Consider the following 50,481-nt stretch of genomic DNA (forward strand, 5'->3'; position numbering starts at 1 on the left):
AAAAAAAAAGCCTTAAATCAGCGAACTGTGCGATTATTGTTAGGGGGTATAAAAAGAAAATATCACCGCTGCGTTGATATAGCTGACAGCTCAATTTGCCATCAAGCACATAGAATTGAAACATAGTATGACACGGTGGCAATGCTTGCTTACCCATACTCGCATTTTCACGTGGCGAATATTGCGTATCTGGCAAGACAGACGGATTCCATGCACTGACAATAAGACGGCGAGAATCTGGGTTGGTTTTAATTTGTTCAATCACATCAGCTATCTGATCGATAGTGGTGCCATCGCCATTGTCCCAACTGCGCCACTGCTTACCGTAAACAGGGCCTAGTTCACCCTCTTCTGTTGCCCAACCATCCCAAATGCTCACGCCATTCTCTTTCAAATAAGCGATATTACTTTCGCCTTTCAAGAACCATAGCAGTTCGTGAATAATAGATTTGAGGTGGCATTTTTTAGTGGTAACTAACGGAAAGCCTTGTTGTAAGTCAAACCGCATTTGATAGCCAAATACACTTAACGTGCCGGTTCCAGTGCGGTCTTCCTTTTTTACACCTGTATCACGTACATGGCGCATCAATGCGAGATATTCTTTCATCTTTCTTCTTATTTATTGTTTAGTTTGTTGCTGTTGGCGGGTGTAGGCGCGCACTATTAGCCCTATGCCTAATGCAATCATAGGTAAACATAATAGCTGCCCTTGGCTAAGCCCCATTTGGTATAAACCAATGTGAGCATCTGGCTCTCTAAAGTATTCCACGATAAAACGGAAACTCCCATAACCAAGTAAAAAGACACCACTTACCGCGCCAACCGGTCGAGGTTTGGCAGAATAAAGCCACAAAATAACAAACAATAATACGCCTTCCAAGGCAAATTCATATAACTGGGAAGGATGGCGAGGCACATTACCGGCGTTTGGGAAAATGATAGCCCAAGGCACATCAGTGGTACGGCCCCATAATTCAGCGTTAAGGAAGTTTCCGATGCGTCCTGCGCCTAAACCAATGGGAACTAGTGGTGCGACGAAATCGCCTAATTGCAAGAAGGTGGCTTTCATTCGCTTAGCTTGCCACATTAACGCCACTAATACGCCAACAAGCCCGCCATGGAACGACATACCACCGGCCCATATTTTAAACAGGTAGAGGGGGTTTTCTAGAAACATGCCAAACTGATAGAAGAACACATAGCCAATACGACCACCTAAAATCACACCAACAAAGCTCCAGAACAATAAGTCGCTAAGTTGATCTCGCGTCCATTCAGTGCGCGACAAACGCTTCTGCGCTAACAAATACGCGGCAATAAAACCAACGAGGTACATCATGCCGTACCAACGGACACTTAATGGCCCGAGGCTAAAAATAATAGGGTCTATACTGGGAAAAACCAAATAACTGCTTTCAGCCATACGCTTAATTAATTCCTACAAACATTTTGATACTTACCAACACTAACAAACACGCTAGCATTGCTTTTAAAACTCGAGTATTTACCCGCTGGCCCAGCTTAGCGCCGATACCTGCGGTAAATATTGATGTGGTGACAATACCTGCTGTGGCGGGCAAATATACGTAACCTAAACTCCACTGTGGCATACCTGCTTGCTGCCAGCCCGCAGCAACAAAACTAGCGGTGCCAAATACTGCGATTAGCAAGCCACTAAATGCCGCGCAGCCAATCGCCAATCTTATGTTAATTCTGAACCACACTAAAGCTGGTACTAACAAGGCGCCACCACCAATACCCATCAGTGCGCTAATTAAACCTGTGCCGCTACCCACGCAACTTAGCACCCATGGCGATGCTTCGCTGTCTGATGTTTTCTGCTTACCAAATATCATTTGTGCGGCAATAATAATAACCAAAACCGCAAAGATGTCTTTTAATAGCGCACCGGAAATATGACTGGCAATTTGCGCCCCTAAGATAGCACCTATTGCTATACCAAACCCAGTATAAAGCACCGTTGGTTTATGGATATTACCTAAGCGATAGTGTGCGAACGCAGACGACATGCCCGTAAAAATGATGGTAGAAAGTGAGGTAGCTATGGCCACCGGCATCACGGTCTCAACGGTCATACCAGCAAAGTGAATCAGTAAGTAGGAGAGTACAGGAACGATGATAAGACCACCACCTATACCTAACATTCCTGCTAATAACCCGACGACCACGCCAAGGACTAAGCAGCTCACAAAAATGATGGTTAACGGTTCCATACAAAATCCTTTATCACACAGCAGAAACTAGCATTTACACTGCTAGCGCCATGCCTATTTTACGCACCTGCCCGTATTAACCCACCTAAGCCTTTTGTTTCTAAATATTCGTTTAAATGTCCGAATACTTGTTCATGGCTTTGCGACGTTAACGCGAGAGAAAGAAGCTGTTTGCTTTCCGCCAGCGAAACCTTACGAATAAGCCAATTAATTTTTCGAATATTGAACGCATTCATACTTAAACGACGATACCCCATGCCCATTAATAAAATAGCACCTGCCGGTTCACCGGCAATCTCGCCGCAAATGGTAACAGGGATTTGGTTCTCGTTTGATTGCTGCACAATGTCGTAGAGTGCAGCCAATACCGCAGGATGGTAGCTGTTGTACAGCCCCGCCACACGAGTGTTGTTTCTATCTACCGCCAACAAGTATTGCGTTAAGTCGTTACTGCCCACCGAGAAGAAATCTACGTGTTTCGCAAGCTGCGGCAGTTGATACAATACCGAGGGTACTTCTAACATGATACCTAACTTAGGCCGCTGAAGTACTTCACCCGACTCACAAACCTCGTCACATATCTCAAAGTAGGCTTGGTTAACTAAGCGCTTGGCTTCTTGCACTTCTGCCACCGTGGATATCATTGGTAACATAATGCGTAGGTTTTTAAGCCCAATACTGGCTCTTAGCATGGCCCGTACTTGTACCAAGAATATCTCGGGGTGATCGAGTGTTAACCGTATGCCCCGCCACCCTAAGAACGGGTTCTCTTCATTGATGGGGAAATAAGGAAGGGGTTTGTCTCCTCCCACATCAAGGGTACGCATGGTAATCGGTAAATCGGGTGCCGACTCTAAGATTTGGCGATAAAGCTCAACTTGCTCTTGCTCAGAAGGAAAACGCTCCCGTAGCATAAAGGGAATTTCAGTACGGTACAGACCAATACCCGAGCCAATATGCCCAGCATTAAGCTCGGCTTCAGCAGACAAACCCGCATTGATGTATAGCGACATGCGACAGCCATCTACGCTTTCACAAGGCTGCCCGGCTTCGGCGTCTATGCGCTCGGTTATTGCCGACTCTTCTTCAATAAGCTGAATAAATTCAGTTTTGATGTTCCGCTCTGGGGAAACAATTACCTCACCTGCATAACCATCGAGTAAAAGCTCTTTACCCTCAAGCAGTGCAGGAGACACATTCTGACACCCCATCACCGCAGGCACACCCATTGCCCTTGCTAAAATAGCGGCATGAGAGTTGTTTGACCCCCGTATAGAGATAATGCCTTTGAGCTTTTCTCTTGGAAACTCAGCCAGCATGGTTGCCGATACTTCATCGGCCACCAAAATACTATCTTCGGTGGCGAGTTTTTCTACCAGCTTTTGCCCTTGGCCTTCGGTAAGAATATTCGCCAAAATACGATCGGAAAGGTCGACGATATCGATGGCACGCTCTTGCATGTAAGGGTCGTCCATCGCGCGAAAACGTGCGGCGTAATTTTCGACCACCATTTTAAGTGACGACGCAGCATCCCAACCTTGCCTGATTTTCTCTTCTACCTCGCGGCCTAAGCTATTGGCATCAAGTAAATGGTGATAAAGCTGAAATATGGATTTAACGTCATCAGGAATATCGTCATCTAAACTTTTCGATAATCCATCCACGTGTTGGCGCGTGACTTCCACGCCTTTGCGGTAGGTTTGGATTTCGTCGTTTGGATTTTTACTGCGTTTAACAACCCAGTTTTTTAAATTAAGTGACTTATCTGGTGAGAAGCCTTTACCAATTGCTAAGCCGGGCGAACCCGCAATACCAGAGACATTTTTTTGCAGTGCAATACTGTTTACATTGGCGGTATTGTTTAGTGCGCCGCGCATGTCAGCATTGGTAATTTCAAGCGCTAGCTGGGCAGCGAGGGTGACTAAGAATGCTTCTTCGTCTTCACTGAAACGGCGCATTTCACTTTGCTGTAGGGTAATGACGCCTAACACTTTACGCTGGTGAATAATGGGCGTACCCAAAAATGCGTTGTAATTTTCTTCTTTAACTTCAGGGTAGTGTTTGAATCGAGGATGATGCTGGGCGTTAACAATGTTAAGCGGTTCTTCACGCTGACCGACTAAGCCAATTAAGCCTTCAGAAAAGCCTATATGAACTTGCTCTACTGCATCAGGGTGCAGACCGTCGGTAGCCTTTAGAATAAAGGTTTGTTTCTCGTAATCGGCAAGATAAATAGAGCATGAGTCTACATCCAGCGTTTGTTTAACGCGAGATGCCAGACGAAACAAGGCAGTATCTAGCGCAGGAATTTGATTCATTTCCTGCACGATACGTTTAAGCGTGGTTAACATTGCGCCTTTGTGACCCTGAGTGTCCAATCGCTACTCCCTATACTTTGCTCGTTCGCCTAGCCTCGTCTACGCTTTTTACCGCGCTTTTGCGACGACGTATTATGGCGCTGTTGTGGACGCTGTTGAGCAGCCATTACAACAGGGGAAAACTCCTTCATAACCCGACGGTAGACGTCTCGCTTGAACGACACGACATTTCTAATTGGATACCAATAGCTCACCCAACGCCAATCATCAAATTCTGGGTGCCCTGTTTTCAATACATTCACGTCCCGCTCATTACAGTCAAGCTGCAGCAGGAACCACTTTTGTTTTTGGCCTATACAGACCGGATTACTTCCCTGACGAATTAATCGCTTAGGAAGCTTATATCTAAGCCAGTTACGTGTAACACTTAAAATGGTGACATCTTTCGGCGTCAGTCCCACTTCTTCGTGCAGCTCGCGGTACATAGCTTGTTCGGCAGATTCCCCTTCATCAATTCCGCCTTGAGGGAACTGCCATGAATGTTGACCATAACGCCTTGCCCAAAATATTTGACCCATTTTGTTGCAAATCACTATGCCCACATTCGCACGGAATCCATCGGCATCTATCACATAGACTCCCGGGCACACTATACTTTTATATCTCTGCATTCTTCCATAATATATACACCATTCAAAGCATTAATCGAAATTCATGCTTTCCTTATAGAAAATTACTGAGCTGAACTATGCGTCCACCCGAGTCTCCACCTGAAAATTCAACCACGTTATTAGCGCGCTGTGACGCCATTGCGGGCTTAACCTTGGGAGAATTAGCCCATATGGCTGACGTTGCCATACCAGAAAACTTACAGCGTCATAAAGGTTGGCCAGGCATGTTAATTGAACGTTGGCTAGGGGCCAGTGCCGGCTCTAAACCTCAGCAAGACTTCCCAGAGCTGGGTATTGAACTTAAAACTATTCCCATCGATGCCAATTTTATGCCTCTTGAAACCACCTATGTTTGCTACGCCCCCTTATTGATGCAGCCAGGGTTAACGTGGGAAACAAGCAGTGTACGCAATAAAATTCAACAAGTGCTGTGGTTACCTATTGAGGGAGACAGGCGCATACCATTGGCGCAGCGCAGAGTCGCCAGTGCGTTTTATTGGCAGCCGAGTGCACTAGAAGATGCGATGTTAAAACAAGACTGGGAAGAGCTTACAGAGCAAATACTGACGGGGCATGTAGAATCAATCACTTCTCGACAAGGCGAGGCGTTGCACCTTCGCCCTAAGGCTGCTAGCGGCAAAGTATTAACTGATGCTTTAGGTCCGCAAGGCGAGCGAATAAAAACGCGCCCTCGTGGGTTCTACTTGCGTAAAACCTTTACCCAGCAGGTGCTTTATAATGCGTTTAGCTAGCATGGCTTTGTAGATTAAATAAACAAAGCCTACTGAACTAGTGTGGTTCTTGGCTATTGCGCAGGTATTTCACTAACACATCGCCTAAAAACTTTTCAGAATTAAGACCTAAGCGTTTCGCCACTTTTGCTATTTTGGCATCACTTCGCAGCAGTACATTTTTGGCGTAGTCCAGCCGGTACTGGTACACAAAACCGCGAAAGTTTTTCTTAAGCTCTAAGTGCAAGGCAATCGCCAAGGTGGTGGGATCGACTCCTGCCTCATCGCTAAAGTCTTTCAATGTTAGCCCCAGCTTCTTGTAGTTTTTACCATCAATCATGGTGCGCTTAGCTTGACCAATGACCGCTCGCACTTCGGCTGGCTTTACTGCACCTTCATCCAGCCGCTCGTAATCTAAAGGCGACGGTGACGTTACCCTAGGAAAAGTAAGGCTGAATAGCACCACGAGCAGAGAAACGCCAAGGGCCGTATGATGTAGGCTTTCCCAAAAAGGCACTGCAAAAAAGCCAAAGGTGGCAGCAGTCACCAGCAAAATACTGGCAAACGCCACAACAACCGTATTTGCCATGACGCTGGCAAGTCTTGGTACGCGAAACTCTTGAACGTCAACCGCCTGTTCGGGTAAATGCCTATGATACATTTGAATGTGTTCAATGATGAGAATACCAATGAGCAACACGCAGAACCCTGTAGTTAACGAAGCTAAGTAAGCTGGCCATAACATTAATGGCTCGCCACTTGGGGAGGCTTCTAACCACAATAGCTTGTCTTCAGTGGGAATAAGCAAAATAGTTAGTTGCAGCACGGCCATTACCCAAAAAGGCACCCACAATCGAGAACGTTTAGACGGATAAGCCAAAAGCATGGGCTTTACCATTCTATAGCTACAGCTCATTAATAGCACCGCAAAGACGTCTGATAGCCCATACAGTGGCGCCAGTTGGGTTAACTGCCACAACCGCATCCATTCATCTAGCATGAAAATGGGCCAGCTCAGAATAGCCGCAGCTAGCCAGGGGCTCTGAAATATACGGTGGCGATAATACACAAATCTTATTACCACAATAAAATAGAAGAACAGCGCCGCATAAAGGGCGTAGTCATACACCATATCTGCTTTCACCTTACTACATCCTTGTTCACGATTTACCTAGTGTCATTACCAGTAAATATCTCGTTCTAACGCCACAGCGCGGGTTCGCTCCATGACTTTCACGAGCACGGTCAGCTTACTGCTTGTCCACTTACTAAGTTCATCTTGTGTCTCTAATTCGGAGTCTTGTACCGCTTGGCGAAGCATAAGTAACGCATTAAGCTCCTCTATGCCGGTTAACAAATCTAACCAAGGTGCTCTGAAGTTACCCCGCTCTTCTAAAAACAAATCCCCAAGTAAAAAACCGCTCCACAAGGTTTGTCGAAGCACAACTTCTACCAACGTATAGTTGGCGGGGCCCATGGTTTTATTGGCTGGCATACTTTGCTGCACCGTTTGCCACCCCTGAGATAACCACCCTTTGGCATGATCTAATACCAGCAAATCGTACCCTGTAGCTTCTCTACGCCATGGTTTTGCGTTAATTAAGTCGATAGCTTTCAGCTTAATATCGGTAGCCATGCTGTCGAAAAATAAACTGGCTGGGTCATGTGCATGCAGCAGCCCTGCTTTACGTCCCTGCAAATAACTGACAATAGCCGGGTGTTTGCTTAAGGTTTTGTGGAACAGGCTCTTTTTAGACAATAAATACCGTAAGCTTTGCAAGTCATCTTGCCAGGCCCATTGCTGTGCGTAAGCAATAAGCTTTTTATGCAACGCAAGCATTTCTGGGCACTGTAAAACAGGTAAATACAAAGACACACTTTGTAACAGCAAGCGCACGCTCTTGGCCACTTCAGCTAAGGTTTTAATAGAGCCACTTTCAATAAATACATGCTCATGGTGCTGCCAATGGGCTAAAGCCAATTGAAGTGCGCTTGAAAAGGCTTCTTCGGTAGACGATTTTGGATTTAGCGGCAAAAAGTCTGGCAAGGGTTTTACTTTGGCGTTAAAGCCATGCAGTAGCTGATACCCTTGCGCCGCTTTAGACACGTCGCTTAGCCTGACATCCATACAACTATTTATGTGCGTTGCCAATATAAAGAGGCTGTCTAGGTCTCCACTTTGCAATTCTAGCTCAATTTCATTAATGGGCGAGCTGGCTTTATCGGTAGCCGCCTCACCGCAATCAAGCACTACCTCTACGCGACCCTTCTCTACCTCTACAATATAAGCATGGCGAGTAAAGTGGGTACTAAATTGCTTTTCCAATTTGCTGTTCATGCTGGGAATATTCCAGCTAGAAGGCCACACTGAAGTATCAAACAGGGTTAAGTCGGGTTCAGGTGCATCAAGGTCAATGTTGTATTCTGCACGTTGATGTAACCCACCACTGACTTTCCCATTGGTTTTTAAGGTTTGCTCGTAGCTGCCATTATTGCCGCGCACACGAAAACCCATCTTACTTTCTTGAAAATCGTGATTTACCGTATCGTAGTAATCGTTTTCAAGCCGAAGTTCGGTGTGGGAAATGAGGGTAATATTATTTTTTTCAAAAAGAGGGAGTACGCGGTCTTTAAAAGCTTGATGCGCACCATCTTGAGTAACAAATTTTAGTTCAATTTCAGACATATTTGCGCAGTGGCACACGTGATAATGATGCAACCTTACCTGTGTCCAAACTAATTCGCAATGACACTGTTAACTGGTTGCGATGAAATTAACCAGTAGACAAAAGTGGAACAAACTTGCCTTTATCGCGGTCAACCAATACCATCTCCATGTTTTAGACGAGTATTTGGACTACCTATGATTCGAAAGTGGTTAGCAGTTGCCCTTTTTGCATGCTCTTGCCAAGCGCTGGCTCTTCAAGAGAGCGATACGCTAGAAGCGTCGTCGTCGCACTATATTCGCGATGATTTATTTATCTTTTTACACACGGGCCCAGGCCGAAACTACCGTATTCTAGGGTCTGTAGAGGCAGGCACACCGATTACTGTGCTAGACCGTGATGCTGATGCAGAGTTCACACAAGTGACCGATGATGAAGGTCGTAAGGGGTGGATTGAATCAAAGTATGTGACTACAGAGATGTCACAAGCTGAAAAACTACCTATGCTAAGTGAGCAGTTAGCACAAAGCCAAACCAGCTTACAAACTACCCAACGTGAGAATGCAAACCTGCGCCAGCAGCTTAATGATGCGCGCCAGCAAATTACGCAACTCACAACGGATACTGAACAACAAAGCAACGATATTAAACGCTTAAGTGCTCAAGTAGAAAGCGCTGATAAAGATGAACTGGTCACCTGGTTCACCCGTGGCGGTATTGTTGCCGGCGCAGGTATTTTATTAGGCGTACTTCTGACTTATATGCCGAAAAAGCGTAATCGCAGTAAAGAATGGATGTAATTACCTGTACTGCTCTATCGACAAGGCAAAATTGTCGAGGTTAAACAAAATAAGCGGCTTGTTAGCCGCTTATTTTAAATCCAGCCTGTTAAGTGACATTCACAATTACACTCACAACTACACATCGGTATTTTCAGGTTCATTGAGAGTTAGCGTGACGTGATAACCATTTACGACCACACCTGCTTGGCACTGCCACCCCAACCGTTCTGTTAATTTAGTAATTAGCTTAAGTCCCAACCCATAACCAGTATCTTCAACGTTTGATAGTGGAGAAGCCTCTGCGTCATTCTGGTTCTCGATGGTTAAGGTAGTGTCACATAATGTAATAGACACTACGCCGCTGTCGGTATGTTGGAAGGCATTTCGGATAACATTACCAATAATTATTCTACTAGCAGTATCTGGCAGGTACATTGTTGTACTTGGCACATTCACATCGACGGTTACGGTTTTTCCTTTTAGTAAGTATGCTAAGTCATCACAAAGCTGCTCAACCGTGGTGGCAATATCCACGGGATGATAAGGCAAAGGTTGACTGTCTTCGCGCGCTAACCACAATAAGGTTTCAGTTAAATCGGTCATTGTTTTAGAGGCATTATCAATCCGCATTAAGGCATTTTCCCCTTTACTGCCTATTGTATGCGCTTGATTTTCTAACTGCTCTTTTTCCAAAACACGCTGTAGCAATTCCGTACTGCTTCGAATAACAGCAATGGGAGTACGTAACTCATGACTCGCGTGATTAACAAAAGTACGCTCTCGCTCAAGGGTTTGTTTCACGCTTTGCAGGCTGTTGTGTATCAGTGACGCAAGCGCATTGAGCTCTTTGTAACGAAACCTTGGGATAGGCGCATCAAGTTGCTTTTCATCTAGCGCCGCCGCCCAATCCTGAAGCATTTCTACGGGCTTAGTCACGCTTCGCATGATAAGCAACAATACAATTGCAAACACAACCAGTGCACTTATTCCAATAATGATACTCACCAACTCATGGCTTAACCACACCGGCCGACGGCCACGCCCTTTTGGCTCACCAAACACCTGAGAAATGTACCTTACCTCGCCGCTTTCAAGCGGTACCATCACTAAAAATCGTGCTGCGTACGGGCGCGTGAAAAACCAATCACGCTTTAAATCTTTAGCTAAAACAAAAGGAATAAGCTCGTCTTGCCTAAATGACGCGAGGATTTCTTCTGGTTGTTGGTCAAATTCGGCACTGATGTAGAAGTTCAAAACACGTTGAGGTAACTCACCTGTTAACTCGGTATTGCTTGCCACGCTTACCATAGTGCCGCGCAACATGCCGTCCATACCTTGAAAAAAGCGCTCAGCTGAAAACATTGAAAACAACGTGATCAGCACACTTCCTACGGCAAGCAAGGTCCACAACACATAGCGACGTAAACTCAGGTGTAAGCCTTTAACCATATCAAACGTCCTCGGCGAGGTAAAAACCACTGTTTGGTTTACTTAGCACCGAAAGTGAGGCATTCACCTGTTCTAGACTTTTTCGTAAATGATGCATGTGCACTTTGAGCACATTGCTTTCGGGTGCTCCATCTTTCCAAGCTGCTTCAATAAGCCGTTCTCGGCTAACCACTTCCCCTTTAGCTAACAACAGTTTTTTAAGCAGTGCATAGGTAATGGGGCTAAGTTTAATAAGGTTGCCACTTGTATGGGCTTCTTGCGTATTCATGTTGAGTGTCACATTACCCATAGCGATTTGATTTACCTGCGCAGAACGGCGCCCCGATAATGCGGTTATCCGCGCCACTAATTCAGCCATCGCAAAGGGTTTAATCAAATAATCGTCGGCCCCTTTTTGAAACCCCGTGAGTTTGTCTTCAAGCTGATCTCGCGCGGTGAGCATAATAACAGGGGTATCGTTGCCGTCGTTTCGCAAACGCTCACAAACGCTGAAACCGTCGAGTCGAGGCAAGTTGATATCAAGCACTAGCACATCGTATTGATGCTGATTAATAAACTGCAATGCCGCCACGCCATTGCTGGCATGGTCGCATTGCATATCCTCTAGTTCCAAGTAGTCAAGAACGTTACCAGCCAAGCCAATATCATCTTCCACTAACAACACCCGAATCATTCCGTCCACCTTTTCTACCCTGCCACTTGTACAGCAGCGTCTTTGGTTTTTTTACCTAGCTGCGCTACATCTTCGTAAATTAACAGCAATGCAGGAATTAATACTAATGTAATAGCCGTGGCAAACAAAATACCATACCCCAAGGACGCAGCGGCAGGTATTAAGAATTGTGCCTGCATGGAGGTTTCACCCAATATGGGGTACAAACCTAAAAAGGTAGTAATGGAAGTAAGCAATACGGCACGAAGACGACTTGAACAGGCTTCAATAACCGCCTCTTGCACACGCATACCCGCTTCTTTCAATGCGTTATAGCGAGACACCAACAACAGGCTGTCGTTAACTACTACCCCGCTCAACGCCAATATTCCGTTAAGAGAGAGTATGCTAAGCATTAGCCCGTTGCTCCAATGTCCTAATACCGCACCTACAATGCCAAACGGAATAGCGGTCATAATAATAAGCGGCTGAACGTAAGATTTAAGCGGAATGGCGAGCAAGGCGTAAATAGAAATTAACGCTAATATAAATACGCTCTCCATTGAGCTTTGGGTTTCTTCTTGCTGCTCGGCTTCCCCCGCAAAATGCAGTGACAAGTCTTGATACTGACGAGATATAGTAGGCACGAAACTTTCGTTTAAGTAGTTCACCAGTTCAGTGGCGGTTATTACGTCACTGTCTACTGAGGCGCTAACAGTAAGCGCACGAAGCCCGTCAATACGCACCACCTGCTTTTGCTGAACATCAGGTGTCATAGTGGCGATAACACTTAATGGCACTACCGTACCGTTATCTAAACGTACTCGCGTATTCATCACATCAGACGGGTCCATTCTGTCTTCTTCAGGGTAACGTACGCGCACTTTCACTTCGTTTTTATTGCGCAAGTAACGCTGCACTATTTCGCCCCCAAACGCTTTTAACAGCTGTTGCGATAAGCTTTGGGTGTCCATGCCCATAGCACGACCTTCAGGCGTTAACTCAAAGCGCATCATGGCTTCACCGGGCGTTAAAGAACTTTCCACACCAAATACGCCATCTATGTTTTCCAATGCGTCTTGAAAGGCGGTGTTAGCCGCTGTTAAGGTGGCGTCGTCTATACTTTTTAGCTCTACTCTGAAGGCATCAACCATTTCACGTCGCGCTTGAATCTTAAGCTTTTTCACCGCCTCTAAGTTGCCACTTAGTGCTGTCCAGCGTGCGGCTAGTTCATCCAAGGTATAAGGCTTATCTTCAGACAGCGAAATGGTAATTGTGCCACTTTGATCGCCACTAGCTGTCACTTGCAGGCTCTTCATGCCACTCGCACTCACACCCTTTTCTTCTACCAGCTGCTTGTCGGCTTCAAGTGCAGCGTTTTCTAAGCGTAATAAGTTACGTTCGGTTTGACCAAAGCTGGCATCACTGTAAAGCGACATATTGGCCGACACGGTATCGCCTTGCATACTTGGGAAAAACCCTACCCGTACTACGCCGGTCAACGGCAAACTCATAACTACAATAAACAAGGTAATGAACAACAGCACCGCCGCATAGCGATAAGCAATCGTGGCACTTAATGCTGGTTGATAGAGCTTTTCGTTAAACCAATTTAGCCCATTGTCGGCACCGTCTTGCACTTTACCCCACAAACCAGCAATGCCTTTTTTCGTAGTTTTCTTGGTGGGTAGATGCGCCAAATGAGAAGGCAGTATTAATTTAGATTCCACTACCGACAATAAAAGGCAAAGGGTAACAATGGTACCGAACTGAGAATACAAGGTGCCAAGGCCGCCAGATACGTTCGACAAGGCAAAGAAAGTGGCCACCGTAGTAAGCACACCAAAAATAGTAGGGACGGCGACTTTTCGGGTACCTTCTATGGTATTTGCTAAAGTATCGCCGTAACGCCGCCTAGTGGAATAAACACTTTCGCCCACCACTACGGCATCATCTACCACAATCCCCAGCGCCATAATAAAACCAAAGGTGGTCATTTCGTTAAGGGTCATGCCGGTGTAAGAATCGGTCATGAAATACAAAGTACCGAAGAAAATAAACGGTAGTCCTGCGGCCACCCAAAAGGCGACTCGTAAGTTTAAAAATACCGCGAGGGTAATAAATACCAATACAATACCCATTAGTGCGTTATTGGTAAGTAAGTCTAAGCGCTCTGTGATAAGCGTACTTCTGTCATACCAGGTTTCAAGCTGTACACCTTCGGGGAGTAACCCGCGCTCGTGCCAGCTATCAACGACAGCATGAGCTTGTGCCACCATATCGGTAACATCGCCGTATTTATCCATTAATACTTGCAAGCCATAACCGTTTTGGCCGTTATATCTGGCTAATGAGTAGCTATCGTCGGCAAACGTGTCGGTTACTTCTGCAACATCATCTACGGTTAACACCGCACCATCAGCGCTAGTCACTAAAGGTATCTTGGCAAAATCACCGGCGTAATAAGCTTGTTCAGAGGCTTTTAAACGAATAACTTTCTCTTGGTTCCGCAAGCTAGTGGTGAGTGACGTAGACGACTCTTGGTTAATACGTGAGGCCACATCTCACAAGGTTAAGCCGTAGGCTTGTAGTTTCGCCTCATCAATTTCTATCGACATCATAGGGTCAATAAAGCTGGCTGCGCTCACATCGCGAATATCATCTTGCGCCAGCAAGTCTCGCTCTAATTGCTCACCTAAATACTGCAATTCAGCATGACTGGCATCGCCATACAGCTGCACCCAGATAACGTGCTCGTCGCGGGTAGCTTTGTCAATAATGGCGTTTTCAGCATCAGAAGGTAAATTGGAAATACTGTCGACTTCGGTTTTAATGTCGTTAAACATCACATCTAAATCGTAGTCGGTTTCTTTTTCGACCTGAACATTCGCGCCATTGGCGTTAGAGGTAGAAGTGATGCGCTTAATTCCTGGCACGGTTTCAAGCGCATTTTCTATTTTAATCGCGATGCCTTCTTCGGCTTGCTCAGCATCACCACTTTCATATGTCATGGAGATACTAACAAACCTAGGCTCCATACTAGGAAAGGCTTCCTTTCTAATATCGCCGTAGGACACCATGCCTAGCACGATAAGACCAACCATTAGAAGGTTGGAGGCCACCGAATTTTGCGCAAACCACGCAATAATGCCCTTGTGACTATTCATTGCCATTGCCCTCAACTACAGGCTTCACCAGAGTGTTTACAAGATAGTTATTAAGCGGGCGCGCTACAATAAGCGCTTGGTTAGCACCCGCCATAGGCGTGATATAAGCAAAACCTTCGTACTCAAAAAGCACGGTAGGGGTAAACTTGTTGAGCAAGTTAGTGTCGGGCGCGACAAACCATACTTCTTGTTTTTGCGATATGGCCGAGGACGGCACTTTCCATACATTATCAAGGTCACGGCCTTCAATTTCAGCCACTAGAAACGTACCGAAATACAAAGGGCTCGCTAACGATAATGGCCTTTCCACAACGGCAACAGCTCTGCGCTGACGGGTATCTTCGTCTTGGTGTAACTCTATACGCTCAATACTTGCCAGCCACTGATGTTCGCCAGTGGTATCGGTTAGTTGTACTTTCCAATCTGGCTTTTCACCTACCTGTGCTTGGGGCAACTGTGCCCATTGGCTAGGCGAGAGTGGGATAGAAATTTCTGCCACATCAGCGGAATACAAACCGGCCACTTCGGTGCCCACTTGTACATAACTTCCAGGCTGAATGCTGCGGCTAACCACTAAGGCATTAAATGGGGCGCTGATGTTAGCAAAAGCTAAATCGCGCTTTGCCGCCGCGACATTCTGCTCGGCTTCTCGCAATGCTGCTTGCGCTGATTTAAGTTGAGGTGCGCGAAGCACTAAGGCCGACTCTGGCTCACCGGTCAACCCTGAGCGTGTCCATTCGTCTTGTGCTTGCAACCCTTGAAGGCGTTCTTCTTCAAGAGCGACGAAAGCAGTTTCATAAGTTGCTTCGGCAGCGGCTAGTGCTTGGCGATAATCAGTATTATCTACATACGCCATCACCTCACCTTTATTTAACAAAGCGCCGGTTTCAAAGCGTGGCGACAATTCAGTAATTTGCCCACTCACTTGCGCTGATAACGTAAGCATGTGAGTAGCACTGGCTTGCCCGTACCCTTTTACTTTTGCATTGTAGGTAGTTGGGTAAACCTCTACCACGCCCACTTCGGCAACATCTGCTGAGCTACTGCCAGCCGTTTGATTATTGGCTGCACTTTTCGCCCCGTTTTGATTTTGGCTTTGATCAGGCTTTTGACCTGACTTTTGACTAGACATATCGCGATGCGGGCGCTCACCAGGCTGACGGCCTTCACCTTGTTCATCTGTCGGCGCAAGCACGGTTTGTTCTACACCACGTTGTGCTTCTACTTGAGTAATCGCTTTTTCAGCATTCGCATTTCTAGGCGCACTAATCTCTTGATTTCCTTTACCTGCCCGGCCTTCTTTTCCTCCTTTGGGGCCAGGGCCCATACCCGGACCTCCTGAGCCACCTAATTGGCTCATGGTATAAAGAATGGCAATAACAATAGTCATTGCGGCACCAAGGGTTACGATAATTTTTTTCTTGTTCATTGTGACACTCCAAGGCCTAGCGCAAGGCCCAAGTCGATACGATTACTTAACTGAGAATATTGAAGCTCGACGCGCTGCGCCTGCAAATTAAAGGTGGTGTCGTAAACTGACAGTAAATCTAAAATGTCTACCAAGCCTTGACGGTATTGCCCCGAAAAAGTTTCGGCGCTATTTAATGCATTACGGTAAGCAATGTCGGTGTAATACTGACGCTGAGTAAACGCTTTTTCGTTATCTAACGCGTTTTGCACTTCTTGTACTGCGTTAAGTAATGTTTCCCGATATTGCCACCAACTGTTTAACGTATTTAACTTGGCATCATCGATTTGCGCGCGAAGAGCGCCGCCTTGAAACAAGGGGGCGGTTACCTGCCCAAGAAGATTCCACAGAGGGTTAGAAAACAGCGATTGAGAAGGTGTGACACCGTTGTCAGTTAGTCCCGCCGACAGATTGATACTAGGTAGGAGTGCTTTGTATGCGACTTTCACATTGGCTTCATCGGCTTTAATAGCATAGTAAGCCGCTTGTAAATCGGGGCGTCTAGCTAGGTCTTGCTCTGGCAAGGCAAGCATTGGTTCAAGCACTTCTGGAAATTTCGTTACTGCGGGAAAGTCAGATAAAGATTGGTCTTGGCGACCTAGCAACACCGCTAGCGTTCGCTTGGCAGCACTAATCGTATTTTCATACAATGCGATAGAGGCTCGGGTATTTGCGCTACTGGTTTTCGCGTTGTCTAAATCATCAAGAGATCCAAGCCCAGTACGGTAGCGCTTAAGGATAATACTTTCACTATTTTCGTAAACGCCCAACCGTTCCTGCTCAATAGCAAGCAATTGTTTCTGCGTGATAATGTCTAAGTAATTACGGATAACACTGGCAACAAGTGCATCGCGAGAAGATTGATACGCTGAGCGGGCGCTAGCAGCATCAAAACTAGCGGCAGTTACACTGTCGCTAATTTTTTGCCATAGATCCACTTCCCAGCTAACGGTTAAGCCGCTAGTGTAATTTGCATCACTATTTTCCGTTTTAGCGCCTGAAAAGCTGGCATCTACATTAAGGTTATCTGCCGCATCAGCCGACTTAATCGCCACCTGCGCTTTCCTCAACGTAATAAGCGTTTGCTGCAAGCTTGCATTGTTTTCAAGCGCTTCATCAATATAGGCTTGCAGCCCTTCTACCGACACTAAGTCGGTTAATGCAGTGGCCGCAACAGCATCTTCTGATTGCACTTGCCACGTAACACTTTCTCCTGTCATTGCAGATGCCGACTCGCTAAGCGAAGCCTCGTCATGACTGGCACACGCGGTTAACCCCGTCAGTACAAGTGCCACAAATGGCATAAATGAAATTTTACCTAACCCGATCATTGTAATTCGATTATTGCCTACCATGCATACAGGGTGTCACAGCGGGGGTTAAGGCGGGGTTAACGACCAAAATTTTGTTTGAAGTTTTTTATCGCGCTCAAATAAGCGAGTCACTAATGCACTATGAAATAAAAAAAGCCAGTCACAAGGACTGGCTTTACATGGTTACCGATTACTACAAGGAAAATTACCTTGTGCTATTACTCATCGTCTTCCACTAACGTCATGAGAGATGTATTACCACCGGATGCCGTAGTATCGATACTAATGGTTTTTTCAGTCATTAAACGCTGAATCAACTTATCGTTATATTCAGCGGTGATCACTGGCAAAATAGCCCCTTCACGCGATGACAGCATTGCGGTAATACGCGCCGTACGTTCAGTGCTTGAATCCACAACTACGCCCGCTAAGTCTTCATCCATCAATAAGGCATCGAAGTGACCTAAACGCGCTACTTGGAATACCCCTTTCGGCGCACCCGTAGATTCAAACTTATTTTGAATCTCAATAGCTTCTTCGTAGAAGATTTCAGATACCACCGATACCACCGTGTTACCTGTAGCAAGTGCGGTAACGATAGACAGCATCCAGTACTCAAACGATACGTCTTTATCGGCGAAACATACCAGGGTGCCTCTGGGTTCAAGGTAAAGTTTGTTAGATTCGCCTGTAGGACCAGGAAGCTCGGTAGGTTTCGCTAACTTACGCTCAACACTGGTTAACTGCTGGCGGGCAGTGGCCAACGTGCGGTTTAAATCATCGGCTAGGTCGTCAACAATGTCGACCTTGGCAATTTTGGCCAGTAACTGACGTACCATAGAGATACGATCATTTAAGGCCATATGTCGCCACTGGGCTTCAACTTCCTTAGCTTGATCCATCACAACATGGGCACGTTCGGCAATTTTATCGTCACCGACTAGCGCGTTATCTGTACCATCAACATCATCAATCAATGTTGGTTTCGGTGTAGCACGTTCCATCATTAAACGTGGCAAGTAGTTAGGCCCACCCGCTTTTGGACCCGTACCTGATAACCCACGTCCACCGAAGGGTTGTACGCCAACAATAGCGCCAATCATGTTGCGGTTAATATAGACATTACCTGCACGGCTCTTAGCAGCAAGCTCGTATGCACGCTCTTCAATGCGCGAGTGAATACCCATGGTTAGGCCGTAACCCGTACCATTAATTTGCTCTAAAACATTGTCTAGCTCTTTCGATTTAAAGCGCACTAGATGCACCACTGGGCCAAATACTTCTTTTTCCAGCACATCCAAGTTATCAATCTGATAAAGCGTAGGTGGGAAGAAAGTACCGTTTTCAGTGCCTTCAGGCAGATCGTTTCGATAAAGCAGTTTTCCTTTTCCTTCCATAAAGTCTACATGGTCGGTTAGGCTCTTAAGTGCTTTTTCGTCGATAACTGGGCCAACGTCAGTGGCCAGCATGGTCGGATCGCCAATGGTTAACTCTTTCATGGCACCGATTAACATACTGATAAGATCATCAGCAATTTCTTCTTGCACGAATAATACGCGAAGGGCTGAACAGCGTTGTCCCGCACTTTGGAAACCAGAATGAATAACATCATCAACTACCTGCTCTGGTAGCGCGGTTGAATCCACAATCATGCAGTTTTGCCCGCCAGTTTCAGCAATGAGCGGTACTTGCTCACCACCACGATTAGCAAGTTCTTGTGAGATTAGCGTGCCCGTTTGGGTAGAACCGGTAAACATCACCGCTTTAATGCGTTCATCAGAAAGCAGGGTTTCACCTACTTCTTTACCTGGGGCAATAATGAGTTTTAACGCGTCTTCAGGCAGGCCTACCGATTGCATAATATCCACAGCGCGTTTCGCCACCATACTGGTTTGTTCAGCTGGTTTGGCAATAACCGTATTACCGGTAACTAATGCTGCGGATACCTGACCTAAAAATATTGCCAGAGGGAAGTTCCACGGGCTAATACACAGCACCACACCACGAGGAAGCAAGCGCTTGTCTTCAGCCAATTCTTGGGCACGGGCCGCGTAGTAACGACAAAAATCCACCGCTTCACGTACTTCATCAATGCTGTCTTGCGCGACTTTACCTGCTTCACGCATACAAATAGCAATAAGTTCTGCCATGTGGCGCTCTAGGGCATCAGCGGAGCGATTAAGAATTTCAGCACGTTCTGAAGTGTCACGCTTAGACCAAGCGTCGAAGCCTGCATCTGCGTCGTCTAACGCTTTTCGCATATCATCAGGTTGTGCGTAATAATGGTAACCCACCACATCGTCGTGGTTCATTGGGTTTCTTACCGCTGTTGCGCCCTCAGGAACACCATCGGTTACACTGTAAAACTCTTGCCAACGCTCTAGTTCGTGTTGAAGCGCGGTAACCGCGTTCACGTCGGTTAAATCTAGTCCGCGAGAGTTATCACGTTCAGGTGCGTATAAACCACGTGGTGTTTTAATTAGTTTGTTGAAACGCACTTTAAGGCGCTGGGTTTTTTCCACCGGATCTTCAAGTAATGATTCAACCGGCTTTTCATCATCAACAATGGCGTTTACGAACGACGAGTTTGCGCCATTTTCTAATAAGCGACGCACTAGATAAGCTAATAAGTCTTCATGTTCACCCACAGGCGCATAAACACGGCACTGAATTTTTTCTTCGGTTACTACCGTATCGTAAAGGGTATCGCCCATGCCGTGTAAGCACTGGAACTCAAACCCTTCTTTATCGTCGCCAGCCAGTTCAATAATCACTGATGCAGAGTAGGCATTGTGAGTAGCAAATTGCGGGTACAAAGTATCGCGGTATTCTAATAATCGGTTTGCACAAGCATGGTAAGACACATCGGTAGATGACTTACGGGTAAACACAGGAAACTCTTCTAAGCCCGCTTGTTGGGTAAGCTTAATTTCCGTATCCCAGTAAGCGCCTTTTACCAATCGCACCATTAACGAACGGCCGACTTCTAACGAAAGCGCGCGTAAATGTTCAATTACATGAATAGCACGTTTTTGATAGGCTTGAACCGCTAAACCAAAGCCAGTCCATCCGTTTAAATCTTCATCACGGAATACCGCTTCAATGATATCGAGGGAAAGCTCTAAACGGTCAGCTTCTTCAGCGTCAACCGTTAAGCCAATATCGTACTCTTTAGCCAACATACACAAGGCTTTTAAGCGCGGCGGAATATCACGCATTGCGCGCTCTCTGTGTAAGAACTCAAAGCGTGGATGTATTGCCGACAACTTAACTGAAATACCTGGTGAGCGCTTAGGTCCACGGCCGTTAGCCGCTTTACCAATCACTTCAATAGCTTTAACGTAAGAATCATAATAACGGTCTGCATCTTCCATAGTGCGAGCGCCTTCGCCCAGCATGTCGTAGGAATATACATAGCCTTTGGTTTCTTTTTCCTTAGCACGCTCTACCGCATCTTTGATGGTTTCGCCCATCACAAACTGACGACCCATTACCCGCATGGCAATATTCATTGCGCGGCGGATAACCGGCTCACCTAAGCGACCCAAGGTTTTCTTCAACAGTCCAAACTGTTCTTTCTTGCGCTTGTCAGCATAATTGACCATGTTGCCAGTAAACAATAAGCCCCATGCTGAAGCGTTCACGAACAAAGAATCTGAATTGCCAAGGTGTGGTGTCCACTGCCCTTTAGATAATTTGTCGCGGATGAGTTCATCTTGCGTATCGCCATCAGGCACACGCAACAAGGCTTCAGCCAAACACATCAATACCACACCTTCTGAGGTGGATAGTGAATACTCATTTAACAACGCATCTACGCCACCATGGCCTTCTTGGTTTCGACGAATTTGCAGTACCATTTTACGGGCGCGTTCCCACGCACGACTTCTCGCACGAGGGTTTACCTCAGCAATGGGTAAAATTTGATCTACAGCCACAGATTCACTAATTCGATAGTAGTCTCGAATGCGCTGGCGTAGGGGAGATGTAGTATGAAGTGTGTCGTTAATGAGCATTGCAACCCTTTATTCGAATAGCTGTAGAAAATGGTTCCGGTAACGTAAAACTAGCATAACGTTACATGGAAAAAATGAATTAACAAGTAAAGCTAAGCTTTGCTTGAAGCGCCCCACCTAAAGTGGGCCGCGCTTGCGTCAATAGGTATTTAAACTTCGATCTTCTCAATGAAGATCACGATATCGCCGAAATTGCGCGGATACTAGCATAAATGCGTCTTTCGCCAAGCCCTCGCTGTCAACTTTTTGCGCCACTGTGATAGAGCGTCTAAGAACGCAGGTGAATAACATTTCACAGGGATTCAACTCACGGGTGGCACTCCACACCATGTTAAATAAATGTTTAAAAATATCTATTCAAGGCCAACAACTTCAATATAAGGTCTACACTAGATAATATAAAAACTGGAGGTTCCTGCTGATGTGGTTACGCAATTTTAGTTTAATTCAAAGGCTCAGTATCATTGTCGCGCTGACGGCGCTGTTGTTTTTGGTGCTAACCGGTGCGGTATTAAACCAGCACTACAAGGCGCTCAAAGAAAAGTCGTATAAAGAAAATCAACACCTGGTAGAAGTTGTTCATACCTTGCTTGCAAGCTTTGAATCCTTGGAAGGAGTAGATGAAGACGCCGCTAAACAACAGGCGCTGACCGCAGTTAGCCGCCTTAGATACGATGAGAGCAACTATTTTTGGATTCAAGATGCTACCCCTGCCATGGTCATGCACCCCATCAAACCATCGCTGAACGGGCAAGATTTACGAAGCTTTAAAGATGGAAACGGTAAAGCGTTTTTTGTGGAAATGGCCCAACTGGTTAAGTCTTCAGGCAGTGGCTTTGTTGATTATGTTTGGCCACTACCAGGTGAGGAAACGCCGGTAGACAAAATTTCGTATGTTAAAGAGTTCAAACCATGGGGTTGGACTGTAGGTTCAGGTATTTACTTATCCACTCTTGAAGCAGAGTACGCCAACTTACGCAATTTGCTTATCGTTATTTGTATTATTAGCGTGTTATTGGTGGTAGCGCTTATCTTCTATATTGGCGGCAGTATTGTTAAACCTGTCCATGAAGTCACTGAAAGAATGAAAGATATTGCCATGGGAGAGGGCGATTTAACACGGTCACTTCCAGAATCAGGCCACGATGAAATAACGCGCCTTGCTCGCTACTTCAATGAATACACCAATAAAATGCGGCAATCCTTGTTAGGTATACGTGAAAATATCACCGCCCTAACGCAGCAAGCCGTTCTGGTTGAAACCGTTAGCCAAGATAGCAATGACCAAGCGCAAAGCCAAAATGAAAATATGATGCAAGTTGCCGTGGCCATGGAACAAATGACCACCCAAATTCAGCAAGTGAGCCAAAATGCAGATACTGCTGAAACGAGTACTAGCGGCGCACGCGCCAATGTAGAACAAGGCACCAGCGTAGTAGAAAGTACCGTGAGTGATATTCGTTCTTTGACGTCGAACATTGAGAGCGTGAGCCATGTGGTGAGCGAGCTTGCCGAACAAACTAACAGTATTGGCGCTGTACTAGACGTTATTCGCGGCATTGCCGATCAAACTAACTTACTTGCACTGAATGCTGCTATTGAGGCCGCTCGCGCTGGGGAACAAGGCCGAGGGTTTGCCGTGGTGGCCGATGAAGTTCGTACGCTAGCCAGTCGTACAGGCCAAAGTACCGATGAAATTCAAGCGATGATTGAAAAGCTACAGAGCAATGCAAAAGCTGCTGTAGACGCCGTGCAAGTCAGTCAGAGTGCTTCAGCAAATACGGTGGACAATGCCAACAAAGCAAACGATAGCTTAAAAGAAGCCGACCGGCTTATGAATGAGATTTCAGGTATGAGTAGCCAAATAGCTCGTGCGACAGAACAACAGGCAGAGGCCGCCAATGAAGCCAATATTCGCATCAATGCCTTATCAGGTGCAGCTGATAACAGTCTAAAAACGGCGGAAAAATTAGCGAGTGCCAGTCAGGCACTAAAAGCTAGCTGTATGGCGATAAAAGAAATTGCCAGCAAATTTAAACTTTAGTGAACCAAATTAGTCGTAAAAAGGAAGGTATTCACAGGTTTATACTACTTCCTGCGTATGGAAGTATTTAAAGCGGTGCTTTAGACTGGTTATCTACATCGTTAGATAACCAGCTAAACGTCGTTTACAAGGAGTGATATATGAGCAGTGATAGTAAAGGGATCCCAATCAAGTATTGGGTATTGGGCTTTTTTGTTTTACTTATCTTAGTGTATGTTCTATTTGCTAATACCATTATTAAAGCCGTACTAGAATCGAAATTAGGCGAGTCTTATGGCGCAGAAGTCAACATTGCCGAATTTGATCACTCTTTATATCCTACCACTGTTACTCTTAAAGGCATTGGCTTAACCAACGCAACAAAGCCTTCTCACAATCAAGTGCTAGTTGGCGAAGCAAATGCTGACGTTGCCCTAATGCCGCTGCTTTCCAATCAAGTTGTGGTAAACAACCTGAACTTACTTGATGTGCAATTTGACCAAGTCCGTGAGCACGAAGGTGAAGTTTACCGGGTGCCTGAAAGCTCACTGTCCTACGATGAAATTAAAGCAAAAGCCAAAGAAGCAGTGCCTTCTGTAGACGAACTGCTTGCCCGTAATCCATTAAAAACGACCGCCGCTGTTGCCGAGGCAAAAGAAGCCTACGCCACCTATTCTGAAGGCTTGAAGCAAGAATATGAAAACTTGCCTGATAAAGAACGCATCGACTATTACAAAACCCAGGTTGCTGCGCTTAAAGAAACGAATTACAAAGATCCACAAGCCCTCATTCAAGCTAAGTCGTCGTTAGATAAGCTAAAAGAAGAAATGAGTGCAGATCGTGCGCTTATTAGCAGCTTTACCGAAAAAGCGTCGAATGCTAAGAGTGCGTTGAGCAACTCGGTAAAGGCCTTAAAAGAAGCGCCTAGTGAAGATTATGCATTACTTAAAGGCGTGATTGCGGGCGATGAAGCGGCACTATCTCAAGTGACTTACTTTGTATTTGGCGACAAAGCTGCTGAATACTCAGAGTACCTAATGTCGGCCATGCAAATTGTGATGCCCCTACTCCAAGGCGGTGATACACCCGAAGAACCTGCTGCCGATATGCCTTCTATTTTGGTGAAGCAAGCTAATGTGTCTGTGCTTTGGCAAAACGAGTCGATAAGTAGCTCATGGCAGAACATTACCAACACCCACAGTGTGTTTGGAGACCCAACGACCTTTACCATTGAAGCAGCTGGCGACATGCTTAAGCAATTTACCTCAAGTGGTGAATTCTGGATTGATGAAAGTGGCGTAGATGCGAGCCAAGTATGGGAGTTAGCTGGGGTAAATATGTCAAATATTCCAGTAAGCGGTAATGAAACCCTTAACGCCGTGATGAAAACTGCACTCATGGCAACCACAGGCTCAATGGAAGTGGTTGATAACCAGCTAAGCGGCAACGGTAAGGTTAACTTGCAAGAGTTAGTGATGGAAGCTACAGGAACTAGCGACGTGACTAGCGCGATTGCCTCTGCACTTCAATCGTTAAGTAGTTTATCGATGACCATGCTACTTGATGGCACTTTAGCTAACCCTGGGTTTAATATTAAGTCAGATTTAGACAATAAATTGGCCCAAGCTGCTATCTCTCAACTCACCGCGTCTCAGCAAGATAAGCTTGATGAACTTAATGCCAAGCTAAATGCGATGGTTGCCAGTGAACAAGATGCTCTATCGAGTGAATTGGTTGATGTTAATTCAATGCTAAGTGCGGCACAGGGCGACAGCGGCGCCTTACAAGAACTACTTCAAAGCCAATTGAGCAGCGTAGTTGAAGAACAAAAGAATAAATTGTTCGACAAACTCAAAGGGAAATTAGGGCAAGGTGAATAAAGCACCTTTGATTCCTAAGCCCTTCGCGGCATAATAGGTCATAACGTAGAGGGCAGTTTACTGCCCTTTTTAAATTTTCCTCCGCTTACCGGTTTTTAGGTGATTTTGTGTGGCAAGATAAATGGCTTCCTATTGTACTCATCACCCTATTAGGGTTGTTGCAGTATCGACTGTGGTTTGGGAAAAACAGTATTCCTGACTACCTTAGTCGAGAGCAGGAAGTAAAAACTCAAGCGCAGCAAAACGCAAACCTTGCACAGCGAAATGCCTTGCTAAACGCAGATATCACCGACCTTAAAGTAGGTTTAGAAGCCATTGAAGAGCGCGCTCGCAATGAATTAGGTCTGATTAAGCAAGGGGAAACTTTTTACCGGATTTTACCGCCAGAAACTAAGTGAGTAACATGACATCCTCCTCTGTGGTTGCGGTTATTCCCGCAGCTGGAATTGGCAGCCGAATGCAGGCTGATCGCCCCAAACAGTATTTAACCCTTCAAGGGAAAACGATTCTTGAACACACCGTTGAAATACTGCTAAACCATCACGCCATCGATTACCTTGTTATTGCCATTAGCCCTCACGACACCTACTTCCCTTCTCTTGCCATTGCTAATAATCCGAAGGTTAAAGTCGTAGAAGGTGGCAATGAACGGGCTGACTCTGTGCTAAATGCCGTAAACACCCTGCCAGAAAATACGTGGGCATTAGTGCACGATGCCGCGCGTCCTTGCGTAAGTGCTCATGACATTACTCAATTGCTAACGGTGATGGATAATGGACAGGTAGCAGGCGGTATTTTAGCGTCTCGGGTACGAGATACCATGAAACGAGGTGCCGATAGCCGGGCTGCTAATGCCAATTTCCCAACGGTTCTTCATACTGAAAGTAGAGAAAATTTATGGCATGCCCTTACGCCGCAGTTGTTTCCCACTGCGCTGCTTAAGAGTGCGTTATACGATGGGCTCGCCGCTGGTGCATCCATTACCGATGAAGCATCGGCCATAGAATACAGCGGGTACAAGGTTGCACTTATTGATAGCGACCCAGCCAATATTAAAATAACCCACCCTGGGGATTTACCCTTGGCAGATTTTTACTTACATCAACGACAGAAGGCACAAGTAGAATGCGAATAGGACACGGTTTCGACGTTCATAAATTTGGTGGTAACGGCCCCATTGTTATTGGTGGTGTAAGCATTGACTATGAACAAGGCCTAGTCGCCCATTCTGATGGCGACGTATTACTACATGCGTTATGCGACGCTTTACTTGGCGCTGCAGCCCTAGGTGATATAGGCAAACATTTTCCCGATACTGATGACGCCTATTCAGGTGCCGATAGTCGTGTACTACTCAGGCATGTCGTTCACGTAGTCAATGAAAAAGGCTATACCTTAGGCAATGCCGATATGACCATAGTGGCGCAAGCCCCAAAAATGGCACCACACATTCAGGCCATGCGAGAGATCATAGCCAAAGACTGTCATTGCGAGCTTGATGTAATCAACGTAAAAGCGACTACGACAGAAAAGTTAGGATATACAGGCAGAAAGGAAGGCATTGCTGCACATGCGGTCGTGTTACTGGAAAAGATATGAAACCATTACATACTCAACACTGGAATTACTACTTCAATAAACCCGTTTCAACTGGCTTATTTAAATTCCAACCTGATGACTTTCAGGTTGTGGAAGACTTAGGTTATGAACCCTGCGGTGAAGGCGAGCATCAATTCATATTTGTAGAGAAAATTAATACCAATACTGCTTTTGTGGCTGAACAACTGGCTCGCTATACCAAATTGCCCCTTCGCCAAGTAACTTATGCTGGCCGCAAAGATAAGTATGCTCTTACCCGTCAGTGGTTTGGTTTGCATGCACCAGGGCAAGCTGATTTCGATTTTAGCGATTTTGAGCTAGAAGGTGTGCGGGTTATTAAGCAAACTCGCCACAATAGAAAACTTCGTACCGGTCAATTAAAAGGTAATGCCTTCACCATTACGCTGCGCCAAGTTGTACACCCTGAAGCCATTGAAGAACGCCTGCAGGAAATCGCCAAACATGGTGTGCCTAATTATTATGGCGAACAGCGCTTTGGGGTCATGCGTGTGAACGAGCAAGGTGAAGTGCAGCGCGGTGGCAACCTTGCCATGGCTGAGCGGATGATAAACGGTGAAACCATTCGTCATAGAAATAAGCGCTCTATGGCATTATCGGCCTTGCGTAGCTGGCTATTCAATGAGGTCATCTCTACTCGTTTAGAAAACGAGACCTTCGATAAAGTAGTTACCGGTGATGCATTGGTATTAACCGGCTCAAACAGTTTCTTTATTGACGATGACAAGCAGCAAGACAGTCAGCAACGTTATGAAGACAAAGATGTATGTCCTTCGGCACCGCTTTGGGGTAAGGGTGACTTAGTTACCACATCAGAAGCAAACGCTACGGAGGAGAAAGTAGCGATAGGCCATCCTGAAGTTATCGACTTCCTAGGGCAATGTGGTTTCGAGCAAGAACGTCGTGCAATAAAAATATGGCCATCGCAACTTGAATGGCAAAGTAAGGGTGATACATTAACCCTATCTTTTTCATTACCTAGCGGTTGTTTTGCCACATCCGTACTTAGGGAATGTGTTGAAACCGTTTCTCCCATTCACAGTATTTAGTTGAGATTGCATGAAAATCCTAATGAGTAACGATGATGGTGTGTTTGCAAAAGGCTTAGCTATTTTGCACGAAACTATCGCCAGCGAGCACGATATTACTGTTGTCGCCCCCGATCGTAACTGTAGCGGCGCAAGTAACGCCCTTTCGTTACATCAACCCCTTCGTATTCAACGCATGGACAGTGGCTTTTATTCTGTCAATGGCACGCCATCAGACTGTGTTCATTTAGGTATCAGCCGAATATTAAAAGATGACCCCGAACTGGTGGTATCTGGCATTAATCATGGTGCTAACTTAGGCGATGATGTAGTTTATTCAGGTACGGTAGCCGCGGCGACGGAAGGGCGATATATGGGCTTGCCTGCCATTGCCGTGTCGCTTGCCAGTAAGAAAGGTGAGAACTTTGAAACAGCAGCTCGGGTAGTGCTAGATATTATCCGTAAACTTCAATCTCATCCTTTACCTGCAAATCAAATTTTGAACGTAAATGTTCCTGATATACCCTATGATGAACTTAAAGGTATAGAAGTTACCAGACAGGGTCGCCGACATCGTGCTGAACCTATGTTTGAAGATAAAGACCCGTTTGGTCAAACCATCTATTGGTATGGCCCAGCAGGTTCAGAACAAGATGCTGGCCCAGGTACAGACTTTCACGCAGTGGCAAACGGATATTGCTCCGTTACCCCGCTCAGTGTAGATATGACTGCCTACCAAAGCTTAGACAATATGAAAGAATGGTTAGCCAAATAACCGAATAATGCGCGGCCGATAATAAGGATAATAAGCACCACCATGAGAGCCTCCAGAAAAGGGGATGCGCTAGCACAGCTGCTTTATGATGAAGGGATCCGTTCGCAGCCTGTGCTCAATGCCATTGCCGGTACACCCCGGGAAACATTCTTACCTGATGCGCTTAAGCATAAAGCCTATCAGAATACTGCGCTGCCTATCGGGCAGGGGCAAACCATTTCGCAACCCTATATTGTTGCGAAAATGACTGAACTGCTGCTAGATAGTCCGAATAAACCGGAAAAAGTGTTAGAAATTGGTACCGGCTCTGGTTATCAGACCGCTATTCTTGCACAGCTTTTTTCGGCTGTATTCAGCGTAGAACGAATCAAATCGCTACAGTTTCATGCAAAAAGACGGATGAACCAACTCGATTTACATAATATTGCCATGAAGCATGGTGATGGATGGAAAGGGTGGACATCTAAAGGTCCTTACGATGCCATTATTGTGACGGCTGCGGCCAGTAGTTTGCCGCAAGATTTATGCGATCAATTAAAAGAAGGAGGCCGCCTGATCATTCCCGTAGGAAATGAACAGCAGTCTCTATTGTGTATCGACAGGATAGAAGGCGAGCTAAAAACCACCACAATAGAGGCGGTGCGTTTTGTTCCCTTAGTAGCAGGAGAGCTATTGTGAAATTGTTCGAGCCAATGTACGACATGGCACTTCGATGGGCTAGACACCGCCATGCGGTTAAATATTTAGGTGGGCTTAGTTTTGCTGAGTCAGTATTTTTCCCAATTCCACCTGATGTCATGCTTGCGCCCATGTCGTTGTCTCAACCGGACAAAGCGTGGCGCTTCGCGCTTATTACTACGCTTGCGTCTATTTTTGGGGGGATAGCGGGTTATTGGCTGGGGTATTTTGCCTTTGATGCATGGTTAGCGCCTATCATTGAAAGTTGGGGCTATACCCACAAAATAGAAACTGCGACGCAGTGGTTTGCCGATTACGGCGTTTGGGTGGTGTTTGTAGCGGGGTTCTCCCCTATTCCCTATAAAGTCTTCACTACCAGTGCTGGCTTTCTACAAATGGCGTTCTTTCCGTTTCTTATTGCCTCTGCGGTAGGCCGTGGCGCAAGATTTTTCTTGGTCGCAGGACTTATGCGCTGGGGCGGCGCCCCTATGGAAGCAAAGCTACGCCAATATGTGGAAGTATTAGGCTGGGCAGTGGTGCTATTGGCTGTTGCCGCTTACCTTATCTTGCGATAATAGCAGAGCGATGTCATACCGCTTAGTTCTGATTGGTGCTGTGCTACTGCTACTACAAAGTTGCAGTAGCCGAACCGGCCCTGCCCCCGTTGTTCTATTAAATAGTCAAGCAGATCAAGAGTCTGGTGGATTCACATCAGATACCTATAAAGTACAGCCAGGAGACACCCTTTTTGGCATCGCTTGGTATACCGGAAATGACTATCGAGATATCGCTAAATTTAACAGTTTATCAGAACCTTATCGTATTTTCCCTGGTCAAGAATTACGCATCACTCCCCCCCCTAAAATTGTAAAGATTTCGACAAGATCCAAGCCGCAGACCACTCAGTCAGCAGATCCGACCACGACAACAGTAGACAAAAGTTTGATTGACCCCCCCAAACCACGGGCGTATGGTGAAGGTGAAAAAGTTGTTAAGCGACAAAACGTTACGAGCGTCAACAGGCCGTCAGAAAGCGTCAAAATAACGGCAGCCAATAGTTTTCCTAACAAGGTAAAGAAGTGGGTTTGGCCTACCAAAGGTAGGGTTGTTGAAACGTTCAGTAAGTCAGAGTCGGGCAACAAAGGAATTGATATCGCTGCGGCAAAAGGTACATCGATACACGCGGCAGCAGATGGAAAAGTTGTTTATTCAGGAAGCGCCTTAAGAGGCTACGGTAATTTGGTTATTATCAAACATACCGACACCTTTTTAAGTGCCTACGCATACAACGACAACATTATCGTTAAAGAACGAGACTGGGTGTCAGCGGGGCAAAAAATCGCCACCATGGGTGACAGCGGAACAAATTCGGTAAAACTTCATTTTGAAGTTAGGTATCGTGGAAAGTCTTTAGACCCACTGCGTTATCTGCCAGCTACACGACCATAATAATAACAAATAACAATAAGAAACGAATTAAGGAGAAACGTCGTAAGGTAAACCTTGAAGCAGGAGATTCATTGTGGGTCATATAAATCAAAGCCTAGAATCAAATACGAAAGATGACTTAAATGTCATTGATATACCAGCCGATCTGAAAACAGATAAAATAATATCTGATGACACTGACACCAATTCAGAAGAATTAGTGTTAAGCCAAGACGACCAACCAAAAAATCTAGACGCCACACAGTTATATCTAGGTGAAATCGGCTTCTCGCCTCTGCTTAGTGCAGAAGAAGAAGTGTTTTTCGCCAGAAAGGCTCTACGTGGATGTGAAGCCTCACGCAAGCGCATGATTGTTAGCAATTTACGCCTAGTAGTGAAAATAGCGCGTCGATACAACAACCGCGGTCTTGCCCTGTTAGATTTAATCGAAGAAGGGAATCTAGGACTTATACGTGCTGTTGAAAAGTTCGATCCCGAACGTGGTTTTCGTTTTTCAACGTACGCAACCTGGTGGATAAGACAAACCATTGAACGCGCAATTATGAATCAAACGCGCACGATTCGGTTACCTATCCATGTTGTAAAAGAACTTAATGTATATTTACGTGCAGCTCGTGAGTTATCTCAGAAACTCGATCACGAACCTACTGCTGAAGAAATTGCACTTGCCTTAGACAAACCTGTCGAAGACGTTACCAAGATGCTGCGACTTAATGAACGTATTACGTCGGTAGATACCCCAATTGGTGGCGAAAACGATAAAGCGTTGTTAGATATTCTAGCCGATGAAAAAGAATTCGGTCCAGAAGAGAACTTACAAGACTCAGACATCAAATCAAATATTGTTGGCTGGCTGGAAGAACTCAACCCTAAGCAACGTGAAGTGTTGGCAAGACGCTTTGGATTAATGGGTTATGAGCCCTCAACGCTTGAAGATGTGGGTGCTGAAATTGGTCTTACTCGTGAACGAGTTCGTCAAATTCAAGTAGAGGCATTACGTCGATTGCGAGACATTCTAGGCCACCAAGGCCTATCGCTAGAAAATTTATTTAACCAAATGAATTAATAGCACATTGTACTAACACCATGCCGAGGCGCATTTTGCCCTCGGCATTTTTGTTTGTAGTCTTAAACCCTGGTTAAACTCACAAAAGTGTAGTTATGTGGGTTCTTCTCATCAGCGGTGTGCTCCTCACGGCTTTTCTCTTTCCAATGGCCATGGGCATCATAATCAGGAAACTGTGTATCGCCTTCTACTGCCAAATTAATAAATGTTAGGTGCAAAGTATCAGCCTTATCTAAAAACGCCTGATAAATGGTGCCACCACCAATAATCATAACCTCATCTGGGTGACTCTCTAATGCTGAAGCATATTCGATAGCCGCTTCAGGTGATGATACAACCGACGCGTCTGGCAAACTGTAAGCGCTGTTTGTAGTGATAACAATATTCGGTCTTCCCGGCAAAGCGCGTCCGATAGACTCATAGGTTTTACGCCCCATAATGACAGGCTTACCCATGGTTACTTGTTTGAAATGTTTCAAATCTGCTGGCAAATGCCAAGGCATGTCGTTATCAGCTCCGATAACACGGTTATTAGCCATCGCGGCAATCATCGCAATTTTCATAGTAATACTGACCAAAAGTGTTTCAATTGCACCTATGATAACTGATTAAAACCGAGGCGATAACACCCTTCGACTTACCTGCCCCAGTTACTATGAATTTAAACAAACCTAGCCACTTTTCTGTCCTGTTTATTTTCTCATTTTTGACTTACTTAGATACAGATCAAATAGTCTTCCTCTTTCTCCTTTCTCCTTTCTCCTTTCTCCCCATATGGTCTGCTGGGCCTTATTGTCTACTGCGCGTTGCTAGGGTGAAAAAAGCGAGACGAGTCAATCTTAATTACGAACCACATGCAAATAAAAACAATTATCATTTGCGATAATCTTTTATATCGTCTAGGGTGTAATTAGGAGGGCAAGCAAATGCAAATAACTTACTTGTGTGCAAAACACGAAGATTGGATTTACAGCAACCCGAAGCAAGCGCTTCACTTTATGGCCAGAGACGAGATGCAAGGCACACTTTTACTGCACTGCGGACAATACACCGAAGCTATTCCTTACTTAGGTTGCGCTTTTGATATTGCGGTTATTCTCTTAGAAGTAGATGGCGGCGAAAATGAAGCGATGAAAAGCAAAGTGACGAGCCTAGCTGGGCTACTTGAAGAAACCTATTACAACCTCAAACTTCCCGAGTACCGAAACGCCATTTTAGATAGAGCTAATTCTGTATTACAAGCCACAGAATCAGCAATGTTGTCAGCTTTTTTGCTTAAATCTGTGCATCAGTAAGCTGATAAAAATGCTTACCGGCTTAGCATGTAAACTGTGTGTTTTAAAAAGAAATCAAATGCTATTAATAAAAAAACCGCTAGTTTTCGCAAACTAGCGGTTTTAATGTTGTTCGTTTAGCACTGAAATAAGCGTGAATGCTTTTTTAGTTAACGACGGTACTCAACTTCTACATCGTAGTCATCTTCGTCCCAATCTTCATCATCGTCTAAGTCATCACTTAAATTGTCTTCGAAGTCGTCGCCTAAGTCAGCTTCTTGTGCTTCTAACGTATTACGATGGTAAGTATCCCACTTGAACTCAACATCTTTCGTTTCTTCTTCTGCAATAACTTCGGTTGGAAGCGTATCGATGAAGTCCATGATTTCTCGGCAAAGCGGCTCTAAGCCAATCTTCTGGAAAGCAGATATTTGGTATATTGGGCCTTCCCAACCAATTTGTGCGGCAATTTCTTTGCAGCGCTCATTGGCTTCTTCTTCAAGCATCAAATCGACTTTGTTAAACACTAACCAGCGAGGTTTACTTGCTAATTTAGGGTTGTACTTTTCGAGCTCTTCAACAATAGCCTTGGCATTTTCAGCTGGATCGCTTTCATCCACAGGCATAATGTCTACAACATGAAGCAGTATACGGCAGCGCTCTAAATGCTTAAGGAAACGAATACCTAAACCTGCGCCGTCAGCTGCACCTTCAATAAGCCCAGGAATGTCGGCTACTACGAAGCTGCGCTGTGCGTCTTGACGAACTACACCTAGGTTTGGTACTAGCGTAGTAAACGGGTAATCGGCCACTTTAGGCTTAGCTGCAGATACAGAGCGGATAAACGTAGATTTACCTGCATTCGGCATACCTAGTAAACCCACATCGGCCAATAGCATTAATTCGAGTTTTAAATTACGAATTTCGCCTGGCGTACCGTTGGTTTTATGACGTGGTGCACGGTTAGTACTGCTCTTAAAACGCGCATTACCTAAACCGTGAAACCCACCTTGTGCCACTTTAAGCTGTTGCCCATGACGAGTAAGGTCGCCAAGTACTTCACCGGTATCGCTGTCGGTAGCTCGGGTTCCTACTGGAACACTTACCGTTAAATCTTTACCGCCACGGCCAATACAGTTAGCGCCTTGACCATTTTGGCCACGCTCTGCACGGTGGAAACGCTCGAAACGATAGTCGATCAATGTATTCAGGTTTTCATCGGCAAGAAGAAAAACACTACCGCCGTCGCCCCCGTCGCCACCATCAGGGCCACCTTTGGGAACATATTTTTCCCTTCTAAAGCCAATTACGCCGTTGCCGCCGTCACCGGCTTCAACACGAATTTCAGCTTCATCTACAAATTTCATTTATCACTCCGGGCATTGTTGCCGTAGGGGTTATTTATACTCAGTATTTAACTACTAAGTTTACACCAAATTGTTATGTACTGCCCAGATACTAAAGCTCGGGTTTCCATAAAACAAAAAACCCCGCAAGCGCGGGGTTTTTCTAAGCCTGTTCGGCGAGTAGCTAAGGCGCTTACTCTGCTACGATGCTTACAAATTTACGGTTGTTCGGTCCTTTAACATCAAACTGAACTTTACCGCTTTTTAATGCAAACAACGTGTGGTCTTTACCGATACCCATGTTGTCACCAGCGTGGAAACGAGTACCACGTTGACGAACAATGATGTTACCAGCAAGAACAGATTCTCCACCAAAGCGTTTAACACCTAGGCGTTTACTCTCTGAATCACGACCGTTTTTGGTACTACCACCAGCTTTTTTATGTGCCATGTGTTCGTGCTCCTATTAAGCGTTAATGCCAGTAATTTTCACTTCCGTGAACCACTGACGGTGACCCATCTGCTTACGTGAATGCTTACGACGACGGAACTTAACGATTTTAATTTTATCGCCACGACCGTGTGTAACCACCTCAGCAGTCACCTTACCACCAGCAACGTTTGGTGTGCCGATTTTTACGTCGTCACCGTTGCTTACCATTAAAACTTTGTCGAATTCAATCGTGTCACCTGGGGCAACTTCGATTTTTTCTAGACGAACGGTTTGGCCTTCGGCCACACGGTGTTGTTTACCGCCACTTTGGAAAACCGCGTACATAGTTAACTCCGCTCTGCGTCACTGACGCAATCAATTCAAAAAACAGGGCGCGAATTGTACGTGAAACATCCGCAAATCACAACCCCGATTCTGATAAAAGTAGATTATTTTTCCAACATGGGTGAATTTTTGCGTGAATTCACCCAAAAATGCACGTTGTCACACTTAGAAAACAGCGCTAAGTAAATGGACAAACGGTAAAATTCGAGATGATAACCGCCAAATTCGATAAGCATTTATAACTAATAAAAGCATGGAATGCGTTATCTGTAGATGGAAAATCGAATACGATCCAACCGCGCCGATCTGATCATAAAAACGCGCATAAACCGCGCCTTTAAATCACCGTGATCAAAACGATCGAATAACAGATCCGAGATTGTAGCATTTTGATCTGAACTTCGCAGCTAGCAAAAAGAATATTTCTGAAAATACACATTTCACATCAAAATTGAGTGATAGCACCTATAATGAGACTTAACGTAAGTATATTAAGTATATATTAACGACTGATTGATAATTGGCTGTGCAATTCCCGAAGATATGTTCACCGTGACCTTTTCAAGACATGTCGACTGCGATTCGGTTGAATTGGCTGGGTAATACGTTTAATTCGGTAGCCAATGCGTTTAATTCGGTGGCCAATGCGTTTAATTCGGTGGCCAATGTGTTTAATTGGGTGGCTAATGTGTTTAATTGGGTGGATAGTACAGCGCATTCAGGTACAATCAGCCCCTATAATTGCCTAAGAAATGAATAAGTTTTTACGCCCATGCCAATGGATATAAATCAAATACGCGCGCTATCAAACGATGATATGCAAGCGGTTAACCACTTGATTCAACAGCAAGTCGACTCTGACGTTGCACTTATTAATCAATTGGGATTCTACATTGTTAATAGTGGCGGTAAGCGCCTTCGCCCATTACTTACCGTGTTAAGTGCACGTGCAATGGGCATTGAAAATGCTGACCACCATACCCTCGCCGCTATTGTTGAATTTATACATACCGCCACCTTGTTGCACGACGATGTGGTAGATGAATCGACCATGCGACGCGGACGTGAAACCGCTAACGCCGTATTTGGTAACCAAGCATCAGTGTTAGTAGGTGACTTTCTATATACCCGCTCATTTCAGATGATGGTAAGTTTAAAACGCATGCGTGTTATGGACATTTTATCTGAAGCAACCAATCAAATTGCCGAGGGTGAAGTATTGCAGTTAATGAACTGCAACGATGCCTCTACCACAGAAGCACGGTATTTCGACGTAATTTACGGTAAAACCGCCCGCTTGTTTGAAGCGGCTACGCAACTGGCAGCGGTATTAACCGACCAACCAGAAAACGTAGAGCATGCCATGCAAGAATACGGCAAGCACTTAGGCACCGCCTTTCAGTTAGCCGACGATATTCTAGATTACATGGCCGACAGTGATGAAATGGGCAAAAACGCAGGTGATGATCTAGCGGAAGGAAAGCCTACGCTACCTTTGCTATATGCAATGTGGAATACCGACAGTGAAGAAGATAAAGCCCTTATTCGCGATGCCATAGAGCAAAGCAACGGTTTACCTCACCTTACCCGCATTCAACAAATCATGGAAAGCACTGGGGCACTCGATTACACCCGCACGTGCGCCAACAACGAAGTAAAAATGGCTATTGATAGTTTATCTATTATTCCAGATTCACCTTACAAAGAGGCATTGATTGCTCTTGCTCATATCTCGGTAGAACGCACTAGTTAGTGCGTTAACCCGCTTCAAGCATAGCGCCCACCAGCCCCACTAAAAAGCCAAGTATTGCGCCTAAGGGGGGTAACCAATGGTTTTCCATGCGAATACCAGGGGCTATGTCTTGAAATACTGAATACAAAATTCCCCCTGCTGCAAATAGCATAATGCCACTCATGATGACGGGGAAATCTGCCAAATAATAAAACCCTACTGCGCTCATTATTGGGCCAAGTAAGCTCATCAATACAAAAATCCAAATAAGCTTAGTACTACGGTTTTTGTTTGCTGGGGTCATTTCACGATAAGCATTAAACCCTTCTGGTAGATTTTGTACTGCTATTAACACGCCTAACAACATAGTACCTCCACCTAATGCGGCAGTGGTGCCTAGCGCTACGGATTCTGGCACAAAATCACTTAACATGGCGGCAAGTTGGCTTCCTGCGGTTTTCTTTTTTGCCAGATAAATATCCAACGCCATAAAGGCAAGTGCCCCGCCGACAAAACACCTACACGCCATTAAAACCGATACGTCTTTGATACCTTCAGGCACCAACACTAATGCTACCGCTGAAATTAACGCACCCGCCCCCAAGGCTAAAATACCGTGACGCAATTCTTGTTCTAACCACTTAGGACGGAAGCCTTTTACCTTAGATAAGAGCGCACCAGCAGGCATAGCGAGGCCAGCTAAGGTTGCCACTATAATGAGATTTAGAATATCGGGTTGCTGCATGTTTGCTCCCTATGCCTTGAGTCGTTCCATTACTTAGCCTAACACTATTGGTAAAGTGCTTAATAACCATAAAAAAAAGACAGCTCAACGTTGCTGCCTTTTTTCATTGTTCTCGCTGAGCGCATCTATAATTTTTAAGCCTAACGCTATTAATCATAGAGTGATGCGTGGCGATGAGATCATTTTAAATTAAGATCTCGGGTCATGTTTTCGTTCTTATCGCGGTGCACAATGATATTGTCCTCAATGCGAATACCACCGAATGGACGATACGTATCTACCGTATCCCAATTGATGTATTTCGACGCTGGGGTGGCTTTTAAGTCTCTGAGCAAGCTGTCAATAAAATACAAACCAGGCTCGATGGTAAACACCTGGCGCGCTTCAATCATGCGCGTACAACGTAAGAAAGGATGATCTTCAGGGGCAGGCTTAGGTGTACCTCTGTCGTCATTTACCAAACCACCTACATCGTGTACTTGCAGCCCTAAAAAGTGGCCAATGCCGTGAGGGAAGAACGTTCGCGTAATACCTTGTTCAACAATATCTGCCGCCGGAAGATTCACAATGCCTGTGTCTTGTAGGATTTGAGCTATACCTGCATGGGCAAGCAAATGAATATCGGTATAGGCGACACTTGGCTTAAGCGAATCTACCAAGGTTAGCGTAACTTTATCCACGGCTTGAATAAGGTCTGAAAATAGCGTCGAGTTTTGACTGTAGGTTCGGGTGATATCAGCAGCATAACCGTGATAATTTGCTCCTGCATCAATTAAGAAAGAACGAGACTGCTTTGGGGCAATGGTATCGCACTGCATGTAATGCAGAATTGCCGCGTGTTCGTTTAGCGCAATAATACTTGTGTAAGGCACGTCGTTATCGCCTTGGCGGCACGCTGCGCTGTACGCTAAATTAATATCAAATTCACTTTTGCCTTCAATAAAGGCTTGCTCTGCCGCTTTGTGCCCTGCTACCGCCAGCTTGTTTGCTTCACGCATACACTCTAGTTCGTAATCGGTTTTATACGCCCGTTGGTAATGCAAATAATGCAGCACTCTATCTGGGTTTACGTTTTCAAACCCTAATGCTTTAGCTACTTCAATGTATTCCCCAACATAAGCAAAACCACGCTTATCGTAAGGCAGGTGTTTCTCGACAGCATCGGCTTGTTGAAGCAAAATAATATTGAAGCTGTCGGTCCAAAAATCTTGTGGCTCTGGCGGTACTTTGTGCCAGAAGTCTTCTGGGCGATAAAAAATAAGGGTAGGCTTATCTTCACCATTAACCACTAACCAGCAATTGGGGTTATCGATAACCGGCACCCATGCTTTAAATTGTGGGTTTACCTTAAATGGATAATGGTTATCGTCTAAGAACAAGCGCTTGCCTTGCCCTGAATGGATGACTAACCCTTCTAGCCCTTCACGCTGAAGTGCTTCACGAGTGCGAGATTGAAGTTCATCGATATGTTGCTGATAGCTTGCCTGATGTTTTGACATAACACCTCATTTAAGTTTTTTGATTTGCATGGCTAACTGGCCTTCTTCAATGAGCAACGCGTTACCAGCCGTTTCAAATACGCTGGTTCTACGCTAGCTTCACTAAGTGCGAGAAGTGAATAATATTAGCCATTGTCGTTAAGTGTGCTTCTCTTCTAAGGCGACTTGAGTACGCTCTCTTAAAGGAGAATAGTGTACCACGATAGCCGCTTAGCTTTCACCGAGCGGCTTGTATCATTAGTTAAACATCTGCGCTAGTGAGGCGCTAATTGCAAGGTTCCCGTTACAGGGTGGGTGCTAACTGCACTTGATGAAGGAATAACATCTTGGGTAAGCTGCGGAAACACGTTTTTATTTTCACCCAGCTGATGCTCGTAAATATACTGATAAGCCAATACCGCTTTTACGTAACTACGGGTTTCTTTGTAAGGAATATTCTCAATCCAAATGTCCACTGGCAACGCTTCGCCTGCGGGTAACCATTCCAACACTTTACGCCAGCCAGCGTTATACGACGCCGACACCAATACAGGATTATTATCAAGTTTATCGCCTAGATAACGTAAATACTGCACACCGTAGTCGAGATTATTCTCAACTTGAAACAAGGTATGTCGACTGACTTTCTTTTTGGCTAAGTATTGCGCGGTACCTGGCATAAGTTGCATTAACCCTGCCGCGCCCACCGGCGATACTGCGTCTACCATGAAAGAGCTTTCACGACGGGCGATTGCCATCGCAAACGCTTTTGATACGTCGTAGGTTTCACTCTTTTCACTAAATTGTGACTCGAACGCCAAGGGGAAACGACGCTCAACATCGTCCCAATAACCACTTTTAGCGAAACTGATGATGGCTTGGTCGTATATACCCCACTCGTAAGCCAGCACTCCTGCATCAGTCACTTGTGAATCGGGTAAATTCGATAGCAAATAGCGCCACTCTCGACGCGCACTCGTAGAACGCTCTAAACGGTAAAATTCCGTTGCCCGTTGGGTAGCGGGGGTATTCGCAATAGCGTGCACCGCACTTTGCACCCGAGGCGCTGGCGTATATGCCAAATTAGGCTGACTATTAATACGGGCACTCGCCATAAAACCATAATAATTGCGTTCGGTGGACAGTTGCTGATACATCACCGTAGCCTGCATCACATTCCCTAGTTCTTCGAGCGCGCGGGCTTTCCAATAGCGGAAGTTTTCCTCTTGCTGGAGTTCAGGACTGGCGGCATCAATCACATCGACGACCCGCTGCCATTGTTTGCCGCGAAGCAAAAACGACACATGCCAAAATTTCACATCATCGCTAGCACCTGCGATATCGGCCTTATCTAGCCATTCATGGGCTTCAGGTAAGAAATCTAAAGTCGCGCTTAAGGCAATAGCCCGTTGAATAATATGTAATTCAGGCTCTGAGAAAATGTTTTTCGGGGCGTAGGTATTGTAAGCCTTTATTGCCGCTTTAGGGTTTCTCCACGCCAGTTTTTCTATACCCCAGGTTAATATTTCAGCTTCGCTGTTTTTGTGTTTCAAAGGAAACAGGCGGGTTCGGTTAACTAAACTTACATCACGTGATACCGATGACCACGCATCGGCTAAATACTGATGACTAGTGGGCAATTGGCGTTTTAAATAAGGAATAATGCGGCGATTATCTTCTTTCGCTGCAATGGCAATACGCTTAACCACTTTATCTGGCGTCATGAGGCCATTGCTTCGCCACTTTGCAAATAGAGGGTCGCATTCATCGGGCTGCGACTGGCCGCTGTACCAAAGAGGGTCTACATCCGTTAGCACAGGTTTGGGATCGTCGGTACGTTTTAATTTGTAACCCAAGGCTTGGCAGGTAAGTTTAGCGCCCATGCCATCACGATAACTACTTAAAAACGCGTTTTCGTGGCCTTGAGAAGATAGGTAGTTCAGCCATCTATAGCGCAAACCATAACTAACAGGTTGCCCCGCGTAATCTTCTAGAAACTGTTCTACTTCACGCTGAGTTTTAAGCGACATGGTGCGTTCTAATCGCAAACGAAGTAGATACGGATAGAGTGGATAATTCGCCAACCCGTAAATTTCTGCGTCTAAATCTTCTAAACGTCTTTTCGGTAGGGTTCGTAAGCTTTTTTCTAAAATTAAGAAACGTGCCCGCTCATCGGCGTAGATGTCATCAGGGAATAGCGGCGAAACTTGCGCATGGCTTAGCTGAAGGCAGCTTGAAATAGCCACTATCGTAAATAACCCCAATGGCTTATGCAAAGGCAACTGCTTGAAAAATGCGAGTGCAGTTGGAAAAAAATTTATTCCTACTTTATACGACACAATGTGAACTCCTACCCCTTGTTGCATTCAAATACACCAGAGTTGGTGTAATGATAAAACGATGCTTGCGTGAAAGCCGAAAAATTATCGGCGTGGATCCGTGCCACAGAAGTAAAAAGTGCCAGCGTTGATGATTATGACTTACAACCATTTACATCATGATTGTAGATTATTGTTTTGCTGGATTGGCGCTTTGCGTCAATAGCATCCATTATACAAGCACTATTATTGAAATGAAGCTTGATTTTCGATGAATGACCTCCATTTTTAACAATTGAAACGCTCGTTTGAATTTTTCATTGATATTTTGTTTAAGTTTAGTTAAAAAGCTAGCCACCCTAACGCATTAGTGTTGTGGTACGACCAGAATGTATGTTTGGTTTATACGCTTATAGCGAATGGTTAGATTGCTACACTACTATCCCGGCCAACGCCGAAGGAGATGATAATGATATACACAGGCAAGAGTTTATCCGTCAGTCTGTTAGATGATGGCTTTGCTGAACTGGTATTTGATGCCGAAGGTTCAGTAAACAAGTTCGACCGCCAAACGGTGACAGAACTTGATGAAGCAACCCAAGCATTGCTTAAAGAAAGCGGTGTTAAAGGCTTAGTAGTACGCAGCGCAAAATCTGCATTTATTGTAGGTGCTGATATCACCGAATTTACCGGCTTATTCGCGATGGATGAAGCCGAAGTACTAAACTGGGTAGCAAACACGTCTCAGGTGTTTGACCGCTTCGAAGATTTGCCTTTCCCTACCGTTGCTGCCATTAACGGTTTTGCATTGGGTGGTGGCTGTGAAATGACACTAGCCTGTGACCTTCGCGTTGCAGATACAACTGCCTCTATTGGCCTACCAGAAGTTAAATTAGGCATAATGCCTGGCTTTGGTGGCACCGTACGTTTACCTCGCTTAATTGGTGCCGACAATGCACTAGAGTGGATGACCACAGGTAAAGACAGAAAAGGCGCAAAAGCCCTTGCTGAAGGCGCCGTTGACGCCGTAGTTGCACCAGAGTCATTACGCGACAGCGCACTTTCTATGCTAAAAGATGCCGCAGATGGCAAGTTCAAATGGGAAGCACGTCGTGCTCAGAAGAAAGCCCCATTACAGCTAAATAAAAACGAAGCTATGATGAGTTTTTCTACCGCACAAGCCATGGTATTTGCCCAAGCAGGCAAGCACTACCCTGCTCCGCACAAAATGGTAGAAACCGTTCAAAAAGCCGCAGGCCTTGACCGCGATGGCGCACTTAAGCTTGAAAACGCTGGCTTTGTTGCCCTAACTAAAACCGATGCAGCGCAAGCGCAAATTGGTATTTTCCTAGCCGACCAGCTAGTAAGAAGTAAAGGTAAGAAACAAGCTAAAGCTGCCACAAAAGAGGTAAAACTTAATGCCGTACTGGGTGCGGGCATTATGGGTGGCGGTATTGCGTATCAAAGTGCTGTTAAAGGCATGCCAGTGATCATGAAAGACATTAACACTGAAGCACTAGACCTAGGCTTAAACGAAGCTGCCAATATTCTTGGTAAAGGTATGCAGCGCGGTAAAGTTGATGCCAAAACCATGGCAAAAACCCTTAACGCTATTACGCCTACCCTTGACTACAACACGCTTAAAGATGCAGATCTTGTGATTGAAGCCGTTGTTGAAAACCCGAAAGTAAAAGGCATAGTGCTTAAAGAAGTAGAAGACGTAGTGGCCGATGACGCTATCATCTGTTCTAACACCTCTACTATTTCAATTAACCAATTAGCGAAAAGCTTAGACAAGCCAGAACGCTTCTGTGGTATGCACTTCTTTAACCCAGTACACCGCATGCCATTGGTTGAAATTATTCGTGGTGAAAATACCTCGGAAGATACTATTAATGCCGTAGTGGCCACCACACTTCGCATGGGTAAAACCCCAATTGTGGTTAACGATTGCCCAGGGTTCTTGGTAAACCGCGTATTGTTCCCTTACTTCGCAGGCTTCAGTAAGTTGCTAATAGATGGCGCTGATTTTGTTGCTGTTGATAAAGTAATGGAAAAACAGTTCGGCTGGCCAATGGGCCCCGCTTACCTAATGGATGTTGTTGGTATTGATACTGGCGACCACGCTGCAGACGTTATGGCAGCAGGTATTCCAGAGCGTATGGCACGTATTGGCGACGACCCAGTAACCGTGCTTTATAAAGAAAAACGCTTAGGCCAGAAAAATGGCAAAGGCTTTTATAACTACGGTAAAGACAAGCGCGGTAAGCCTACGAAAGTGGCTGCTGAAGAAGCATACAGCTTGCTTGCTCCTATTACAGCCGATACCAAAGACTTCGACGCGCAAGACATTATTGCACGCTTGATGATCCCTATGGCTAACGAAGCAATTCGTTGCCTAGAAGAAGGCATTGTAGGTACTGCAGCTGAAGCAGATATGGCCTTACTTTACGGTTTAGGCTTCCCTCCATTCCGCGGTGGTGTATTCCGCTGGATTGAAACAATGGGATTAGCGAACTTTGTCGAACTAGCCGACAAATACGCCAGTCTTGGCCCGATTTACCAAATTTCAGATGGCGTTCGCAAGATGGCCGCTGAAGGTAAATCTTACTTCGCTTAATTCCCAAGGAGACTAATAATGAAAGAAGTCGTAGTTATCGATTGTGTTCGTACCCCTATGGGACGCTCGAAAGCCGGTGTATTTAGAAATGTTCGTGCAGAGACTATGTCTGCCGCGCTAATGACCGCATTACTTGAGCGCAACCCAGGTGTTGATCCAGCAGAAATTGAAGACATTATATGGGGCTGTGTACAGCAAACCAAAGAACAAGGTTTCAACATTGCGCGTAATGCGCAATTGCTAACCCAAATTCCACGTACTACAGGTGCAGTCACCGTTAACCGTTTATGCGGTTCATCGATGCAAGCATTGCATGATGCGACTAGCGGCATTATGAGCGGTCGTGGCGATATATACATGATTGGTGGTGTTGAGCACATGGACCATGTACCTATGAACTACAACATCGACTTTCACCCAGGCCTTGCTAAGTACACCGCAAAAGCCTCTGGCATGATGGGTATGACCGCCGAGCTACTTGGTCGTCAAAATGGTATCACTCGTGAAATGCAAGATGCGTTTGGCGCACGTTCGCATCAGCTAGCGCATAAAGCACACCTTGAAGGCCGCTGGGCTAACGAGATTGTGCCTATCGAAGGCCATGATGCCAACGGTACGCTTAAACTGATTGACCATGATGAAGTTATTCGCCCAGAAAGCACAGCTGAAAGCATGGCGCAACTTCGCCCTGTGTTCGACCCAGTAAACGGCACCGTTACAGCAGGTACATCATCAGCGTTGTCTGACGGTGCGTCTGCCATGTTGCTTATGTCTGCCGACAAAGCAAAAGCACTAGGTTTAACACCTCGCGCTAAAATTCGTTCAATGGCAGTGGCAGGTTGTGATGCAGCTATTATGGGTTACGGCCCAGTACCGGCAACACAAAAAGCCCTAAAACGTGCTGGCCTTAGCATGGACGATATTCAACTGGCTGAGTTCAACGAAGCCTTTGCTGCCCAAGCACTATCGTGCATTAAGCAACTAGGTTGGATGGACAATCTTGATGACAAGATTAACCTTAACGGCGGCGCTATTTCACTAGGCCACCCTCTAGGTTGTTCTGGTTCACGTATATCAGGTACCTTGATTAACCTGATGGAATCGCAAGATGTAGAGCTAGGCTTAGCCACCATGTGTATTGGTTTAGGCCAAGGTATAGCCACTGTATTTGAACGTGTGTAATTAATTATTTACGTTTTATTGAAAGGGCCTTCGGGCCCTTTTTTGTTGCATGAGGTTCGTAAAGCACAATACAGCTTGAGCAAACACGACTATTTTAAAACACGGGAAAGCGGGCTAACTACCCCTTGCGCCCCCTGTTGTAATACATGAGTGTAAATTTGCGTAGTTTTCACATCAGAATGACCAAGTTGCGTTTGCACAGTACGAATGTCGGCACCCGACTGTAAAAGGTGAGTAGCAAATGAATGTCGTAAGGTATGCGGCGTAACCTTCTTTTTAAGCCCACACGCACTTGCGGTTATTCTTATCGCCTTTTGTATGCTTGATTCATCAATATGATGTCGACGCGTTTTTCCATTCTCGGGATCAACCGATAAACGCGCAGAAGGAAAAAGATAATGCCATCCAAGTTCTTTAGGCGCATTTTGGTATTTAACACGCAAACGATGAGGCAAATATACCCCTTGGTAACTAGGGTTATCTAAATCTGCAATAAGGTAACTTTCAACTACACTTATTTGCCGATTAAGCCCAGGTTTTAGCTCTGATGCTAAAGTAACAACACGATGTTTGCCGCCTTTACCATCCCATATTCGAATAGCGTTGTAGTCGAAATCAATGTCTTTTACACGCAACCTCACAGCCTCCATTAAACGTAACCCGCTTCCATAAAGTAACGAAATAGGTAACTTTAAATGAGCAGGAAGTTGAGCAAAAAGCGCAACCACTTCGTCTTGCGTAAGCACAACAGGTAACTTGGCTTGCCTGCGACTTGTAACAAAATCAAGGCTCAAGGAAAGAGGCTTTTCTAGTATGTCTCGATAAAGAAATGCCAACGCATTGAGTGCGCTGGCTTGAGTAGCCGGTGCTACATTCTTTTTATTCACTAAGTGAGATAGAAACAATTCTACTTCTTTGTCTCCCATCTCGGCAGGATGCCTAGTATTGTGAAACCGAATATAACTAACAATCCACCCACTATAAAGCTGTATAGAGCGCTTAGCGTAACGGTGATTTCGCATGTGTTGAACCACCATTTGCATAAACATTGATTTCATTTTTATTTTTCACATTTAAACTGTAATTACATACAGCATTACGATTTTTTAGTACGCCGTAAAATAAAAAGGAAACATTCCGTACTTAAGTACAGTGTTTTCAGATACAAAGTGTAGGATATTGATATAAGTTAACTTACGTGCGAAAGTTAAAATATTATTTGGGTGATATATGGAAACTTTCCGCCTTGCATAAAGGATTTTTTCCGTACACTAAATTGTTATGTGCAGGTTTAATTTATGAGGGTTAAATGGATTATTTCTCTTCATGCTCATGCGAAGCCGTTCGCGTAAAACTATCACTTCCTAGGTCAATCGAAAGCTATCAACCTAGAGAATGTGACTGCGACTTTTGTAAGCATCATAGTCTTGCGTACATATCAGATCCGCTTGGAAAGTTAAGCGTTAACTCAAGTGCCTCAGTCAATTTTTTAAAGCAAGGTTCAGAACAAGCCTCCTTTATTCAATGTTCTAGATGCAACCAAGTCGTGGCGGTTTTTTACGATGCAGAAAAAGTTAAAAAAGGTGCTGTATCCGCTACTCTATTTGCCAATCGTCATTCTTTCAATGAATATCAAACCACTTCACCTAAATTGTTGAGTTCGGCAGATAGACGTGAGCGTTGGGGTAATTTATGGTTAACTGTGGTTTTAGAAATAAGCGAAAACACATAACAAAAAAATCAAGTTCGCCCGCTGCGCGGGCTGGGACGCAAACATGCGGGGCGGCTTCGCCATTATGCCCCACACGTCTGCGCCCCTTATTTAAAAGTTATATGCTTTTGAGGAATTCATGCTATCTATCGCTGAACAAAACAAAGAAGTGCATGTGAAGTCTTACTGTCAGAGTTGGTTAAGGCTGCTTTCTCTACAAAAGTTCAACGAAGCCCAGAAACTATTGGATTGTCCAAACAGCTGCGGAGAAACTTGGACAGAAGCCAAATTAAAATTTGCAGTTCAGGAATATTACAACAATACATCGCCAGTAACATTCCAAAATGAAGACCTTTCCAAATGTTCTTCTGAATATTTGGAAACCGAATCTGGAAACCTAATTTGTGGTTTTTATCTTCCGTCTAATAGTGAGATTACGGATTTAACAGTGGAGTTTGAGTTTATCCCGCAAGGTAATGGATTTTATGCAGCAACTATCAACGACGTCCATGTGTTGTAATAGGCACGCATATAACAACTCAATAAACTCGCTCACTTTGTTCGCTGGGACGCATACACGCAGGGCGGCTTCGCCATTATGCCCTACGTGCCTGCGCCCGTTATTGAAAAGTTATATGGAAAGTTAAACATGTGGGACTCATTCAAACCTGACAATTGGAATACCTTACCTCACATATCAGGGCGAGTTGCCTCTGAAATGGATGTAAAAAACGGCTTAGCTGTTTTCTATATACCAGAGGGTAGCTTTGTACTGGATGCCAAATTACCTACATGTGTTATTCAGATTAATGAAAAAACAGGAGAACGAACTCCTGCCGTCGTAATTCAGGCAGAACAAATCGGAGAACAAGTTTACCTTGGTCTGCGTTATCTTGACGGTGGTAATGGTATTTGCGGGCTCGAAGAAGTGGAACAACTAGAAGAACCAAACGAAGAGTTTGCCATATAACAAAACACTAAAGGCGCTCGCGCTGCTCGCTGGGACGCTAACACATGGGCTGCGTCACTTCGTTCCTAATTTTAGCCCATGTGTTATTGCCCCTTAGTGGGGTGTTATATTTTTATTAGAGTTCTGTGCATATTTCAAATATCAATAAAAGGTGATTCATATGGATGTAAATTTACTAGGTATCTTTGTTACTGTTGCAATAGCACATTTTCTTGCTTTGTTAAGCCCTGGACCTGACTTTGTGCTTGTTGTAAAAAGTGCAATTAAAAACGAAGGTAAAAACGCTATTGGTGTTGCATTAGGCATTGCATCAGCTAACGCGGTGTATATCGGTTTATGTTTAATTGGCGTAGGTTCTATTTTAGCTGCTTCTGTTCCTGTAATGATTGCATTAAAAATTATCGGTGGGTTATTTCTTATTTATCTAGCGATACAAGCCTTACGCGCCCGTAAAAGTTCATATAATAATTTAGATATTATAGAATCTAAAAATAACGACTATAGTAAATCGACTTTTTTAAAGGAGTTTGTTACTGGATTCATGTCTGGGATATTAAATCCCAAGAATTTATTGTTTTACCTTAGTCTTTTTACTGTGGTGCTTACCCCAGAAGTAGGCTTTGCTTTTAAGTTAGGCTTAGGGGTTTGGATGACCGTTATTGTATTCTTATGGGATTTATCTATTATTTTCTTGCTTTCAACCCGTACAGTGCGCAGCAAGTTTACTAAAGCAGCTTATTACGTTGATAAGATTACGGGTGCATTGCTAGGTTTTATTGGTTTTGCCATTGTAAAATCAGCATTGGTGAAGCAGTAAAAATATAACAAGTAATTAAACAAGGACAAAAAACAGTTGGCTTTTGCTCCTTCGTCGCTTATTTTAGCCAACATATTTTTTGCCTGTTAATTAGGCGTTATGTTTACAATCATTTATCTAACACGGAGGTTATTATGGCTAATATAATTTCAGGTAGTTGTTGCTGTGGAGACGTAGAGTTTACACTAGAAGATAATTTCAGTAATTTTTTCTTTTGTCACTGTGAACAATGTAGAAAGTTAACTGGTAGTGCTCACGCTTCTAATTTATTCACTTCACCTGATAATATAAATTGGGTTAAAGGTGTTGAAAAAATCAAACGCTATGATCATCCCAAACGTTCTTTTTCGAAAGCATTCTGTGAGAATTGTGCATCTGGATTACCGTTTATATCGCAAAGTGGTAAATCTTTAATTGTTCCTGCTGGCAGTTTAAATGAAGAACCATCAATAAAACTAGATGCTCAAATTTTTAGCTCGGAGCAGACTGAATGGCACAAAGAAGGTCTGCTAGTAGCTAAAGTTTCAGGCTTTCCAAAGTAAACATAACAAGCCAATCAAGCGGGACTGCTAACAGTTTGCTCGGTTCCACTTCGTTTCACATTTTAGCAAACTATTATCAGCCCCTTATTGGGGCGTTAGAAGGCGTCAGCCTAAACTGCATTTGGCTTAATACAAATATCAGTTCAACAGCCCTCACCTGTTGTTCGCAACATCGCTCTGGCTTTAGGTGCTTTTAACTTCGCCGCTTTAAATTCAAAGGTCGCGCAATAGGCGCTTTATCGCCAAATTCTTATTTTACTCGGTAAGCGCCATTGCGTTTGCTAGTTCAAATGGCGGCTTGCTTCAGTCAGATCAGCAACATCACTGCGCTGGCATTTTGCTTGTTTGCTTTAACAATCAATCGTATGCTGGCTTTATTAGTTTTTAATAAGGCCAAAGGTATAGGCTCTGCTTCTAACAAAGCGCTTAAGCCACTCCCTTCGGTCGCTGGGACGCCTATACGCGGGGCGGCTTCGCCATTATGCCCCACGTATCTGCGCCCCTTAGCTTAAAGTTAGGCGTCATTTACCTACAGCATAAAAAAGTAGGTTTAACTGTGACATTCCAACATCAAGGTTGTTTCGCTAGGTTGTCTTTACAGCTTGCTTTTTCGGTAGGTTCAACGGCTTTAGCAACGCGCTTTTTATCAACACCGTAACGCCAACATTTAACATCATCAGTATTCTAAACTCGCTCTTTTATCCAGCAATGTCGTTAACATCTGGCATTTCGTACAGGGTTGTTTTATCTTAAATTCAATAATTTAAACACGCGGTCTATTTGGCTAGTGGCGGCAGCAAAGCTGCGTACGTTCCTTTGTACGCCTAACAAAACGCTCTTGGCACTCCCTCCGGTCGCTGGGACGCTAACACGTGGGCTGGCTCGCTTCGCTCGGATTTTAGCCCACGTGCTAGCGCCCCAAAGCTTAGCGTTAGAAGGCGTCAGCCTAAACTGCGTTTGGCTTTATAAAAATTCCAGTTCAACC

General features: G+C 45.0%; 42 protein-coding genes and 1 pseudogene. 22 read left to right on the forward strand and 21 right to left on the reverse strand.

The genetic code is table 11. The annotated features are described in order from the left end of the window. The 5 genes from thyA to rppH all read right to left on the reverse strand — a co-directional run. On the reverse strand, nucleotides 1-607 hold a 607-nt coding region (gene thyA / locus AAC006_RS17570; protein WP_339892044.1), incomplete at its 3' end, for a thymidylate synthase. Nucleotides 608-619: 12 nt separating this feature from the next. After that, a complete protein-coding gene (gene lgt, locus AAC006_RS17575) occupies nucleotides 620-1,423 on the reverse strand; it encodes a prolipoprotein diacylglyceryl transferase (protein WP_013785513.1) in 804 nt (267 codons plus the stop codon). 4 nt (nucleotides 1,424-1,427) lie between these two features. Continuing rightward, nucleotides 1,428-2,234 (reverse strand): sulfite exporter TauE/SafE family protein, encoded by an 807-nt coding sequence (locus AAC006_RS17580; protein ID WP_057794086.1) that lies wholly within the window; start codon nucleotides 2,232-2,234, stop codon nucleotides 1,428-1,430. A 59-nt stretch (nucleotides 2,235-2,293) separates the two neighbouring features. Beyond that, entirely contained in the window at nucleotides 2,294-4,585 is a 2,292-nt protein-coding gene (gene ptsP, locus AAC006_RS17585; RefSeq protein ID WP_041452591.1) for a phosphoenolpyruvate--protein phosphotransferase, read from the reverse strand. A 56-nt stretch (nucleotides 4,586-4,641) separates the two neighbouring features. Further along, on the reverse strand, nucleotides 4,642-5,184 hold the full coding sequence (gene rppH / locus AAC006_RS17590; protein ID WP_041453052.1) for an RNA pyrophosphohydrolase: 543 nt from the start codon (nucleotides 5,182-5,184) through the stop codon (nucleotides 4,642-4,644). Between the two features lie 116 nt (nucleotides 5,185-5,300). Here rppH and mutH point away from each other — a divergent pair, with 116 nt between their 5' ends. Further along, entirely contained in the window at nucleotides 5,301-5,975 is a 675-nt protein-coding gene (mutH, locus tag AAC006_RS17595; protein WP_013785517.1) for a DNA mismatch repair endonuclease MutH, read from the forward strand. A 37-nt stretch (nucleotides 5,976-6,012) separates the two neighbouring features. Here mutH and AAC006_RS17600 read toward each other — a convergent pair whose 3' ends face one another. Continuing rightward, a complete protein-coding gene (locus AAC006_RS17600; protein ID WP_013785518.1) occupies nucleotides 6,013-7,098 on the reverse strand; it encodes a DNA mismatch repair protein in 1,086 nt (361 codons plus the stop codon). 36 nt (nucleotides 7,099-7,134) lie between these two features. Next, nucleotides 7,135-8,640: a CYTH domain-containing protein gene (locus AAC006_RS17605; RefSeq protein WP_339892048.1), complete on the reverse strand. Its 1,506-nt coding sequence runs from the start codon at nucleotides 8,638-8,640 to the stop codon at nucleotides 7,135-7,137. A gap of 177 nt (nucleotides 8,641-8,817) precedes the next feature. Between AAC006_RS17605 and AAC006_RS17610 the strand changes: the two genes are divergently transcribed. Then, nucleotides 8,818-9,420: a TIGR04211 family SH3 domain-containing protein gene (locus AAC006_RS17610; protein ID WP_126873166.1), complete on the forward strand. Its 603-nt coding sequence runs from the start codon at nucleotides 8,818-8,820 to the stop codon at nucleotides 9,418-9,420. A 117-nt stretch (nucleotides 9,421-9,537) separates the two neighbouring features. On the opposite strand, the gene AAC006_RS17615 is transcribed toward AAC006_RS17610, so the two are convergent. The 6 genes and pseudogenes from AAC006_RS17615 to putA all read right to left on the reverse strand — a co-directional run bounded on the left by AAC006_RS17615 (nucleotide 9,538) and on the right by putA (nucleotide 21,467). Further along, nucleotides 9,538-10,851 (reverse strand): HAMP domain-containing sensor histidine kinase, encoded by a 1,314-nt coding sequence (locus AAC006_RS17615; RefSeq protein ID WP_126873165.1) that lies wholly within the window; start codon nucleotides 10,849-10,851, stop codon nucleotides 9,538-9,540. Nucleotide 10,852: 1 nt separating this feature from the next. Beyond that, a complete protein-coding gene (locus tag AAC006_RS17620) occupies nucleotides 10,853-11,524 on the reverse strand; it encodes a response regulator transcription factor (protein ID WP_208805249.1) in 672 nt (223 codons plus the stop codon). A 14-nt stretch (nucleotides 11,525-11,538) separates the two neighbouring features. Next, a pseudogene (locus AAC006_RS17625) lies at nucleotides 11,539-14,670 on the reverse strand (efflux RND transporter permease subunit). Beyond that, nucleotides 14,663-16,099, reverse strand: a complete 1,437-nt coding sequence (locus AAC006_RS17630) for an efflux RND transporter periplasmic adaptor subunit (RefSeq protein WP_126873162.1) — start codon at nucleotides 16,097-16,099, stop codon at nucleotides 14,663-14,665. Before AAC006_RS17630 ends, AAC006_RS17625 begins: the two are co-directional and overlap by 8 nt. Next, nucleotides 16,096-17,442: a TolC family protein gene (locus tag AAC006_RS17635; RefSeq protein ID WP_244360423.1), complete on the reverse strand. Its 1,347-nt coding sequence runs from the start codon at nucleotides 17,440-17,442 to the stop codon at nucleotides 16,096-16,098. The genes AAC006_RS17630 and AAC006_RS17635 overlap by 4 nt, the downstream gene beginning before the upstream one ends. Before the next feature lie 227 nt (nucleotides 17,443-17,669). Then, entirely contained in the window at nucleotides 17,670-21,467 is a 3,798-nt protein-coding gene (gene putA, locus AAC006_RS17640) for a bifunctional proline dehydrogenase/L-glutamate gamma-semialdehyde dehydrogenase PutA (RefSeq protein WP_126873160.1), read from the reverse strand. 421 nt (nucleotides 21,468-21,888) lie between these two features. On the opposite strand from putA, the gene AAC006_RS17645 reads away from it, so the two are divergent. From AAC006_RS17645 to rpoS, 11 genes are all read left to right on the forward strand, one after another. After that, nucleotides 21,889-23,511 carry a methyl-accepting chemotaxis protein gene (locus AAC006_RS17645; protein ID WP_126873159.1) on the forward strand — a complete coding sequence of 541 codons (1,623 nt, stop codon included), beginning with the start codon at nucleotides 21,889-21,891 and terminating at the stop codon, nucleotides 23,509-23,511. A 140-nt stretch (nucleotides 23,512-23,651) separates the two neighbouring features. Then, a complete protein-coding gene (locus AAC006_RS17650) occupies nucleotides 23,652-25,370 on the forward strand; it encodes a TIGR03545 family protein (RefSeq protein ID WP_126873158.1) in 1,719 nt (572 codons plus the stop codon). 107 nt (nucleotides 25,371-25,477) lie between these two features. Next, entirely contained in the window at nucleotides 25,478-25,768 is a 291-nt protein-coding gene (ftsB, locus tag AAC006_RS17655; RefSeq protein ID WP_013785529.1) for a cell division protein FtsB, read from the forward strand. A 5-nt stretch (nucleotides 25,769-25,773) separates the two neighbouring features. Next, on the forward strand, nucleotides 25,774-26,505 hold the full coding sequence (ispD, locus tag AAC006_RS17660; protein WP_126873157.1) for a 2-C-methyl-D-erythritol 4-phosphate cytidylyltransferase: 732 nt from the start codon (nucleotides 25,774-25,776) through the stop codon (nucleotides 26,503-26,505). After that, nucleotides 26,496-26,969: a 2-C-methyl-D-erythritol 2,4-cyclodiphosphate synthase gene (gene ispF / locus AAC006_RS17665; RefSeq protein WP_126873156.1), complete on the forward strand. Its 474-nt coding sequence runs from the start codon at nucleotides 26,496-26,498 to the stop codon at nucleotides 26,967-26,969. The genes ispD and ispF overlap by 10 nt, the downstream gene beginning before the upstream one ends. Then, complete coding sequence (truD, locus tag AAC006_RS17670) at nucleotides 26,966-28,036, forward strand: tRNA pseudouridine(13) synthase TruD (protein ID WP_013785532.1); 1,071 nt, start codon at nucleotides 26,966-26,968, stop codon at nucleotides 28,034-28,036. The genes ispF and truD overlap by 4 nt, the downstream gene beginning before the upstream one ends. A gap of 10 nt (nucleotides 28,037-28,046) precedes the next feature. Beyond that, nucleotides 28,047-28,790 carry a 5'/3'-nucleotidase SurE gene (gene surE / locus AAC006_RS17675; RefSeq protein ID WP_126873155.1) on the forward strand — a complete coding sequence of 248 codons (744 nt, stop codon included), beginning with the start codon at nucleotides 28,047-28,049 and terminating at the stop codon, nucleotides 28,788-28,790. A 42-nt stretch (nucleotides 28,791-28,832) separates the two neighbouring features. Continuing rightward, nucleotides 28,833-29,468 carry a protein-L-isoaspartate(D-aspartate) O-methyltransferase gene (locus AAC006_RS17680; RefSeq protein ID WP_126873154.1) on the forward strand — a complete coding sequence of 212 codons (636 nt, stop codon included), beginning with the start codon at nucleotides 28,833-28,835 and terminating at the stop codon, nucleotides 29,466-29,468. Beyond that, nucleotides 29,465-30,043 carry a YqaA family protein gene (locus AAC006_RS17685; RefSeq protein WP_013785535.1) on the forward strand — a complete coding sequence of 193 codons (579 nt, stop codon included), beginning with the start codon at nucleotides 29,465-29,467 and terminating at the stop codon, nucleotides 30,041-30,043. The genes AAC006_RS17680 and AAC006_RS17685 overlap by 4 nt, the downstream gene beginning before the upstream one ends. A gap of 10 nt (nucleotides 30,044-30,053) precedes the next feature. Continuing rightward, nucleotides 30,054-30,917 (forward strand): peptidoglycan DD-metalloendopeptidase family protein, encoded by an 864-nt coding sequence (locus tag AAC006_RS17690; RefSeq protein WP_013785536.1) that lies wholly within the window; start codon nucleotides 30,054-30,056, stop codon nucleotides 30,915-30,917. Between the two features lie 133 nt (nucleotides 30,918-31,050). Continuing rightward, nucleotides 31,051-31,983 carry an RNA polymerase sigma factor RpoS gene (gene rpoS, locus AAC006_RS17695; RefSeq protein WP_049791838.1) on the forward strand — a complete coding sequence of 311 codons (933 nt, stop codon included), beginning with the start codon at nucleotides 31,051-31,053 and terminating at the stop codon, nucleotides 31,981-31,983. Nucleotides 31,984-32,045: 62 nt separating this feature from the next. Here the strand turns inward: rpoS and folA are convergent, their stop codons facing one another. Further along, nucleotides 32,046-32,546 (reverse strand): type 3 dihydrofolate reductase, encoded by a 501-nt coding sequence (gene folA, locus AAC006_RS17700; RefSeq protein WP_232043519.1) that lies wholly within the window; start codon nucleotides 32,544-32,546, stop codon nucleotides 32,046-32,048. A gap of 363 nt (nucleotides 32,547-32,909) precedes the next feature. On the opposite strand from folA, the gene AAC006_RS17705 reads away from it, so the two are divergent. After that, nucleotides 32,910-33,278 (forward strand): hypothetical protein, encoded by a 369-nt coding sequence (locus tag AAC006_RS17705; RefSeq protein ID WP_013785539.1) that lies wholly within the window; start codon nucleotides 32,910-32,912, stop codon nucleotides 33,276-33,278. 149 nt (nucleotides 33,279-33,427) lie between these two features. Here the strand turns inward: AAC006_RS17705 and cgtA are convergent, their stop codons facing one another. The 3 genes from cgtA to rplU form a co-directional block, all read right to left on the reverse strand. After that, nucleotides 33,428-34,624: an Obg family GTPase CgtA gene (cgtA, locus tag AAC006_RS17710; protein ID WP_126873153.1), complete on the reverse strand. Its 1,197-nt coding sequence runs from the start codon at nucleotides 34,622-34,624 to the stop codon at nucleotides 33,428-33,430. 172 nt (nucleotides 34,625-34,796) lie between these two features. Continuing rightward, nucleotides 34,797-35,054, reverse strand: a complete 258-nt coding sequence (rpmA, locus tag AAC006_RS17715) for a 50S ribosomal protein L27 (RefSeq protein WP_013785541.1) — start codon at nucleotides 35,052-35,054, stop codon at nucleotides 34,797-34,799. A gap of 15 nt (nucleotides 35,055-35,069) precedes the next feature. Then, entirely contained in the window at nucleotides 35,070-35,381 is a 312-nt protein-coding gene (gene rplU / locus AAC006_RS17720; RefSeq protein ID WP_013785542.1) for a 50S ribosomal protein L21, read from the reverse strand. A gap of 778 nt (nucleotides 35,382-36,159) precedes the next feature. Between rplU and ispB the strand changes: the two genes are divergently transcribed. Further along, a complete protein-coding gene (gene ispB, locus AAC006_RS17725) occupies nucleotides 36,160-37,134 on the forward strand; it encodes an octaprenyl diphosphate synthase (RefSeq protein ID WP_013785543.1) in 975 nt (324 codons plus the stop codon). 4 nt (nucleotides 37,135-37,138) lie between these two features. Here the strand turns inward: ispB and AAC006_RS17730 are convergent, their stop codons facing one another. From AAC006_RS17730 to AAC006_RS17740, 3 genes are all read right to left on the reverse strand, one after another. Next, nucleotides 37,139-37,858, reverse strand: a complete 720-nt coding sequence (locus AAC006_RS17730; RefSeq protein ID WP_013785544.1) for a divalent cation transporter — start codon at nucleotides 37,856-37,858, stop codon at nucleotides 37,139-37,141. 179 nt (nucleotides 37,859-38,037) lie between these two features. Continuing rightward, nucleotides 38,038-39,357, reverse strand: coding sequence for a Xaa-Pro dipeptidase (gene pepQ / locus AAC006_RS17735; RefSeq protein ID WP_013785545.1), 1,320 nt, complete (start codon nucleotides 39,355-39,357; stop codon nucleotides 38,038-38,040). Between the two features lie 254 nt (nucleotides 39,358-39,611). Continuing rightward, nucleotides 39,612-41,675 carry a transglycosylase SLT domain-containing protein gene (locus AAC006_RS17740; RefSeq protein WP_260563520.1) on the reverse strand — a complete coding sequence of 688 codons (2,064 nt, stop codon included), beginning with the start codon at nucleotides 41,673-41,675 and terminating at the stop codon, nucleotides 39,612-39,614. A gap of 448 nt (nucleotides 41,676-42,123) precedes the next feature. On the opposite strand from AAC006_RS17740, the gene fadB reads away from it, so the two are divergent. Together fadB and fadA are read left to right on the forward strand one after the other, a co-directional pair. Continuing rightward, on the forward strand, nucleotides 42,124-44,274 hold the full coding sequence (fadB, locus tag AAC006_RS17745) for a fatty acid oxidation complex subunit alpha FadB (protein ID WP_013785547.1): 2,151 nt from the start codon (nucleotides 42,124-42,126) through the stop codon (nucleotides 44,272-44,274). Between the two features lie 18 nt (nucleotides 44,275-44,292). Continuing rightward, on the forward strand, nucleotides 44,293-45,456 hold the full coding sequence (gene fadA, locus AAC006_RS17750) for an acetyl-CoA C-acyltransferase FadA (RefSeq protein ID WP_339892054.1): 1,164 nt from the start codon (nucleotides 44,293-44,295) through the stop codon (nucleotides 45,454-45,456). 89 nt (nucleotides 45,457-45,545) lie between these two features. Here fadA and AAC006_RS17755 read toward each other — a convergent pair whose 3' ends face one another. Beyond that, nucleotides 45,546-46,514 carry an integron integrase gene (locus tag AAC006_RS17755; RefSeq protein WP_126873150.1) on the reverse strand — a complete coding sequence of 323 codons (969 nt, stop codon included), beginning with the start codon at nucleotides 46,512-46,514 and terminating at the stop codon, nucleotides 45,546-45,548. A gap of 251 nt (nucleotides 46,515-46,765) precedes the next feature. On the opposite strand from AAC006_RS17755, the gene AAC006_RS17760 reads away from it, so the two are divergent. The 5 genes from AAC006_RS17760 to AAC006_RS17780 all read left to right on the forward strand — a co-directional run bounded on the left by AAC006_RS17760 (nucleotide 46,766) and on the right by AAC006_RS17780 (nucleotide 49,496). Continuing rightward, on the forward strand, nucleotides 46,766-47,188 hold the full coding sequence (locus AAC006_RS17760; RefSeq protein WP_013785560.1) for a hypothetical protein: 423 nt from the start codon (nucleotides 46,766-46,768) through the stop codon (nucleotides 47,186-47,188). A 118-nt stretch (nucleotides 47,189-47,306) separates the two neighbouring features. Then, nucleotides 47,307-47,687: a hypothetical protein gene (locus AAC006_RS17765; protein ID WP_126874108.1), complete on the forward strand. Its 381-nt coding sequence runs from the start codon at nucleotides 47,307-47,309 to the stop codon at nucleotides 47,685-47,687. A 78-nt stretch (nucleotides 47,688-47,765) separates the two neighbouring features. Continuing rightward, the gene (locus tag AAC006_RS17770) at nucleotides 47,766-48,137 is read left to right on the forward strand and encodes a hypothetical protein (RefSeq protein ID WP_221885339.1); all 372 of its coding nucleotides are present in this window, start codon (nucleotides 47,766-47,768) and stop codon (nucleotides 48,135-48,137) included. A 160-nt stretch (nucleotides 48,138-48,297) separates the two neighbouring features. After that, complete coding sequence (locus AAC006_RS17775; RefSeq protein ID WP_085306442.1) at nucleotides 48,298-48,954, forward strand: LysE family transporter; 657 nt, start codon at nucleotides 48,298-48,300, stop codon at nucleotides 48,952-48,954. A gap of 134 nt (nucleotides 48,955-49,088) precedes the next feature. Beyond that, the gene (locus tag AAC006_RS17780; protein ID WP_126874107.1) at nucleotides 49,089-49,496 is read left to right on the forward strand and encodes a GFA family protein; all 408 of its coding nucleotides are present in this window, start codon (nucleotides 49,089-49,091) and stop codon (nucleotides 49,494-49,496) included. The last annotated feature ends 985 nt before the right edge of the window (nucleotides 49,497-50,481 follow it).

It is taken from the genome of uncultured Alteromonas sp., assembly GCF_963976965.1.
GTDB lineage: Bacteria > Pseudomonadota > Gammaproteobacteria > Enterobacterales > Alteromonadaceae > Alteromonas > Alteromonas naphthalenivorans.

Bases quoted from the DNA above. Each gene is read 5' to 3' on its own strand.
- lgt (WP_013785513.1), bottom strand. From the start codon at position 1,423: ATGGCTGAAAGCAGTTATTTGGTTTTTCCCAGTATAGACCCTATTATT.
- AAC006_RS17580 (WP_057794086.1), bottom strand. From the start codon at position 2,234: ATGGAACCGTTAACCATCATTTTTGTGAGCTGCTTAGTCCTTGGCGTG.
- ptsP (WP_041452591.1), bottom strand. From the start codon at position 4,585: ATGTTAACCACGCTTAAACGTATCGTGCAGGAAATGAATCAAATTCCT.
- mutH (WP_013785517.1), top strand. From the start codon at position 5,301: ATGCGTCCACCCGAGTCTCCACCTGAAAATTCAACCACGTTATTAGCG.
- AAC006_RS17605 (WP_339892048.1), bottom strand. From the start codon at position 8,640: ATGTCTGAAATTGAACTAAAATTTGTTACTCAAGATGGTGCGCATCAA.
- AAC006_RS17610 (WP_126873166.1), top strand. From the start codon at position 8,818: ATGATTCGAAAGTGGTTAGCAGTTGCCCTTTTTGCATGCTCTTGCCAA.
- AAC006_RS17615 (WP_126873165.1), bottom strand. From the start codon at position 10,851: ATGGTTAAAGGCTTACACCTGAGTTTACGTCGCTATGTGTTGTGGACC.
- AAC006_RS17620 (WP_208805249.1), bottom strand. From the start codon at position 11,524: ATGATTCGGGTGTTGTTAGTGGAAGATGATATTGGCTTGGCTGGTAAC.
- AAC006_RS17630 (WP_126873162.1), bottom strand. From the start codon at position 16,099: ATGAACAAGAAAAAAATTATCGTAACCCTTGGTGCCGCAATGACTATT.
- AAC006_RS17635 (WP_244360423.1), bottom strand. From the start codon at position 17,442: ATGCCATTTGTGGCACTTGTACTGACGGGGTTAACCGCGTGTGCCAGT.
- putA (WP_126873160.1), bottom strand. From the start codon at position 21,467: ATGCTCATTAACGACACACTTCATACTACATCTCCCCTACGCCAGCGC.
- AAC006_RS17645 (WP_126873159.1), top strand. From the start codon at position 21,889: ATGTGGTTACGCAATTTTAGTTTAATTCAAAGGCTCAGTATCATTGTC.
- AAC006_RS17650 (WP_126873158.1), top strand. From the start codon at position 23,652: ATGAGCAGTGATAGTAAAGGGATCCCAATCAAGTATTGGGTATTGGGC.
- ispD (WP_126873157.1), top strand. From the start codon at position 25,774: ATGACATCCTCCTCTGTGGTTGCGGTTATTCCCGCAGCTGGAATTGGC.
- ispF (WP_126873156.1), top strand. From the start codon at position 26,496: ATGCGAATAGGACACGGTTTCGACGTTCATAAATTTGGTGGTAACGGC.
- truD (WP_013785532.1), top strand. From the start codon at position 26,966: ATGAAACCATTACATACTCAACACTGGAATTACTACTTCAATAAACCC.
- surE (WP_126873155.1), top strand. From the start codon at position 28,047: ATGAAAATCCTAATGAGTAACGATGATGGTGTGTTTGCAAAAGGCTTA.
- AAC006_RS17680 (WP_126873154.1), top strand. From the start codon at position 28,833: ATGAGAGCCTCCAGAAAAGGGGATGCGCTAGCACAGCTGCTTTATGAT.
- AAC006_RS17690 (WP_013785536.1), top strand. From the start codon at position 30,054: ATGTCATACCGCTTAGTTCTGATTGGTGCTGTGCTACTGCTACTACAA.
- folA (WP_232043519.1), bottom strand. From the start codon at position 32,546: ATGAAAATTGCGATGATTGCCGCGATGGCTAATAACCGTGTTATCGGA.
- AAC006_RS17705 (WP_013785539.1), top strand. From the start codon at position 32,910: ATGCAAATAACTTACTTGTGTGCAAAACACGAAGATTGGATTTACAGC.
- cgtA (WP_126873153.1), bottom strand. From the start codon at position 34,624: ATGAAATTTGTAGATGAAGCTGAAATTCGTGTTGAAGCCGGTGACGGC.
- rpmA (WP_013785541.1), bottom strand. From the start codon at position 35,054: ATGGCACATAAAAAAGCTGGTGGTAGTACCAAAAACGGTCGTGATTCA.
- rplU (WP_013785542.1), bottom strand. From the start codon at position 35,381: ATGTACGCGGTTTTCCAAAGTGGCGGTAAACAACACCGTGTGGCCGAA.
- ispB (WP_013785543.1), top strand. From the start codon at position 36,160: ATGGATATAAATCAAATACGCGCGCTATCAAACGATGATATGCAAGCG.
- AAC006_RS17730 (WP_013785544.1), bottom strand. From the start codon at position 37,858: ATGCAGCAACCCGATATTCTAAATCTCATTATAGTGGCAACCTTAGCT.
- pepQ (WP_013785545.1), bottom strand. From the start codon at position 39,357: ATGTCAAAACATCAGGCAAGCTATCAGCAACATATCGATGAACTTCAA.
- fadB (WP_013785547.1), top strand. From the start codon at position 42,124: ATGATATACACAGGCAAGAGTTTATCCGTCAGTCTGTTAGATGATGGC.
- fadA (WP_339892054.1), top strand. From the start codon at position 44,293: ATGAAAGAAGTCGTAGTTATCGATTGTGTTCGTACCCCTATGGGACGC.
- AAC006_RS17755 (WP_126873150.1), bottom strand. From the start codon at position 46,514: ATGAAATCAATGTTTATGCAAATGGTGGTTCAACACATGCGAAATCAC.
- AAC006_RS17760 (WP_013785560.1), top strand. From the start codon at position 46,766: ATGGATTATTTCTCTTCATGCTCATGCGAAGCCGTTCGCGTAAAACTA.
- AAC006_RS17765 (WP_126874108.1), top strand. From the start codon at position 47,307: ATGCTATCTATCGCTGAACAAAACAAAGAAGTGCATGTGAAGTCTTAC.
- AAC006_RS17770 (WP_221885339.1), top strand. From the start codon at position 47,766: ATGCCCTACGTGCCTGCGCCCGTTATTGAAAAGTTATATGGAAAGTTA.
- AAC006_RS17775 (WP_085306442.1), top strand. From the start codon at position 48,298: ATGGATGTAAATTTACTAGGTATCTTTGTTACTGTTGCAATAGCACAT.
- AAC006_RS17780 (WP_126874107.1), top strand. From the start codon at position 49,089: ATGGCTAATATAATTTCAGGTAGTTGTTGCTGTGGAGACGTAGAGTTT.